This window comes from Halosimplex halobium (assembly GCF_051414055.1).
Taxonomy (GTDB): Archaea; Halobacteriota; Halobacteria; order Halobacteriales; family Haloarculaceae; genus Halosimplex; species Halosimplex halobium.
Genome location: NZ_JBLKNX010000018.1, coordinates 1 through 55,810 on the forward strand (window position 1 = coordinate 1; position 55,810 = coordinate 55,810).

General features: G+C 70.9%; 52 protein-coding genes, 1 tRNA gene and 2 rRNA genes (1 of these 55 cut by a window edge). 33 read left to right on the top strand and 22 right to left on the bottom strand.

The genetic code is table 11. The features are described 5' to 3' along the window. The 4 genes from ACMGFG_RS18110 to ACMGFG_RS18125 form a co-directional block, all read right to left on the bottom strand. Positions 1-231 (bottom strand): 23S ribosomal RNA (locus tag ACMGFG_RS18110); the annotation flags it as partial. 257 nt (positions 232-488) lie between these two features. Further along, a tRNA-Ala gene (locus ACMGFG_RS18115) sits at positions 489-560 on the bottom strand. Between the two features lie 93 nt (positions 561-653). After that, a 16S ribosomal RNA gene (locus ACMGFG_RS18120) occupies positions 654-2,124 on the bottom strand. A gap of 762 nt (positions 2,125-2,886) precedes the next feature. Continuing rightward, entirely contained in the window at positions 2,887-3,234 is a 348-nt protein-coding gene (locus tag ACMGFG_RS18125; protein ID WP_436931722.1) for a non-histone chromosomal MC1 family protein, read from the bottom strand. Positions 3,235-3,496: 262 nt separating this feature from the next. Here ACMGFG_RS18125 and ACMGFG_RS18130 point away from each other — a divergent pair, with 262 nt between their 5' ends. Continuing rightward, positions 3,497-3,694: a hypothetical protein gene (locus ACMGFG_RS18130; RefSeq protein ID WP_006882158.1), complete on the top strand. Its 198-nt coding sequence runs from the start codon at positions 3,497-3,499 to the stop codon at positions 3,692-3,694. Positions 3,695-3,735: 41 nt separating this feature from the next. After that, the gene (locus tag ACMGFG_RS18135) at positions 3,736-4,791 is read left to right on the top strand and encodes a quinone-dependent dihydroorotate dehydrogenase (RefSeq protein ID WP_436931723.1); all 1,056 of its coding nucleotides are present in this window, start codon (positions 3,736-3,738) and stop codon (positions 4,789-4,791) included. 58 nt (positions 4,792-4,849) lie between these two features. Here the strand turns inward: ACMGFG_RS18135 and ACMGFG_RS18140 are convergent, their stop codons facing one another. From ACMGFG_RS18140 to ACMGFG_RS18165, 6 genes are all read right to left on the bottom strand, one after another. Further along, on the bottom strand, positions 4,850-5,644 hold the full coding sequence (locus ACMGFG_RS18140) for an ABC transporter permease subunit (RefSeq protein WP_436931724.1): 795 nt from the start codon (positions 5,642-5,644) through the stop codon (positions 4,850-4,852). Then, a complete protein-coding gene (locus ACMGFG_RS18145) occupies positions 5,637-6,575 on the bottom strand; it encodes an ABC transporter ATP-binding protein (RefSeq protein WP_436931725.1) in 939 nt (312 codons plus the stop codon). The genes ACMGFG_RS18140 and ACMGFG_RS18145 overlap by 8 nt, the downstream gene beginning before the upstream one ends. 107 nt (positions 6,576-6,682) lie before the next feature. Beyond that, positions 6,683-6,937 carry a hypothetical protein gene (locus tag ACMGFG_RS18150; RefSeq protein ID WP_436931726.1) on the bottom strand — a complete coding sequence of 85 codons (255 nt, stop codon included), beginning with the start codon at positions 6,935-6,937 and terminating at the stop codon, positions 6,683-6,685. A gap of 63 nt (positions 6,938-7,000) precedes the next feature. Next, complete coding sequence (locus tag ACMGFG_RS18155) at positions 7,001-7,981, bottom strand: ArsR/SmtB family transcription factor (protein ID WP_436931727.1); 981 nt, start codon at positions 7,979-7,981, stop codon at positions 7,001-7,003. Positions 7,982-8,141: 160 nt separating this feature from the next. Beyond that, complete coding sequence (locus ACMGFG_RS18160) at positions 8,142-9,659, bottom strand: alpha/beta hydrolase (RefSeq protein ID WP_436931728.1); 1,518 nt, start codon at positions 9,657-9,659, stop codon at positions 8,142-8,144. Positions 9,660-9,770: 111 nt separating this feature from the next. Then, positions 9,771-10,808 carry a formylglycine-generating enzyme family protein gene (locus ACMGFG_RS18165; protein WP_436931729.1) on the bottom strand — a complete coding sequence of 346 codons (1,038 nt, stop codon included), beginning with the start codon at positions 10,806-10,808 and terminating at the stop codon, positions 9,771-9,773. A 537-nt stretch (positions 10,809-11,345) separates the two neighbouring features. Between ACMGFG_RS18165 and ACMGFG_RS18170 the strand changes: the two genes are divergently transcribed. After that, entirely contained in the window at positions 11,346-11,732 is a 387-nt protein-coding gene (locus ACMGFG_RS18170; RefSeq protein WP_436931730.1) for a hypothetical protein, read from the top strand. Here the strand turns inward: ACMGFG_RS18170 and ACMGFG_RS18175 are convergent, their stop codons facing one another. Continuing rightward, a complete protein-coding gene (locus ACMGFG_RS18175; RefSeq protein ID WP_436931731.1) occupies positions 11,733-12,299 on the bottom strand; it encodes a mechanosensitive ion channel domain-containing protein in 567 nt (188 codons plus the stop codon). A 367-nt stretch (positions 12,300-12,666) separates the two neighbouring features. Then, positions 12,667-13,014 (bottom strand): hypothetical protein, encoded by a 348-nt coding sequence (locus tag ACMGFG_RS18180; protein ID WP_436931732.1) that lies wholly within the window; start codon positions 13,012-13,014, stop codon positions 12,667-12,669. A 225-nt stretch (positions 13,015-13,239) separates the two neighbouring features. Here ACMGFG_RS18180 and recJ point away from each other — a divergent pair, with 225 nt between their 5' ends. Beyond that, on the top strand, positions 13,240-14,667 hold the full coding sequence (recJ, locus tag ACMGFG_RS18185) for a RecJ family nuclease (RefSeq protein WP_436931733.1): 1,428 nt from the start codon (positions 13,240-13,242) through the stop codon (positions 14,665-14,667). 219 nt (positions 14,668-14,886) lie between these two features. Here the strand turns inward: recJ and ACMGFG_RS18190 are convergent, their stop codons facing one another. Continuing rightward, positions 14,887-15,744, bottom strand: coding sequence for a DUF7551 domain-containing protein (locus ACMGFG_RS18190; RefSeq protein WP_436931734.1), 858 nt, complete (start codon positions 15,742-15,744; stop codon positions 14,887-14,889). A 124-nt stretch (positions 15,745-15,868) separates the two neighbouring features. Between ACMGFG_RS18190 and ACMGFG_RS18195 the strand changes: the two genes are divergently transcribed. From ACMGFG_RS18195 to rio1, 6 genes are all read left to right on the top strand, one after another. Beyond that, positions 15,869-16,090, top strand: coding sequence for a hypothetical protein (locus ACMGFG_RS18195; RefSeq protein WP_436931735.1), 222 nt, complete (start codon positions 15,869-15,871; stop codon positions 16,088-16,090). Between the two features lie 183 nt (positions 16,091-16,273). Beyond that, positions 16,274-16,555 carry a hypothetical protein gene (locus ACMGFG_RS18200; RefSeq protein ID WP_436931736.1) on the top strand — a complete coding sequence of 94 codons (282 nt, stop codon included), beginning with the start codon at positions 16,274-16,276 and terminating at the stop codon, positions 16,553-16,555. A gap of 129 nt (positions 16,556-16,684) precedes the next feature. Continuing rightward, entirely contained in the window at positions 16,685-17,011 is a 327-nt protein-coding gene (locus ACMGFG_RS18205) for a DUF5783 family protein (protein WP_436931737.1), read from the top strand. Positions 17,012-17,104: 93 nt separating this feature from the next. Then, positions 17,105-18,025, top strand: a complete 921-nt coding sequence (locus ACMGFG_RS18210) for a metal-dependent hydrolase (protein ID WP_436931738.1) — start codon at positions 17,105-17,107, stop codon at positions 18,023-18,025. A gap of 67 nt (positions 18,026-18,092) precedes the next feature. Beyond that, on the top strand, positions 18,093-18,380 hold the full coding sequence (gene eif1A, locus ACMGFG_RS18215) for a translation initiation factor eIF-1A (RefSeq protein WP_436931739.1): 288 nt from the start codon (positions 18,093-18,095) through the stop codon (positions 18,378-18,380). 72 nt (positions 18,381-18,452) lie between these two features. Beyond that, complete coding sequence (gene rio1 / locus ACMGFG_RS18220) at positions 18,453-19,313, top strand: serine/threonine-protein kinase Rio1 (RefSeq protein ID WP_436931740.1); 861 nt, start codon at positions 18,453-18,455, stop codon at positions 19,311-19,313. Position 19,314: 1 nt separating this feature from the next. On the opposite strand, the gene ACMGFG_RS18225 is transcribed toward rio1, so the two are convergent. Further along, the gene (locus ACMGFG_RS18225; RefSeq protein ID WP_436931741.1) at positions 19,315-20,097 is read right to left on the bottom strand and encodes an RlmE family RNA methyltransferase; all 783 of its coding nucleotides are present in this window, start codon (positions 20,095-20,097) and stop codon (positions 19,315-19,317) included. A gap of 245 nt (positions 20,098-20,342) precedes the next feature. On the opposite strand from ACMGFG_RS18225, the gene ACMGFG_RS18230 reads away from it, so the two are divergent. The 4 genes from ACMGFG_RS18230 to ACMGFG_RS18240 all read left to right on the top strand — a co-directional run bounded on the left by ACMGFG_RS18230 (position 20,343) and on the right by ACMGFG_RS18240 (position 22,710). Further along, entirely contained in the window at positions 20,343-21,023 is a 681-nt protein-coding gene (locus tag ACMGFG_RS18230) for a nucleotidyltransferase domain-containing protein (protein ID WP_436931742.1), read from the top strand. Then, the gene (locus ACMGFG_RS18235) at positions 21,016-21,339 is read left to right on the top strand and encodes a DUF8154 family protein (protein ID WP_436931743.1); all 324 of its coding nucleotides are present in this window, start codon (positions 21,016-21,018) and stop codon (positions 21,337-21,339) included. Before ACMGFG_RS18230 ends, ACMGFG_RS18235 begins: the two co-directional genes overlap by 8 nt. Continuing rightward, on the top strand, positions 21,255-21,527 hold the full coding sequence (locus tag ACMGFG_RS24290) for a DUF8154 family protein (protein WP_495849357.1): 273 nt from the start codon (positions 21,255-21,257) through the stop codon (positions 21,525-21,527). The genes ACMGFG_RS18235 and ACMGFG_RS24290 overlap by 85 nt, the downstream gene beginning before the upstream one ends. 268 nt (positions 21,528-21,795) lie before the next feature. Continuing rightward, positions 21,796-22,710 carry an NmrA/HSCARG family protein gene (locus ACMGFG_RS18240; RefSeq protein WP_436931744.1) on the top strand — a complete coding sequence of 305 codons (915 nt, stop codon included), beginning with the start codon at positions 21,796-21,798 and terminating at the stop codon, positions 22,708-22,710. 6 nt (positions 22,711-22,716) lie between these two features. On the opposite strand, the gene ACMGFG_RS18245 is transcribed toward ACMGFG_RS18240, so the two are convergent. Both ACMGFG_RS18245 and ACMGFG_RS18250 read right to left on the bottom strand, forming a co-directional pair. Then, positions 22,717-23,451: a sporulation protein gene (locus ACMGFG_RS18245; RefSeq protein WP_436931745.1), complete on the bottom strand. Its 735-nt coding sequence runs from the start codon at positions 23,449-23,451 to the stop codon at positions 22,717-22,719. 115 nt (positions 23,452-23,566) lie between these two features. Beyond that, on the bottom strand, positions 23,567-24,310 hold the full coding sequence (locus ACMGFG_RS18250; RefSeq protein ID WP_436931746.1) for a PGF-CTERM sorting domain-containing protein: 744 nt from the start codon (positions 24,308-24,310) through the stop codon (positions 23,567-23,569). A gap of 161 nt (positions 24,311-24,471) precedes the next feature. Between ACMGFG_RS18250 and ACMGFG_RS18255 the strand changes: the two genes are divergently transcribed. Together ACMGFG_RS18255 and ACMGFG_RS18260 are read left to right on the top strand one after the other, a co-directional pair. Then, positions 24,472-25,215: a DNA polymerase sliding clamp gene (locus tag ACMGFG_RS18255; protein ID WP_135364755.1), complete on the top strand. Its 744-nt coding sequence runs from the start codon at positions 24,472-24,474 to the stop codon at positions 25,213-25,215. A gap of 234 nt (positions 25,216-25,449) precedes the next feature. After that, entirely contained in the window at positions 25,450-26,457 is a 1,008-nt protein-coding gene (locus tag ACMGFG_RS18260; protein WP_436931747.1) for an AI-2E family transporter, read from the top strand. Positions 26,458-26,545: 88 nt separating this feature from the next. On the opposite strand, the gene ACMGFG_RS18265 is transcribed toward ACMGFG_RS18260, so the two are convergent. Continuing rightward, positions 26,546-29,827 (bottom strand): methyl-accepting chemotaxis protein, encoded by a 3,282-nt coding sequence (locus tag ACMGFG_RS18265; protein WP_436931748.1) that lies wholly within the window; start codon positions 29,825-29,827, stop codon positions 26,546-26,548. A gap of 211 nt (positions 29,828-30,038) precedes the next feature. Here ACMGFG_RS18265 and ACMGFG_RS18270 point away from each other — a divergent pair, with 211 nt between their 5' ends. From ACMGFG_RS18270 to ACMGFG_RS18295, 6 genes are all read left to right on the top strand, one after another. Continuing rightward, positions 30,039-31,838 carry a TraB/GumN family protein gene (locus tag ACMGFG_RS18270; protein ID WP_436931749.1) on the top strand — a complete coding sequence of 600 codons (1,800 nt, stop codon included), beginning with the start codon at positions 30,039-30,041 and terminating at the stop codon, positions 31,836-31,838. A gap of 74 nt (positions 31,839-31,912) precedes the next feature. Next, complete coding sequence (locus tag ACMGFG_RS18275; RefSeq protein ID WP_436931842.1) at positions 31,913-32,524, top strand: zinc metalloprotease; 612 nt, start codon at positions 31,913-31,915, stop codon at positions 32,522-32,524. 106 nt (positions 32,525-32,630) lie between these two features. Further along, positions 32,631-33,038, top strand: a complete 408-nt coding sequence (locus ACMGFG_RS18280) for a pyridoxamine 5'-phosphate oxidase family protein (protein ID WP_436931750.1) — start codon at positions 32,631-32,633, stop codon at positions 33,036-33,038. Between the two features lie 532 nt (positions 33,039-33,570). Then, positions 33,571-34,470 (top strand): Vms1/Ankzf1 family peptidyl-tRNA hydrolase, encoded by a 900-nt coding sequence (locus ACMGFG_RS18285; RefSeq protein ID WP_436931751.1) that lies wholly within the window; start codon positions 33,571-33,573, stop codon positions 34,468-34,470. 623 nt (positions 34,471-35,093) lie between these two features. After that, the gene (locus ACMGFG_RS18290) at positions 35,094-36,116 is read left to right on the top strand and encodes an N-acetyltransferase DgcN family protein (protein WP_436931752.1); all 1,023 of its coding nucleotides are present in this window, start codon (positions 35,094-35,096) and stop codon (positions 36,114-36,116) included. Positions 36,117-36,120: 4 nt separating this feature from the next. Next, the gene (locus tag ACMGFG_RS18295) at positions 36,121-37,206 is read left to right on the top strand and encodes a dipeptide epimerase (RefSeq protein WP_436931753.1); all 1,086 of its coding nucleotides are present in this window, start codon (positions 36,121-36,123) and stop codon (positions 37,204-37,206) included. Position 37,207: 1 nt separating this feature from the next. On the opposite strand, the gene ACMGFG_RS18300 is transcribed toward ACMGFG_RS18295, so the two are convergent. From ACMGFG_RS18300 to ACMGFG_RS18310, 3 genes are all read right to left on the bottom strand, one after another. Further along, positions 37,208-37,681, bottom strand: coding sequence for a DUF6789 family protein (locus ACMGFG_RS18300; RefSeq protein ID WP_436931754.1), 474 nt, complete (start codon positions 37,679-37,681; stop codon positions 37,208-37,210). Between the two features lie 149 nt (positions 37,682-37,830). Continuing rightward, the gene (locus ACMGFG_RS18305; RefSeq protein ID WP_436931755.1) at positions 37,831-39,438 is read right to left on the bottom strand and encodes a glutamate-cysteine ligase family protein; all 1,608 of its coding nucleotides are present in this window, start codon (positions 39,436-39,438) and stop codon (positions 37,831-37,833) included. Between the two features lie 109 nt (positions 39,439-39,547). Further along, entirely contained in the window at positions 39,548-39,961 is a 414-nt protein-coding gene (locus ACMGFG_RS18310) for a cupin domain-containing protein (protein WP_436931756.1), read from the bottom strand. Positions 39,962-40,076: 115 nt separating this feature from the next. Here ACMGFG_RS18310 and ACMGFG_RS18315 point away from each other — a divergent pair, with 115 nt between their 5' ends. From ACMGFG_RS18315 to ACMGFG_RS18330, 4 genes are all read left to right on the top strand, one after another. After that, positions 40,077-40,346, top strand: coding sequence for a glutaredoxin family protein (locus ACMGFG_RS18315; protein ID WP_436931757.1), 270 nt, complete (start codon positions 40,077-40,079; stop codon positions 40,344-40,346). After that, positions 40,347-40,862, top strand: a complete 516-nt coding sequence (locus tag ACMGFG_RS18320; RefSeq protein ID WP_436931758.1) for a redoxin domain-containing protein — start codon at positions 40,347-40,349, stop codon at positions 40,860-40,862. A gap of 92 nt (positions 40,863-40,954) precedes the next feature. Beyond that, positions 40,955-41,944, top strand: a complete 990-nt coding sequence (locus tag ACMGFG_RS18325) for a ring-cleaving dioxygenase (protein ID WP_436931759.1) — start codon at positions 40,955-40,957, stop codon at positions 41,942-41,944. 502 nt (positions 41,945-42,446) lie between these two features. Beyond that, the gene (locus tag ACMGFG_RS18330; RefSeq protein WP_436931760.1) at positions 42,447-43,043 is read left to right on the top strand and encodes an L-threonylcarbamoyladenylate synthase; all 597 of its coding nucleotides are present in this window, start codon (positions 42,447-42,449) and stop codon (positions 43,041-43,043) included. Positions 43,044-43,135: 92 nt separating this feature from the next. On the opposite strand, the gene glmM is transcribed toward ACMGFG_RS18330, so the two are convergent. Then, complete coding sequence (gene glmM / locus ACMGFG_RS18335; RefSeq protein ID WP_436931761.1) at positions 43,136-44,512, bottom strand: phosphoglucosamine mutase; 1,377 nt, start codon at positions 44,510-44,512, stop codon at positions 43,136-43,138. 226 nt (positions 44,513-44,738) lie between these two features. Here glmM and pyrE point away from each other — a divergent pair, with 226 nt between their 5' ends. The 4 genes from pyrE to ACMGFG_RS18355 all read left to right on the top strand — a co-directional run bounded on the left by pyrE (position 44,739) and on the right by ACMGFG_RS18355 (position 50,361). Beyond that, complete coding sequence (pyrE, locus tag ACMGFG_RS18340; RefSeq protein WP_436931762.1) at positions 44,739-45,296, top strand: orotate phosphoribosyltransferase; 558 nt, start codon at positions 44,739-44,741, stop codon at positions 45,294-45,296. Positions 45,297-45,694: 398 nt separating this feature from the next. After that, entirely contained in the window at positions 45,695-47,686 is a 1,992-nt protein-coding gene (gene thrS / locus ACMGFG_RS18345; protein WP_436931763.1) for a threonine--tRNA ligase, read from the top strand. Between the two features lie 78 nt (positions 47,687-47,764). Beyond that, positions 47,765-49,042 carry a S8 family serine peptidase gene (locus ACMGFG_RS18350; protein ID WP_436931764.1) on the top strand — a complete coding sequence of 426 codons (1,278 nt, stop codon included), beginning with the start codon at positions 47,765-47,767 and terminating at the stop codon, positions 49,040-49,042. Positions 49,043-49,752: 710 nt separating this feature from the next. Then, a complete protein-coding gene (locus ACMGFG_RS18355; RefSeq protein WP_436931765.1) occupies positions 49,753-50,361 on the top strand; it encodes an ArsR/SmtB family transcription factor in 609 nt (202 codons plus the stop codon). Between the two features lie 288 nt (positions 50,362-50,649). On the opposite strand, the gene ACMGFG_RS18360 is transcribed toward ACMGFG_RS18355, so the two are convergent. Then, the gene (locus ACMGFG_RS18360) at positions 50,650-52,170 is read right to left on the bottom strand and encodes a BGTF surface domain-containing protein (RefSeq protein ID WP_436931766.1); all 1,521 of its coding nucleotides are present in this window, start codon (positions 52,168-52,170) and stop codon (positions 50,650-50,652) included. A 292-nt stretch (positions 52,171-52,462) separates the two neighbouring features. Here ACMGFG_RS18360 and ACMGFG_RS18365 point away from each other — a divergent pair, with 292 nt between their 5' ends. The 3 genes from ACMGFG_RS18365 to serB all read left to right on the top strand — a co-directional run. Further along, the gene (locus tag ACMGFG_RS18365; RefSeq protein ID WP_436931767.1) at positions 52,463-54,697 is read left to right on the top strand and encodes an ATP-dependent DNA helicase; all 2,235 of its coding nucleotides are present in this window, start codon (positions 52,463-52,465) and stop codon (positions 54,695-54,697) included. A gap of 170 nt (positions 54,698-54,867) precedes the next feature. Then, positions 54,868-55,347 carry a GyrI-like domain-containing protein gene (locus tag ACMGFG_RS18370; protein WP_436931768.1) on the top strand — a complete coding sequence of 160 codons (480 nt, stop codon included), beginning with the start codon at positions 54,868-54,870 and terminating at the stop codon, positions 55,345-55,347. 53 nt (positions 55,348-55,400) lie between these two features. Beyond that, positions 55,401-55,810 carry the 5' portion of a phosphoserine phosphatase SerB gene (serB, locus tag ACMGFG_RS18375; RefSeq protein WP_436931769.1) on the top strand. The gene runs 229 nt beyond the window's last position, so the window shows 410 of its 639 coding nt (coding positions 1-410); it begins with the start codon at positions 55,401-55,403; its stop codon lies beyond the right edge, outside the window.

Genomic DNA, 55,810 nt, shown 5'->3' on the forward strand with positions numbered 1-55,810 from the left:
GTTCACTCGCGGTTACTGACGATATCTCGATTGATTTCTTTTCCGACCGGTACTAAGATGTTTCAATTCCCGGCGTTCCCCATTGCGCGAAGCAATTGCGGTGGGGATTCCCATTCGGAAATCCGCGGTTCTTCGCTTCCATGCAGCTCCCCGCGGCTTATCGCAGCTTGGCACGTCCTTCGTCGGCACTCGAGCCGAGCCATTCACCAGGTGGCATAGTAGCCACGTTAGTGGAGGAGGTCCGATGAGGGACCTCCGGATATGTGGAGATCCGGATGGATCTCCTACGTCGTTGGACTCGATGAACGAGTCCAGTGGACGCCTGGATCGCACGTACACACGGTCTCATCTGCACCCCTGCGGGTGACGCAGTGCGTGCATCGACCCTTCCCATCCGCGTTCGCACGGGATGGTGCATCGGTCTGCGTACTACGATCCGAGTGGCGTGCCCCACTTAAGGGACACGGTTCGAATCGCCGTACGTGACATGGACCCACTGGGATTTGAACCCAGGGCCTCCGCCTTGCAAAGGCGGCGCTCTGCCGCTGAGCTATGGGCCCGTCGTTAGCCCTGGTAGTTCATAGGTGCCCGGCTGCGGGCGGTCGCGGGACGCCAGATAGGTGGGCTGGGGCGACGCCCCAGTCCCGGTCAGTAGGAGGTGATCCAGCCGCAGATTCCCCTACGGCTACCTTGTTACGACTTAATCCCCCTTGCGGAGCCCAGATTCGACCTGGGTATCCAGGCCTCATCCGGACCCCACTCGGGTGATTTGACGGGCGGTGTGTGCAAGGAGCAGGGACGTATTCACCGCGCGCTTCTGACACGCGATTACTACCGAATCCAGCTTCATGAGGGCGAGTTTCAGCCCTCAATCCGAACTACGACCGGGTTTAGGGGATTAGCGCGTCCTCTCGGACTGGCGTCCCACTGTCCCGGCCATTGTAGCCCGCGTGTTGCCCAGCACATTCGGGGCATACTGACCTACCGTTGCCCGTTCCTTCCTCCGCTTTGGCAGCGGCAGTCCTCCTAGTGTACCCAACCACCGCATGGTGTTGCTGGCAACTAGGAGTGCGGGTCTCGCTCGTTGCCTGACTTAACAGGACGCCTCACGGTACGAGCTGACGGCGGCCATGCACCTCCTCTCAGTAGCTCTAGTAAGGTCATCAACCTGACCGTCACTGCTACTGTCGGTGCTGGTGAGATGTCCGGCGTTGAGTCCAATTAAACCGCAGGCTCCTCCGGTTGTAGTGCTCCCCCGCCAATTCCTTTAAGTTTCATCCTTGCAGACGTACTTCCCAGGCGGCTCGCTTCTCGGCTTCCCTACGGCACAGCGCAGGCTCGTAGCCTGCGGCACACCTAGCGAGCATCGTTTACAGCTTGGACTACCCGGGTATCTAATCCGGTTCGAGACCCAAGCTTTCGTCCCTCACCGTCGGGTCCGTCTTCTCGAGGCGCTTTCGCCACCGGTGGTCCGTCCAGGATTACGGGATTTCACTCCTACCCCGGACGTACCCCTCGAGTCCTCCGGCCCCAAGCCGAACAGTTTCCGCTGGACGCCCACGCGTTGAGCGCGTGGATTTCCCAACGGACTTGCACGGCCGGCTACGGACGCTTTAGGCCCAATAAGATCGGCCATCACTCGTGCTGCCGGTATTACCGCGGCGGCTGGCACCGGTCTTGCCCAGCACTTGTTCCTGTACCACCTTACGGTACAGAAAAGCGAGGACTGTATGCCCTCGCACTCGGAGTCCCCCTATCGCACTGTCGTGCAGTGTAAAGGTTTCGCGCCTGCTGCGCCCCGTAGGGCCCGGAATCTTGTCTCAGATTCCGTCTCCGGGCTCTTGCTCTCACAACCCGTACCGATTATCGGCACGGTGGGCCGTTACCCCACCGTCTACCTAATCGGCCGCAGCCACATCCTCTGGCGCCGGAACGTTTCCAGCTCGCGCCACTCCAGGGTACGAGCTGTATCGGATATTAGCCTCAGTTTCCCGAGGTTATCTCCGTCCAGAGGGTAGTTTGGCCACGTGTTACTGAGCTATCTGCCGCGGGTCTGAACCCGCGCGACTAGCATGGCTAAATCGGACTCCGATAGCAATGGCCTCCGGCAGGATCAACCGGAATGTCCCCTGCAGAGCAGGGGGGTTAGGCGGGAACACACTCGATGTGAGTGTGATCTCTATCGCTATCGTGGTCTAGCGTCCGGCGACACGCGGTCACAGACCGGGTGTCACCGAACTACCAGGGCTAACATCAGATCCCATCTGTACGGCGGACCGCAGGGGTGGAATCCTCATTTCTTTCGGACCTCAACGTAGGCCGAGGGAGCATATAACCCCTTCGACATCGCTTCGGTCCGGGCGGTCGGGTTTCGTCGGCCCCGACCGGGCCGCGCTTGCAATCCATCCGAGCGCCCTGTTACACTTAAGGGCGTCGGATCGATCCCCGTCGAAACCGCACGACGGGAGTGGGACGAGTGCCCGAAGGTCCGGCCGACCGTCCGGCCGAACCGGGCGCGTCCCGCGGCCCGGCGAGGGCGTGTGCCCCGCGCCGCTTCGTATCTAATTCGATGGGGGTGATTCACTTAAGACCGTCGGATCGGTACCCGCCACGTCATGCGATTTCATGGGACGAAACCACACGAGCGAGCTGCGACTGTGGGCGGGCGGCGTCGAGCCCCGCGGCTCGCGAGTGGAGTGTCGCGTGGCAGGAGGGCGGCCAGTCATCCCGCGCGTCGCGCGCTCGGTGTGGCCGGGTGGGAGCCACGCGCCCGTCACTCGGTGGGGCTCCCCCTTGTAGTTCACGCACGCGGGCGACGCGGGCGGCCGCTCGGCTGCCCGGACGGGGACCGGCGCCGGAGAGCGGCGAGGAGAACAGCCCGCCGCCTCAAATATCGTCGAGGTGCTCGACGCCCTGTTTCGAGACGTTGGCCTTCGTGATCTCGTCGACCTGGTTCATCCACACGTCGGAGGGGTCGTCGGCGTCCCACTCGTTCATGTCGACGTCCGGCGGCGACTCCTTCCAGGACCACCCCTCGTAGACGTGGACCTTGTGGGTGCCCTTCTCCCGCAGTCGGATCGACTCCCGGTCGGCCGCCTCCTCGCTGCTGGCCGGGTCGAGCCGCCGCGCCGCCTTCAGTGCCGCCTGCCGGGGTGTGCTCCCCGAGAAGACGCTGTCTTCCTCGCCGTTCTCCGTCCTGAGCGCGAAGTTGCGCTTGTCGCTGTCGGGTGCCATGGATTCGACCGCTCCATGCCAACCCAGCACATGATTCATTATAAATATACCCCCGGATCGGGGCGCATGCTGGCGATTCGTTTATAAATCAGGTCGGCCGACCCGTCGCGGACGGTCGATCGCCCCCAGATTTCCGCCGCGACCGGGAGGAATAAAACTCGCGCGCACGCCGCACGTGCCGCCGTACCGCTCCGTCGACCGCGCGGGCGCGCACGGTAGACTTAAGTGTATCCTGCGGCGAAGGGCCGAATAGGATAGCGCGATGGTGCGAAAGAAGAAGCTCAGCCCGAGTGGCGCCAAAGACGAGGACGGCGAGTACCACAACGTCCACATCAACATCCACGAGGACGAGCTGGCCGTCGCCGGCATGGAGATCGGCGACGAGGTGTTCGTCCGGGTCCGCGACAACAAGATCATCATTCAGAAGGCCGACCCGGACGACGTGGAACACGAGTTCTAGCGCCCGGGCCGGTCCCGCCCCCTCGGGGGCGCACCTCACCCATGAACGCCTACGACATCGCCAAACCACTGTTGTTCTCGCTCCCCGCCGAAACTGCCCATACCCTCGGCCACGGGGTCGTCAGCGCCGCCGGTACGGCACCGCTCGACCGCGCCATCGCCCGCCACTACGCCGTCGACGACCCGCGCCTGCGCGTCGACGCACTCGAATCGTCGTTCCCCAACCCCGTCGGCGTGGCCGCCGGCTTCGACAAGAACGCCGAGGCCGTCCGCGGGCTGGCCGCGCTGGGCTTCGGCTTCGTCGAGGTCGGCGGCGTCACCGCCGTCCCCCAGTCGGGCAACGCCCGCCCTCGGATGTTCCGCCTGCGCGCCGACGACGCCGTCATCAACCGCATGGGCCTCAACAACGACGGCGCCGCGACCGTCGGCGAACGGCTCCGCGCCCTCGACGCGCCCGTCCCCGTCGGCGTCAACATCGCCAAGTCCGAACACGTCGACACCGCGGGCGCGCCCGCGGACTACCTGGCCACCTACGAGGAGGTGGCGGCCGGCGGCGACTTCTTCGTCGTCAACGTCTCCTGTCCGAACTCCCAGGGGTTCGAGGAACTGCAGAACCGCGAGGCCATGACGGCGATCCTTACCGAGCTACAGGACGCCGGCGCCGCGCCCCTCCTCATCAAACTCTCGCCGGACCTCCCCGAGCCCGCCGTCGCGGACACGCTCGACCTGGTCACCGAGCTCGGGCTGAACGGCGTGGTCGCCACCAACACCTCGACCGAGCGGCCGGACACCCTGGAGAGCCCCAACCGCGCCGAGACCGGCGGGCTCTCCGGGGCGCCCATCGAGGCCCGGGCGACGGAGATGACCCGCTTCGTCGCCGAGCGCGTCGACGTGCCGGTCGTCGGCGTCGGCGGCGTCGCCACCGCGGAAGACGCCTACCGGAAGATCCGCGCCGGCGCCTCCCTCGTGCAGCTGTACACCGCCTTCCTCTACCGCGGCCCCTCGATCGCCCGCGAGATCAATCTCGGCCTGCTCGACCTGCTCGAACGAGACGGCTTCGACTCGGTGACCGAGGCCGTCGGCGCCGACCTGGACTAGCGGGACGGGCGGACGCCGCGACCGAACGGTCAGGCACGCGGACCGGGCGGAGGCCCGTTCACTCGATGTCCTTCCGCCGGAAGACCGCGACTGCGACTGCGACGAGCCCCGCGGTCGCGACGGCGAGGACGGCGGCGTCGCCGAGGGCGTACTCGCTCTCCCGGAGGACGGCGTTGGGGTCGACGTACCGCGTCGGGGAGACGGCGCCGACGGCCTCGAAATCCGTGTCGGTGACCAGCGACTCCGCGAAGAAGAGGCCGACGAGCGCGCCGGCGGCGACCCGCTGGGCGACACCCGCACGGTCGAAGACGACGGAGGCGACGAGGCCGAGCGCGGCGCAGGTCGTCAGATACGGGACCGAGAGGAGGTGGACGGCGGCCACGTCGACGGCGGGGACGGGGTAGTCGACGGCGGCGGTGGCGGCGACCACGACGACGGGGACGACCGTCGAGAGCGCGACCAGCGGGACGGCCAGCGAGGCGAACGATTCGATGACGACCCGCGCGCGCGAGACCGGCAGCGAGAGGAGCATGTCCATCCGCTCGCGCTCCACGTCAGCGGCGATCAGCGACGCGCCGGCGTACGCGAAGTAGATCCCGACGACCAGCAGCCAGCCGAACGTGTACAGCTCGGAGGCGAGATACCCCTCCATGGTCGCCAGCGACTGGACGCCGAAGGCCTTCGAGAGCGCCTCCGGGTAGGCCTCCAGTAACTGGTCGATGTCGGCGCCGAGGCTCTCGGCGAAGGTCGGGTAGACGAAGATGTACAGGAGCGCGAACCCCGCGAGCGCGGCGGTCGCAACTGCGGCTCCACGGATCCGGTGGCGCCCCTCGTAGCGGGCGATCTCAAGCATCCTGTCCCCCGTAGAACCGCATGAACACTTCTTCGAGCGGCGCCTCCTCGATATCGAGGTCGAGGACCCGCCGCTCGCCCAGCGCCGCGATCAACTCGTTCACGTCGCCGGTGAAGGTGAACGTGCACTCGGTGACGGAACTGGCCCTCTCTCCGTCGCCGTCGCGTTCGCCGGTTCCACCGTCGGTCGTGCTGCACGAGGCGTCGTGGACGCCCTCGACGTCGAAGGCGCCTGGGCTCACGTCGCCCGCGACGCGCACGCGAACGAACTTCCCTGTGCGGTGGAGCAGATCCTCGATCCGCTCGGTCGTGACGAGCCGCCCCTCCCGGAGGATCGCCACCCGGTCGCAGATCCGGCGGACCTCGCTGAGCACGTGCGAGGAGAGGAAGACCGTGAGCCCGCGCTCCTGTTCGGCCTCGACGAAGTCGTTGAACGCCCGCTGCATGAGCGGGTCGAGGCCGGCGGTCGGCTCGTCCAGCACGACCAGGTCGGGGTCGTGCATGAACGCCTGGACGAGCCCGAGTTTCTGGACGTTGCCCGTCGAGTACTCCCGCACTGTCCGGTCGACCGGCGGGTCGAACGTCTCCAGCAGTTCGTCGCGGCGCTGGTCGCCCTTGATCGACGCGTGGAGGTCGAGGACCTCCCGGCCGGTCACGCCCTCGTCGAAGGCTGGGTTGGCGGGGAGGTAGCCGACCCGTCGCTTCGCCGCTATCAGGTCGGCCTCGTCGGTCACGTCGTGGCCCAGGACCGTCGCTCCGCCGCTCGTCGGGGACTGGAACCCCATCAGCGTCCGGATGGTCGTCGTCTTCCCGGCGCCGTTGGGCCCGAGGTAGCCGAACACCTCGCCGTCCTCGACGGCGAACGTCACGTCGTCGTTGGCGAGGACCTCGCCGTAGTCCTTGGTGAGTCCCTCGACTTCGAGCGCGGCCATGCTTCCGACTCGACAGGCACGCACAAATAGCCTCGCCGCGGTCGCTGTCGCGCTCCGGGACCCCGCGGGCCGAGCGGAACGCCTCGTCGGCGAGCGGCCGTCGTCGGTCAGCACCCGCCGACGGAGCCGCGCCGGCGCAGGTACGCCAGCAGCGTCAGCTGGACGTACAGCAACGCGAGCGCGACCGGGGCCGCCGCCAGCGCCGAGTGGAAGTCCGACAGCGGGAGCCACTCGACGACGGTCGTGCCGACGGCGATCGTGGTCCCGCCGACGTACAGCAGCGGCGAGGCCGTCATCGACTTCGCCTCCGCGAACAGGCCCGCGAGCCCGTCCGGGTCGGAGTCGACGCCGTTCGTTGCCATACGCGACCGTACCGCCGCCGGCCACTTGGGCGCTCGGCGAACGGAATTTCTATTCGCGCGCTGTCAGTCTTCGCGGACCGACACCTCGCCCGACCCGTCGACGGAGACGGCGAGGCGGTCGCCGTCGAGGGCGAGTTCGACGTCGACGCGGAGCGGGTCGCGCTCGACCACCGCGACCGTTTCGTCGTCGGCGACGAAGGCGGGCTCCCAGACGTGCAGGTCCGCGAGCGGGCGGCCGTGGCGGCGGTAGAAGGCGGCCACGCCGGGGTCGACGAGCAGGCAGAAGCCGACGGGGCCGACGAGGCGGCCGCCGCAGGTCTCACAGCGGATCCGCAGGCCCGGCGCCGGCCGGGCCGGCTCGGGGTCGTCGCGCTCGGTGACGACCGCGGGCTCGACGGGTGCCGAGCACTTCGGGCAGACGCCGGCGAGGCCGCGCTCGATGGCCTGGCGGGCGAACAGTTCCGCCAGCGAGACCACCTCCGGGAGCGTCGCGTCGGCGGCCGCGGCGGGCGGGAGGCTCCAGGCGAACAGCCGGTGGTCGTTCGGGCAGGAGACGCCGCAGCGGCCGTCGCGGTAGACCGCGACCGCGTCGGCCCCGCACTCGGAACAGTCGCTGTCGATGGGCGCCGGCCCCAGCGTGCCGCCGTGGGTGTAGGTGCCCGCGAGGATGGCCGCGACCGTCTCGACGCCGGTGACCGTCAGGCGATAGCCGTCGTCGACTTTCCGGACGAAGTTGTCACGGAGCTCGTTGAGGTGGTACCGGAAACGCCCGGAGTCGCGGATGCCGACCCGCTTGCGCAGGTCCGCGAACCCGACCGACTCGACCGTCCGTTCGCGGTGAGCGGTCGCGAGCTCCCGGAGGATGTCCACTCGCAGCGGGTCCGACAGCGCCGCGAACGCCTCCGCGGGGTCGACGCGCTGCTCGGGGACCGCGTCCGCCTCGCTCGGACCGGCGGTCCCGTCAGATACGTCGCCCGCGGCGGTCCCGTCGGTGTCCGCAGCCTCGTCCGACTCCTCGGTATCGCCGCCGTGCGGCGCTGTCACGGTCCCACCCTCCCGGTCGCGACCCGGCACATACGCCACCGTTCCGTGCCGACGGGCACAAATCCATCGGCCGCTGCCGGTCGCAGCCGAGCCGGCGGCCGCTATGTCGCGACCGTGCCGACGGCCGCCGGAACGGGGCCGATCGACTCGTCGGCGACCGCTACAGCCCGGTCGTCCAGTCGGCCAGATCGGCGACCGGCTCCTCGGCCACGCTGTCGGCGAAGACGTACTCCCGGGTCAGCGACGGCTCCGCGCCGGGCTGGAAGATGTGCGACAGCTCGGGGTAGCGCTCGAAGCGGGCCGCGTCGGGGTCGTCGAGCCCCTCGCGCCAGCCGGCCAGCGCCGGGTCGGCCGGGATCTGGAAGTCCCGGCCGCCGTGGCCGAAAAAGAGGTCGGCGTCGACGGTGTTCGCGGTGGCGACCTGGTCGTACCGGTAGAAGGTCTTCCACCAGATCCCCGGCAGCGGGCCGATGGGTCGGCCGTCGGCGACCGACCCGTTCTCGACGGCGTCCATCAGCCGTCTCACCGCGGCGAGCTGTTGCTCCTCGCGGGCGGAGAGGCCGCCCTGAACCTCGAAAATGTGTTTCACCTGCGGGGGGTAGACCTCGGTGAACGGGCGGGCGTTCCCGGCGAGGACGGCCGCGCCGGCGACCCGCCCGTCGCGCTCGGCGATCCGGGGCGCGCAGGCCGCGCCGACGCTGTGGCCCGCGACGACCGTCCGCTCGGGGTCGACCTCGGGCTGGTCGCGGAGGACGCCCAGCGCGTGGACGGCGTCGTCGACGACGATGTCGTCGATGGCCCACTCGGCGCGGGGCACGTCGCAGGCGTAGGTGCGCTTGGCGTACCGGAGGACCGCGACGCCGCGGGTGGCGAGCCCCTGGGCCAGATCCCTGAAGGGCTTGTTCGGCCCGATCGTCTCGTCGCGGTCGTGCGGGCCGCTACCGTGGACGAGGACGACGCCCGGGACCGAAGTTGAGCCCGTCGCGGTCGCCGTCCCGGACCCGCCGCCGTTCGCGCCGGCGGGGACCGCCAGCGTCGCCGGGAGCGAACACCCCTCGGGTTCGAGGGTCAGCGTCCGCTCGGAGAACGTCGCCGGGTCGACGTACTCCGGCGAGCGATACTCGGCGGGGAACCACAGGCCGCCGACGCGGCCCTCGCCTGCGACCGCGACTTCGACCCGGGCCGAGCCCTCGGCGCAGTCGACGGGGACGACGAACGTCGTCGAGCCCTCGCGGGTCGCCGTCTCGACGCTCCCGGTCGACTCGACGGCGCCGTGCTGGGCCTGCAGGCCGAGCCAGAGCCGCTCCAGGGCCGACCGCGGGAGGTTCTCGGCGAGTTCGTCGGTACTCATGGCGTGAGCGGCGTCGAACTCGCCGGCCCGCAGGTGGGCGACGAACTCGCGAGCGGTGGATCGGCCGGCCGGCGTCGGGGTCGGCGACGCGGTGGCGGTCGGCGTGGCCGCCGCCGGATCGGTCGGCGGCGCGGTCGTCGCCGCGGGCGTCGGGGAGGGCGTCGGCCCGGGAGTCGGCGTGTCGCTCTCGGCCGGTGCGGGCGAGCCATCCGTGCCCTCGCCGGTCCCGTTACAGCCCGCGAGGCCGCCGGCGAGGGCGAGACCGGCGACCGCGCGGAGGAGGCGTCTACGCGAAGCGTCGGGGGAGCTGTCAGGGTCGGACTGCATCGTCATCGGACGTGACACGCGGCAGGGACTTCAGCGTGTGGCGAATCGGATTTCTGTAAGAGAGCCGACTCGCCGAGGCGGACACCGCAGACAGCCGGCCGCTCCCGACCGTCACGCCGCGTCGACGACGCAGCGGAAACCGATGTTGCCCGTCGAGCCGTCGGGCTCGTTGTGCGACCGGGCGGCCAGCCGGTAGCGGTTGCACCACGACTCGTGACAGAGGTGCGAGCCGCCGCGCATCACCCGCTCGTCGCCGTTGGTCGGCCCAGTCGGGTTCGCCGGGTCGTAGGCGTCGGTCGTGTGATACTCGGCGTCGAACCAGTCTCGACACCACTCCCAGACGTTGCCGCAGACGTTGTAGAGGCCGAAGCCGTTCGACTCGAAGGCGTCGACCGGCGCGGTCGCGCGGTAGCCGTCTTCGGCCGTGTTGCGCTCGGGGAACTCCCCCTGCCAGACGTTACAGCGGTGCTCGCCGCCGGGTTCCAGTTCGTCGCCCCAGGGAAATCTGGTGCCCTCGCGCCCGCCGCGGGCGGCCCGCTCCCACTCGGCCTCCGTGGGGAGCCGTTTGCCCGCCCAGTCGGCGTAGGCCGCGGCGTCGCGGTGGGAGACGTGCGCGACCGGGTGGTCGAGCAGGTCGTCGGCGACGACGCTCGAACTCGGGCCGTAGGGGTGAAACCAGTCGGCGCCGGCGACGGCGACCCACCAGTCCGCGCCGGGGACGCGCTCGCGGACGTGTTCGCGGTCGGCCGCGGCCACGAAGTCCTCGAAGACGAACGACCAGCCGAACCGCTCGGCGTCGGTGGTGTGGTCGGTCTCGCGGACGAACGCCAGGAACTCGGCGTTCGTGATGGCGTGGCGGTCGACGTAGTAGGCGTCGGTCCGTACCTCGCGGACCGGCCCCTCGCCGTCCTCCGGGAAGCCCACGTCGGAGTCGGTGCCCATCCGGAAGGTCCCCGCGCCGACGCGGACCATCCGGTCGGTCCGCGGGTCGTCGTCCGTGGCGGGTTCGGTGCGCCAGTCGGCGTCCGGCGAGTCGGTGGTTGCGGACTCGGCGTCCGGCGAGTCGGTGGTTGCGGACTCGGCGCCCGTCGCGGTCGGATCGTCGGCCCCGCGTCCGGGGCTGCAGCACGCGCGGTCGTCCTCGCTCACGCCCCCGCTTCGAGCGGCGCCGAGGAAACGGTTTGGGTGCGACGAGTTGTCGGATGGGCGTCGACGGCTGCGGGAGGTGAGACGGCAGCGAGAAAACTACCGCAAACAGCGTGAAAGCCCCCGCGTGCTCCGGTCGTGCGCCTCGCTGCGCGCTTCACTCGCTCCGCTCGTTGCAGTGCTTGCGTCGCCCGTCTTCCCGAAGCGGCCGACCCCTTTCATTCCCGCCCGCACAGACTGGCCGGTCAGCCGATACGGGCGGGAATGAAAGGGGCGACGCGTTCGCCGAACCCCGGCGACGCAAGTGACGCGGGACCTCCGGTCCCGCTAATCTGAGGCCGTAGCCCTCAGACACCGCAGGCCGAAGGCCGAGGAGCGCAGCGAGCCGCGGGAGGCGAACGCGTCGGGGCTTTCACGCTGTTCTCGGTTGCGGTGGGAGTACCCTAGGTGGCGGCAGCCCCACTGTGATATCCAGCACGACTGCTGATCCCGGACACACCTAGGCATGGATTTAATTGCGCAGGGGGCATGGTGGCGGACATGGACATCCGGGACGCAGTCGAGGCGGACGCGGACCGGCTGGCGGAGCTCACGGGGTCGCCCCAGGACGTGATGCGCAACCTCGTCCACGACCGGACGGTCCGGGTCGCCACCGACGAGGAGGCCATCCAGGGGTTCGTCAGCTACGACGCGCGCGAGGAAACGGTCCACGTCACGCAACTGGAGGGCACCGAGGACGTGCGGGACCGCCTGCTCGAGGAACCGATCCGCTTCGCCGATTCGGAGGGGATGGCGGTCGAAGTGCTCGTTCCGGAGGACGAGGGAGGCACGCGCGAATCGGCCGAGTCGGCCGGCTTCGAGCGGACCGGCTCCGGCCCGACCTTCGAGGGCCAGCCCACCGTCCGCTACCGGCTCGACCCCTCGTAGCTACGCGGCGTCGACGTCGCTATCGCCCTCCTTCGTCCAGCGCTTCTCCACCTCGCGGTTCGCGAGCACGACCGTGTCGCCGTCGTCGAGTTCGAACCGGCTCTTGCGGAGTTCGATCGCCCGGACCGTCCCGGTCATCGACTGGGTCGTCACCCGGTCGCCGGGGTTGAAATCGGGGTCCCGCAGGAGGTAGACGCCGGCGACGGCGTCCTCGATCATGCTCGACAGGGCGTAGGAGACGCCCAGCGCTAGAAATCCGGTCGCGGTGCCGAGACTCGCCGCGATAGCGCCCAGACCGACGATGTTCAGGAGGACGAGCGCGGCGCCGAACCAGAGGAAGACCCCGATGATCGTCGTCCACAGCTGGGCGATCAGGTCCTGCTCGCTGGGGTAGATACTGCCGAAGAACCGCCGGACTATCGACAGGACGACCCTGATCGCCACGTACGCGACCGAGACGAAGACGATCGCCATGACGAGCTTGGGGATCGCGTCCGAGAGCGCGGCCCCCAGTTCGTTCACCGTCTCGGTCGCGAGGTCGACGACGAACCCGACTGGCGTCTGCATAGCGACCCCATTGGACCGACAGTTCAAGAGTGTCGGGGGCGGTTCGACCCGAAACGAGGGGCGAAGCGGCGGCGGAGCGGCGCGGTGGCGGGACGGTGGCGGGGCGGTGGCTGTGCGGTCGTGGTGGCGGTGCGGGGCAGTGCGGGGCGGTCGCGGTGGCGGGGCGGTGGCTGTGCGGTCGCGGTGGCGGTGCGGGGCAGTGCGGGGCGGTACAGTGGCGGGGCGGTAGCGGTCGAACGTCCGGCGCGGAGCGCCGGTTCACCGCTCGCGCTCCGCGCGAGCGGCCTTTTTCACCCATGTTTTTGGACCGGGGGTTCCCCGCAGCGCGCCGGAGGCGCGCGAGGAAACCCCCGGTCGAAAAAGATGGTCACAGGAACTCGCGGACCTCGGAGTACCACATATCGTGGTGGTCGACGGCGCCGACGGCGCGGGCGACGCGGACGGCGATGGCGTGCCAGCAGAGTTCCTCGGGGTCGTCGTCGTCGAGGTTGTACTCGGCGTCCTTGCAGTCACAGGAGTCGTCCTCGACGACGTACTCGTCGTCGTGGCCGACGACGACGGTGAAGTCGCGGTACTCCTTGACGCGCCGCTCGGAGACCGCGTCGATGGCGCGCGCGCCGCGCTCGCCGTGGAGGTCGAGGATCCGGTCGACGGTCTCGGGGGTGAGTTCGCCCCGGTCGGCGAGCGCGGCCTCCCAGCGGTCGACCGCGTTCACGATACCGACGGTTGGAGATACCCGAACTAAACAGGTTCGGTGCGACGAGGAGCGCAGGCCGGAAACCGCACCACAGCGGCGCCGCGTTCCTCACTCGACCGTCCGCCGTGCGTCGGACGCCCGGCAGACATCGGCGGGAGGACGGCCGGATCCGGGGGAGCCACCGGCGGGGCGGCGGCCGGACACCCGGACTCTTAAACCCGAAGCCCCGATAAGAACGGTTCGATGAGCACGACCGGGCCGGTACCCGACCTGGCGGACCGCGCGGCCGCCTGCGCCGACAGGCTGCTGGACAGCGACGAACTGTTGCTGGCGTCGCACATCGACGCCGACGGGCTGACGAGCGCGGCCGTCGCGTCGACGGCGCTGGAGCGGGCCGGCCTGGACTTCGAGACGGTGTTCAAGAAACAGCTCGACGAGACGGAGATCGCGTCCATCGCCGCCCGCGAGTACGACACCGTCCTGTTCACCGACTTCGGGAGCGGGCAACTGGACGCCATCGCGGCCCACGAGCGGGCGGGGGACTTCGACCCGGTGATCGCCGACCACCACCAGCCCGCCGAGGCGGAGACGGAGTTCCACCTCAACCCGCTGCTGGAAGGGATCGACGGGGCCTCCGAGCTGTCGGGCGCGGGCGCGGCGTACGTCCTCGCGCGGGCGCTCGCGGAGCGGGGCGACCAGTCCGCTGACAACCGCGATCTGGCGGCGCTGGCGGTCGTCGGCGCCGTCGGGGACATGCAGGCAGTGGGCGGCGAACTCGTCGGCGCCAACCGCGGCATCGTCGAGGAGGGCGTCGCGGCGGGCGTCCTCGCGGAGGGGACCGACCTGTCGCTGTACGGCAAGCAGACCCGGCCGCTCCCGAAGCTGTTCGAGTACGCGACCGAGGTGCAGATCCCGGGCATCTCCGGGGACGAGGCGGGCGCCGTCCGCTTTCTCGAAGACCTCGACGTGGACCTCAAGGACGCCGGGGAGTGGCGGACGTGGGTCGACCTGACCGACGACGAGCGCCAGACGGTCGCGAGCGCGCTGGTGCAACACGCCGTCCAGCGCGGCGTCCCGGCGAAGAAGATAAACACCCTCGTCGGGACGACCTACGAACTGGTCGACGAGCCGCGGGGGACGGAGCTGCGCGACGCCAGCGAGTTCTCGACGCTGCTGAACGCCACCGCCCGCTACGAGCGCGCGGACGTGGGCCTGGGCGTCTGTCTGGGCAACCGCGAGGGGGCGCTGGACCGCGCGCAGACGCTCCTCTCGAACCACCGTCGCAATCTCTCGGAGGGGCTGGAGTACGTCCGCCGGGAGGGGGTCACCCACGAGGACCACCTCCAGTGGTTCGACGCCGGCGAGGCCATCCGCGAGACGATCGTCGGCATCGTCGCCGGGATGGCGCTGGGGACCGACGGCGTCGCCGCGGACAAACCCATCGTCGCGTTCGCCCGGAAATCGGAGGCGGAGACGAAGGTCTCGGCCCGCGGGACGGGGACGCTCGTCCGCGAGGGGCTGGACCTGTCGGCGGTGATGGGCGAGGCCGCCCGCTCGGTCGGCGGCGACGGCGGCGGTCACGACATCGCCGCCGGCGCGACCGTCCCCGCCGGCGAAGAACAGGCGTTCGTCGACGCCGCCGACGACATCGTCGCCGACCAGACGGGCTGACCCGCGGGAGACCGGTCCCGACCAGACCGGCTGACCCGCGGACGACCGTTCTCGCCCGCGCTCCGACCGCCGCGGAGCCGTCGGCTCGGCGGTGCGGCGCCGAATTCGTATAGCCGGATGCGATTTATCGCGGCGAAGACGGCGACGGCCGTCGGACGGGGAGAGCGGTGCGAAACGCGGCGTAAAGGCAGTGAGAGCGGAAAACGAAGCGGAACGGCGTCAGCCGTCGACCGGGGCGGCGGTGTCGAGTGAGGCGGCGGCTCCGCCGGCCGGGGAGAGGGCGATCCGCCAGCCGTCGTCGACGGGAGTCACGGACGTGGCGACGCGGGGCCGTCCGGCGGTGCGGCGGACGGTCTCGACCGAGAGCGGGAGCGTCGGGAGCCGGCCGTCGCGGGGCCGGAGTTCGTAGCCGCGGACGGTCACCGCGTGCGGGCGGTCCCAGTGGCCGTCGACGAGCGCGAACCCGTCGACCAGTCCGACCGAGCGGAGGTGCGCGAGGGCGGCGCGGACGGGTCGGGTGCCCCCCTCGACGGCAGGGAGGTGTGCGGTCGCGCGCTGCAGGGCCTCGGCCCGCGCCGGGTCGGGGAGCCGCGAGTCGAGTTCCGCCGCCATCGTCGCGAGCAGTTGCAGACAGAGCCGGTCGCGGTCGGGCGTCCGCTCGGCGGCCGCGAGGTACTCGTCCATCACCGCGCGCTCGACGCCGTCGTGGTCGCTGGCCGACAGCGCCTCGAACACCGCGCCCGCCAGGTCGTGACAGTACGCCACCAGCGCGCGCTGGGAGGCGGACTCCGCCGTGGCGGGCGGGAACGACCACGCGCAGTCATCGCCGGGGTCGCCGTCGGCCTCGCAGACCACGAAGTCGTACCACGGCGCCCGCGGGTCGTACCGCCGGAGCGTCGCCCGGTAGGCGTGGGCCACGCGGACCGCCTGGACGGCCGTCTCCCGGTCCGGGAACCGCCGGCCGTCGACCGGTACCGGCCGCTCGCCCGTCCGCCCGCACTGCACGTAGTACTCCCCCGAGTCCTCGGCGAGCTCCTCCAGCTCCGCCCTGATGTCGGTCAGCGTCCGTCCGATCATTTAGGTCGGCCTAAAACCCGGGGGTACATAACAGCGGGTGGTTTCCGACGGCGGGGTGTTCGTACGGGAGGGGCCGAAGGACGGGCCGTGAGGTCTATGGGGGCGGGCGTCGAGCGTCCCGTCGATGGCAGTCGCCGAGCGCGACGCGTTCGACCTGGCGCTGGTGGCGATAGCCCTGGTACTCGTCGTCGGGCCGGCGGTCAGCGCCTCGAACCCCGCGGCGGTCCTAGGAGGGGCCGTGAGCGCGGTCACGTCGCTCGGGCCGCTGACCTACCTGTTCCTGCTCGGCGTCGTGGGCGTCCTGTTCGCCGCCTACGCCGTGCTGTACCTGCCGAACACGCAGTGAGCCCGGTTCCGTGACCGGGTCGGCAGTTCGGTGTTCGCCGGGGGCTGCCCGTCGTCACCCGTGTCGTAAATCGAATGTCGATATACGGAACAGGGAGCGGCACGGGCCGGGACGGAGACGGTGGAGAGAGGTCGAGACGGTATGGGTGACACATCTAAGTGCGAGAAGCGCTAGCTGTGGGCTATGGCGACAGAATCGGGGCGGTCACTGACAGACGACGGGAAACTGCTGTTCGGCGCGGGGTTCGTGTTCGGGGTGATGGTGACGCTGGTCCTGCTGGGCGTCGTGGCGGCGGTCGTCGCGGCGAACGCGGGCGGGCTGACGACGACGGCCGCCGCCGCGCTCGTCGGCGGTGTCGTCTTCGCCGGCATCGTCGGGAGCGGCCTGTTCCTGCTGGCGTTCCCGGAGAACCGCACGCGGATCCCTGTCGACGACGTGGACTTCGGGATCGGCGACGAGGAGTGAACGGGCCGCAGTACGAGGAGTGAGCGGCCCCGGCTGGGGGTACACCAGGGGCGAGCGAGCGGCCGGAGCGCGGTCCGGGCGAGCCCCGAGACGGACGACTTTTGTCGGCGGTGGCCGTGGCTTGGGCCAATGGTCGAGTTCGACCCCGAGAAGTTCGAGGACAAGTACGCGAACTACTTCACCGAGCTGCAGCGCGCCTACAAGGGCGCCTTCGAGACGATGAACGACCGCTACGACTCGGAGTTGATCCACGCCATCGACCAGCAGATCCTCTCGGAAAGCGAGCCCTTCTACGAGGGCGACGGCGAGTTCCGGATCGAACTCCCCGAGGACCCCCACGAGCGGCTCTCCGGCGTCCTCGTCGCCGACGACGAGAAGGTCGAGACGATCCTGGAGCGGTACGTCGAGGAGATCGAGGCCGAGATCCGGTCGGTGTTCGGCTTCGACGAGGAGTGACCGCGTCTCGACGGCGATAGCCGCGGATCTCGACGGACGTGTGCGACCGGTTCTCGCGGGACACTTATCTCCGCGCGCGGCGAAACAGGCGTGATGTTCGTCGGCCACGCCTGTCTCGCGTTCGCGGTCGCTGCCCTGGGCGCCGACCGCCTCAGGTGGTCCCGCGAGCGCGCGCTCGGGGTGGCCGCCCTCGCCGCGCTGTTCGCCACGCTGCCCGACGTGGACGTGGTCTACGGCCTGTCCGGGCTGGTCGCGCCGGCGGCGGGCGCGGGACCCGTCCCCGTCGAGTCGTTCTGGGCGGCCGGCAACCGCGTCCACCGCGGGGTCACCCACGCCCTGCCCGTCGCCGCGGTCGTCACCGCCGCGGTGTGGCTCGGCGGCCGGAGCGGGACCCCCTCGCGAGCGGCCGGCGCGGCGCTGCTCGCTGGACTCGTCCCGGTCGTCGCCGCTCTCGGCGGCGGGCTCGCCGGCGCGGTGACGGCGCTGTTCGTCTGCTGCGTGGGCGCGGTCGTCGTCCTCGCCCGCCGGCGGGGCGTCGCGCCCCGGGTGCTCGCGGGTGCGACGTTCGTGGGCCTGTTCACCCACCCCTTCGGCGACCTGCTCACCGGCGAGCCGCCGGCCCTGCTGTACCCCTTCGAGGCGACGCTGGTCGCCGAGCGGGTCGTCCTCTCGGCGGACCCGACGCTGCACCTGCTCGGGGCGTTCGGCGTCGAGCTCGCGACCGTCTGGCTGGCGCTGGCCGCCTACTTCCGGATCGCCGGCGAGCGGCCGACCGCCCACGTCGACCGCCGGGCGGTGCTGGGCGTGGCCTACGCGGGGGCGGCGCTCGCGCTCCCCGCGCCCACGCTGGAGGTGTCCTATCACTTCGTGTTCAGCGTCCTCGCCGTGGGGGTCGTCGGCGTCGCGCCGCCGTCGCCCGACCGGCTGCGGGCCTGGCGGGCCGGCGTGACCGCGCTCGCGGCGGTCAGCCTCGCCGCCGTCGCCTACGCGGCCGTCTACCTGACCGTCGGGTGAGCCGCGCCGCGAGCCGCCCTTCCCGATCCTGCAAAAGTTAAAACGTCTCCCGAGACAACGGACGGGTATGAGCGACAACGAGGGCCGAACGGACCTGCGGATGCCGGACGACGACGAGGTGTTCGCCGTCGTCACGGAGATGCTCGGGGCGAACCGGGTGGAGGTACGCTGCATGGACGGGACGGAACGGACGGCGCGCATCCCCGGGAAGATGCAGAAGCGCATCTGGATCCGCGAGGACGACGTGGTGCTCGTCGAGCCGTGGGACTGGCAGGACGAGAAGGCCGACATCACGTGGCGCTACGAGAAACAGCAGGCCGACCAGCTGCGCGAGGAGGGACACATCCAGGAGTAGCATGGCGGACGACACTACCGCCGGGCGCGCACACCCTCTCTTCTCCTCGCGCGCCGGGCGGGACCGCTGACCATGCCGGAGTACCGCCTGCTCGACACCGACGAGGCCGAACACCCGGGCGACGAGTTCGAGGAAGTCGAGATCGAGGACACCGAGGCCGACCGGATCGCCCGCAAGCGCGACCGGGAGTTCAACGAGTTCCGCAAGCGCATCAAGGACACCGAGCAGTTCAAGGTCGAGGACTCGGTGTTCGACGACGCCACCTTCGGCGCCCTCTACAAGCTCGTCCAGGACGGCCACATCGTCGCCTTCGGCGGCCCCATCTCCACGGGCAAGGAGGCCAACGTCTACACCGCCCTGGGCGACGAGGACACCGAGGTCGCCGTCAAGGTCTACCGCATCAACGCGTCGGACTTCACCGACATGCGGGGCTACCTCGACGGCGACCCGCGCTTCCAGGGGATCGGCTCGGACAAGAAGAAGGTCGTCCTCGCGTGGGTGCGCAAGGAGTTCGCCAACCTCAGCCGCGCCCGCCAGGCCGGCGTGCTCGTCCCCGAACCCATCGCCGTCGAGCGCAACGTCCTCGTCATGGAGTACCTCGGCACCGAGGAGGGCCGCGCCAAGCGCCTCTCCGAAGTGAACCTCGAGAACCCCGAGACCGCCTACGAGGTCGTCGCCGAGTACATGCGGCGGCTCCACGACGCCGGTCTCGTCCACGGGGACCTCTCGGAGTACAACCTCGTCGTCCACGGCGACCACATCTACGTCATCGACCTGGGCCAGGCGGTGACGGTCCACCACCCCAACGCCGAGGAGTTCCTCGACCGCGACTGCGAGAACGTCGCCGCCTTCTTCGGCCGGCAGGGCCACGACGTGACCGCCGACGAGCTGAAGTCCTACATCGTCGGCGAGGACGGCGAAGACGAGTTCTGAGTCACCCGACCGGTTCCGCGAACGCGTAGTTGGGTTTCACGTCGCCGACCCGCACCTCGACGGTCTCGCCCTCCGCGGCGCCGGCGACGAACAGCGTGAACCCGTCGACCTTGGCGATCCCGTCGCCCTCGCTCCCGGTGTCGACGATCTCCACCTCGACCTGATCGCCCTCGCGGACGGGCGCCGTCAGGTAGCCCTTGGCGACCAGATACAGCTCCGACGAGGAGTCGCGGGAAGCGTCGGGCCGGACCTGCCGGACGTACTCGAACTCCGCTTCGATGTCGGCCTCCAGGTCGTCGAGGTCTTTCCCGTCGAAGACCTTCACGGCCAGATCCCCGCCGGGCGCGAGCACGCGGTCGGCGACCTCGAACGCCTGGCGGGCGAGGTGGACCGAGCGGGCGTGGTCCAGGTCGTAGTCGCCGGTCATGTTCGGCGCCATGTCGGAGATCACCACGTCGACGGGCCGGTCCTCGCCGTCCGCGCCGACCCGCTCGACGACCTCGTCGATGGTCGAGTCCTCGGTGAGGTCGCCGCGGACGCACTCGACGTTGTCGTAGTCGAGCGGGTCGATCCGCTGGCGGTCGACGCCGACGACGGTCCCGTGCTCGTCGACCGCCTCGGCGGCGACCTGGAGCCACCCGCCGGGCGCCGCGCCCAGGTCGACGACCGTGTTCCCGGACCCGAACAGGCCGGCCGTCTCGTCCAGCTGTTTGAGCTTGTACGCCGAGCGAGCGCGGTAGCCCTGCTGTTTGGCCTTGTTGTAGTACTCGTCCTTGCCGCTCATGCGTGTCTCACCGCGTTCCGTGGCCCTCCCAGCGCGGGTCGGGCCGGCGAAGTTTCGCTCATAGGGGGTGTCACGCCGTCGAAGCGGAAAGGGCCGTCGGATGGTGTCGGCGACGTTTGGCCTGTCGACCGTGGCCGCCGATGCCTCGCTACGCGCCTACCCGACGGCCCACGAGATAGAACTGGCGCAGAACCCGTGCAGGTCAGCCCCAGGATTATTGTCTCGTGAAGCGAGACACGTAATGCATGACGAGACAAAAGAACGGGGCCCGCGAGATGGAGCAAGCCACTGTCGGGTTGCCGGTTCCGGCGCCGGAGCCCGACCTGTTCCGTCACACGGCCACCGACGACCTCCTCCAGCTGCTGCTCGACAACCCCTACGAGCAGTTCACGATCCGGGAGTTGAGCCGACTCACCGACAACGCGCCCCAGTCGGTCAAGCGGGCCGTCGACGTCCTCGAAGCCAACGGGCTGGTCGTCGCCGAGCCCGAGGGCAACCGCCGGCTGGTCGGCATCAACCGAACCCGGGTGACGAAGCCCGACGACCCCGTCCTGCGCATCCCACAGCCGGAGTTTCACCGACCCGTCCGCGCGGCGCTCGAACGGATCCGCGACGAGCTGGGTGAGGTTCGGGGGGTCCTCGTGTTCGGCAGCGTCGCCCGGGGCCAGGCCGACCGCCAGAGCGACATCGACCTCTGGGTCCTCGCCGGCGACCGCGCCGACCAGCACCGCGCCAACGAACTCGCGAAGGAACTCGGAGGGGAGCGGTTCGACGGCGACCGCTACGAGTTCCAGATCCTCGTCGAGACGCCGGAGTCAGCACGGGGTCACGCCGACCGGCTCGAAGACGTGTTCGCCGACGCGATCACGCTGGTGGACAGCGACGCGCTCCGCGACCTCAAACACGAGGTGATGAGCGGTGCCTGACGAACCCGACGCCCTCGACGACGCTATTAGCCGGGCCGAGGACGCGTTCGGCGGACAACTGGGCCGGCCGGAGTACGAGGAAGGACTCGATCCGGACGCGCACGACGTCGACGTGATCCAGCTCCGGAAGGCGTGCCGTCTGCTCGACGCGTGTCGCCTCCTGCGCGAACACGACGGCTACCACACGAGCGTCATCGAGATGTCCTTCGCGGCCGTCGAACGCACGTTCGAGTGCTACGCGCTCAACGCGTCGAACGACACGATCGACGATTTCGCGAGGGGCACGACCGCGCTTACGACCGCGGTGCCGAGCTGAACCTCGTCACGGAAGCGACTGCACGGCGGCTGAAGCAACTGTACCGCGACAATCGCGCCGCCGCGTACTACCGGGACACGGTGGCGGCCGCCGGGCAGGCCGAGGCGATGTTCGAACTCGCGGTCACCGTCCACGACCACGTCACTGACTTCGCACGGCTATCGCACGAGTGTCGGTGCCGGGACTGACGACGCGAGATCGAGGAGGGGTGCGGAGAGCGCCACTGTGGCGGTCGGCCTCGCCGCTGATGAGCGCCACAGCCGATGCGAGGGAGTTCCGAACCGGGACTTCGGCGGACTCGGCGAGCTCGCCCGGAGCGTGGCCGCCGTCCGGAACCCGCGGGGTTCGACGGGCTCCGACGTCCCCGAACCGCCCGGTGACATCGATGTCATCCGGTATCGTGTACGACGCCTGAAAGATATACGTGTGCCGGCCCTACCACAGTACGACGAACCAATGACTGACGACACTACCACCGTACTCGTAACGGGAGCGACAGGAAATCAGGGCGGCGCGGTCGTCGACCACCTGCTGGCGAGCGAGGGGGCCTTCGACGTGCGCGGGCTGACCCGCGACGCAAGCGGCGACACGGCCCAGGCGCTCGAAGACCGCGGCGTCACCATGGTCGAGGGTGACCTGAACGACCCCGACAGTCTCCGCGACCCCGTCGGCGACGCCGACGCCGTCTTCGCGGTCACCAACTTCTGGACGCAGGGCTACGACGACCAGGTCGAGCAAGGTAAAAATCTCGCGACGGTCGCCGACGAGGAGGGCGTCGAACACTTCGTCTTCTCCGGCGTCGGCAGCCACGACGAGGACACCGGGATCCCCCACTTCGACTCCGCCGACGAGATCGCCCAGCACGTCCGCGACACGGACCTGGACTGGACGGTCCTCAAGCCGGTCTTCTTCTTCGAGAACCTGGAGGCGTTCGCCGATGACATCGTCGAGGACGGCCAGCTCGCCCTGCCGCTCGCGGAGGGCGTCGGCCTGCAGATGGTCAGCAACGACGACGTGGGCCACGCCGCCGCCGTCGCCTTCGAGAACCCCGACGAGTTCGTCGGCGAGGCGATCGACCTGGCGGGCGACGAGAAGACCCTCGAAGAGACCGCCGACGTGCTCTCCGAGGTCACCGGCGTCGACGTCGAGGCCGTCCACGTCCCCATCGAGGACGCCTACGAGAGCTTCGGCGAGGAGTTCACCGTGATGTGCGAGTGGTTCAACGAGGTCGGCTACAGCGCCGACATCCCGGCGCTGGAGGAGCGGTTCGGCTTCGCGTTCGACGACCTGGAGACGTACCTCCGCGACAGCGGCTGGGAGGACAAGGAGGGGATGGCGTCGGTCCCCGGCTGGGTCAAGGCGATGCAGTAGACCGGTCTACACCAGCCGCTCGACAGTCCGGCGGAGCTGGTCGCGGGCGGCGTCGGCGTCGACCTCCGGGAGCGTGAAGCTGGTCTTGCGCTCGTCCGCGTCGGCGAGTTCGCTGAGCAGACCCGCGCTGCGGTCGACCTCGGCGTAGACGGTCAGCGCCTCCGGCGAGGGGTCGAAGACGAGTTCGAGCTCGTCCAGATCGCCCCGGAAGGGACCGTCCGAGGGGCGGAACTCGAACTCCTGGACGAACCGCCGGTCGGTGTAGCGGCCGTACGGGTCGGCCTCGCAGTCGGCGGTCCGGAGGGACAGTCCCAGGTCCTCCGCGGCGTCGAAGACGGTTTGCATCCGCTCGGTGGGGCGGACCTTCAGGTGGTCCTCGTCCTCCGGGTCGACGGCCATCCCGATCTCCAGGTCGGTGTCGACCCAGACGGCGGCGTCGCCCATCGTCAGCGGCGTCGCGTAGGGGATGTCGAGTGTCGTCCCGTAGCTCGTCTCCTCGCCGGGTTCGACCGTGAACCCGTCGGTGAGGTGGAGACGGTCGACGGTCGTCTCCTCGTAGCCCTCCTCGACCCGGTAGCGGGTCTCGACCTCCAGTTCGATCCGGTCGACGGTCTGCTCGGCCTCGCCCCCCTCGACCTGCACGACGGCGTCGACCGACTCGCCCGGCCGGACGGTCTCGTTCTCCAGTACCGTGTCGACTGTCGCGTTGCCGATGCCGACTGACGCGAGGATCTTCTTCATCCTGTCCGACACTTCCGGCGGCTCGATACAAAAACGTACGGACGCGGGATGGGGTGGGGTCGGGCGGAGTGGGGTGGCCGGTCCGCGGGACCGGACTGGACCGGACCGGGGAGTCTCAGTCGTCGTCGCGACGGCGGAGCAGGGCGCCACCGCCCAGGAGGCCGGCGAGCGAGGCCAGGAGACCGAACCCGGGCCCGTCGCCGGTGGTCGTGGTCCCCAGGTTCCTGGGTCGCTCGTCCTCCTCGACGTCGGCCACGGGGCGGTTGGTCGCCTGCTGGCCGGGGCCGGCGCTCACGTCGGACCGGCCGATCTGTTCGAGGACGACGCCGACGAAGTCGCCGTCGCAGCGGTTGAACCGGTTGATGAGGTACAGCTGGCCGGGCAACACCTCGACGGAGCCGCCGATGTACAGCGTCGTCTCGGCCTCGGGAGTGTCCCCCTGTTTGCGGTTGATGACCGCCGCCTCGTAGGCGAGCATCTCGTCTGGGGGCCAGGTGTCGCTGCCGGGGGGGACACAGTCCTCCGCGACCCGGCTCTGGGTCGGCGAGGTCGACCCGCCGACGTGGATCATGAACCCGGCGAGATTGTCGTTCTCCCACCGCGAGACCTCCGGGATGGCCGCGGCCTCCGTGATCTGGGCGGCCCCGACGCCGCTCGTGCTCGCGAGCGCGCCCGCGCCGACGGCGCCCACACCGGCGGTCGCAGCGCCGCGCAGGACGCGCCGGCGGGAGAGGGTCGGCTGGCGGTCGGCGTCGGTCGCCCGGCCGGGCTCGCGCCCGCGGTCGCCGGCGTCGCCGTCGCTCGGTGGGTCGCCGTTCCCGTCGCCCGTCCGGTCCCCGTCGGGTGATAGTGGCGGCATACGGCTCCGATTGGGTCGTGAGTCGGCTAAGACCGGTGGATGCATTCGCAGGCAGCCGCGGCGGCCGGTCCCGACCCGCCGAAACCGCACCACGCGGCCACGCGCGGGCTCGCGGGCAAAGAAGGGACTTTTTAACGGATGGGGGCGTAGCCGCGGGCAAGATGTTCAACGCCATCGTGAGCGCGGACACGCTCCGGACGACGCTGGACTCCGTGAGCGTGCTGGTGGACGAGTGCAAGATCCACCTCGAGGAGGACGGGCTGGAGATCCGGGCGGTCGACCCCGCCAACGTCGGCATGGTCGATCTGGAACTGTCGGCCTCGGCCTTCGAGTCCTACGAGACCGACGGCGGCGTCATCGGCGTCAACCTCTCGCGGCTGGAGGACATCGCGGGCATGGCCGACGCCGACCAGCTGGTCCACCTCGAACTCGACGAGGAGACCCGGAAGCTGCACATCGCCATCGACGGCCTGGAGTACACGCTGGCGCTCATCGACCCCGACTCCATCCGCCAGGAGCCGGACCTGCCCGACCTCGACCTGGCCGCCGAGATCGTCATCGAGGGCCGCGACATCGACCGCGCGGTCACCGCCGCGGACATGGTCTCGGACCACATCGCGCTGGGCGTCGACGACGCCGACGAGTACTTCTACGTCGACGCGGAGGGCGACACCGACGACGTCCACCTCGAGCTCACCCGCGAGGACCTCATCGACCTGACCGCCGGCCCCGCTCACTCGCTGTTCTCCCTGGACTACCTGAAGGACATGAACAAGGCCATCCCGAAAGACGCCGAGGTGCGGATGGAGCTCGGCGAGGAGTTCCCCGTCAAGATGCACTTCGACATCGCCGAGGGCGAGGGCCAGGTCACGTTCATGCTCGCCCCGCGTATCCAGAGCGAGTAACCCGTCCGCGCTCCGCCGTTCTGCCGTCTCTTTCAGCCGGTCAGCGGCCGCTCGGTGCCGATGGCGACCCGTCCGTAGCCCGCGGCGGCCCGTCCGTAGTTCGCAACCTGCCCGCACGGAGCCCGGATCAAGGCCCTTCCGGCCGGGGGCCCACTGTTCTGGCGTGCGCGTACGGAGCGGCGCCGCCCCGCGGGGAGCGAACCGTCGACCGACCGCCGCCGAACGGGGGGCCTGATGGTCGACACCGAGCGGCTGCAGGTCGGCTTCTTCGCCCTCGTCCTGCTGGTGTTCGGGTACCTCGTCGTGCTGATCGTCCGGCCGTTCCTGACGGCGCTGCTGGTCGCCGTCCTGCTGGCCGTACTGCTCACGCCGGTTCAGCGGCGGCTCGCCCCCCGCGTGGGCGAGCGGGTATCGGCCGCCGGGCTGGTCGGGTTCGCGGTCGTGGCGACCGCGGCCGTCGGCGCGGTCCTGGTCGCCGCGGCGCCGGCCGGGCTGGGCGACCTCTCGGCGACGCTGGAGGGGTTGTCCGTGCCGACCGCGGCCGAGCGACGGGTCGAGCGGCTGCTCGGCGTGGAGATCCCGCTGGGGTCGATCGTCGAGTCGGTCCCCCGCCGACTCGCGGAGCTGCTCGTCGGCGACCTCACCGGGCTGGTGAGCGCGACGACGGACTTCTTCCTCGGCGCCGTGCTCTTCCTGTTCGTCCTCTACTACCTGCTGGTCGACGGCGACCGGCTGGTCGGCTGGGCGGGCGAGCGCCTGCCGTTCGACGACGCGACCACGGAGACGCTCCGCGAGGACGCCCACCGGACGACCTGGGCGGTACTGAAGGGGCACGTCTTCGTCGCCGTCGTTCAGGGAGGGGTCGCGGGCGTCGGCCTCCTGGTGGTGGGACTCCCGAACGTCCTGTTCTGGAGCGGCGTGATGATGGTGCTGGAGCTGTTCCCCGTGGTCGGCGTCGCGGGCGTCCTCGGGCCGGCGGCGCTGTGGCTGGGGCTCCAGAACCGCCTGCTCGCGGCCGCCTTCCTGGTCGTCTACGGGGCGACCGCCGTCGCCGTCGTCGACGACTACCTGCGGGCCCGCGTCGTCGACCGCGGGTCGTCGCTGCACTCGGCGACCGTCCTCGTCGGCGTGTTCGGCGGCGTCTACGCCTTCGGCGCCGTCGGCCTGTTCTACGGGCCGATCGTGGTCGGCCTGTTCGGCACGCTCGTCCGGCTGTTCGACGAGCAGTACGTCGACAGATGAGGGGGCGGACGGGCGAGTAGTTGACGAGGAGGTCGGGCGACCGCGCCGGCGGACGGGTCGTCTCACCCCGGTCTCCGTGGTCGACCCCTCAGTCGTCGTCGGTCGCGCCCGCGGACCCGCCGGCGCCGTCGGGGGCGTCGAGCGCGGGGCCGGCGTCGAGCGCGTCGTCGAGGGTGCGCGAACCGCCCGCGTCGGCGCCCGTTCCGCCGGACGCGCCGCCCGTCCCGGCGGCCGCGTCGGCGCCGGACACCTCGAACTCGTCGACCAGCGACTGCAGGTCGGCGGCGAGGGCGGCCATCTCGTCGACGTTGCTCGCGACGCTGTTGACGGAGGCGGCCTGCTCCTCGGCCGCGGCGGAGACGTTGCTCGCCTCGGCGGCGGTCTCCTCGCTGACGGTGCTGACCTCGTCGACCATCGCGACGACCTCCTCGGTGGAGGCGGCCTGGTCGTCGGTGGCGTCGCTGATCTCCCGGACGCCCGCCTCGGCGTCCTCGACGGCGTCGGCGATGTCGTCGAACTGCCCGACGGCCGCCTCGATGGTGTCGACGCCGGACTCGACGCGCTCGCGCATCCGCTCGATGTCCGCGACGGTGTCGCCGGTCGTCGCCTGCACCTCGTCGATGCGCTCCTCGACCCGCTCGGTCGCCGTGCCGACCTCGTCGGCCAGCGCCTTGATCTCGTCGGCGACGACCGCGAAGCCCTCGCCCGCCTCGCCGGCGTTGGCCGCCTCGATGGAGGCGTTCAGCGCCAGCATGTTCGTCTGCTCGGCGATGTCGTTGATCATGGCGACGATCTCGCCGATCTCGTCCATCTCCTCGTCCAGCGCCGCGACCTGCTCGGCGGCCCGGTCGCTCTCGGCCTCGATCTCGGCGACCTCCGCGGAGGCGTCGGCGGCCTGCTCGCGGCCGGCCTCGGCCCGCTCGGCCGCCAGGCGGGCGGTCTCGGCCACGTCCGCCGACGAGGAGGCGATCTCCTCGACGGTCGCCGACAGCTCGTTCATCTCGCCGGTGGCCTCCTCCAGGTTCTCGGCCTGGCGGTCGGCCCCGTGGGAGATCTCCTGGACCGAGTCGGCCACGTCGCCGCTGGCGGACTCGATCTCGTCGGTGCTCTCGGCCACGTCCTCGCTCGCGGCCCTGACCGACTCGGCGATGGCTTGGACGCGGGCGACGCTCTCGTCGACGGCGTCGAGCCCCTCGTCGATGTTTGCGAGCACCTCGCCGTAGGCGCCGGGCTTGTTCGTGTCCAGGTCCTGGTGCAGCCGGCCGTCGCGGAGGTCGGCGCTGACCCGCTCTAGCTGGTCGAAGCTCTCCGACAGCTGGGCGAGCCCCGCGTCGAGCTCGGCCATCACGTCGCCGTAGTCGCCCGGCAGGTCGCTGTCGAGGTCCTGGTCGAGCTGGCCGGCGCGGACGTTCGCGCTCGCGCGGCTGATCTCGTCGAAGCTCGCCCCGAGCTGGTCCATCCCCTCGGCGAGGGCGGTCACGATCTCCCCGAACTTCCCGGGCAGGTCCGTCTCCACGTCGCCGTCGATGTCGCCGTCGCGCAGGCGCTGGCCGACCGCCTCGATCTGGTCGACCTGGCGGTCCATGTTGGCCTGCATCTCGTCGAAGGCGGCGACCATCTCGCCGATCTCGTCGTCGCGGTCGGCGGCGTCGCCGGCGGTGTCGCCGTCGCCGTCGAACCGACCGCGCGAGAGCGCGGCCGCCCGCTCCTTGACCCGGACGATCGGCCGGGAGATGTAGCGGGCGGCCCCGTAGCCGGCGCCGGTGACGACGACGGCCGCGAGGAGGAACAGGCCGATCATGAGGTTCCGGGCGTCGGTGCTGCGCTGCTGGAGCGTCGCGCCGAGCGCCGCGATCGGCTCGTTCACGTCCGAGGCCGGCACGCTCGCGACGAGCGTGAACTGGCGGTCGCCCAGGTCGATCGGCGCGAACTGTGCGTAGCGGGTCGCGTTCCCGTCCCCGGTGGTCTTGGTGTGGGTCGCCATCCCCGACTCCCCGGCGAGCATCCGTTCGGAGACGATCCCGGCGAGTTCCGCGCCGTACTCGCCGGCGGCGGCGTTCGTTCCGGCGGTCACGACCGAGCGGTTCGGGTGGCTCACGATCCGGCCCTCGTCGTCGATGACGTAGAGGTGGCCGCTGTCGCCGACAGTGACGGTGTTCGTCGTCGCGGTGACCAGCGAGTAGTTGAACTGCGCCGCGACGACCCCGCGGACCGTCCCGTTGTAGTAGACGGGCGCGGCGATCGGCAGCCGGTCGCCATCCTCGGTCGTCCGGACCTCGCCGTAGTAGGCCTCGCCCTCCGGCAGGGACTTCGCCTCCTGGAACCACGTCGCGTCGGCCCGCGAGCGCAACACGCCCAGCCGCGTGACGACCTCGTCGCCGCGGCGGTGGACCCGGATCTCCGTCTCGCCGTCGGCGCCGACGAAGGTGAGCGACTCGAAGGCCGGCGACTCGGTGCCGTCGACGGTCATCGTCTGGGTCTGCAGCCGCCGGGCGAACGAGGCCGCCGCCCGCTGTTTCGCGTTGGTCTTCGCCGTCTCCTGGAGCTCGTAGTGGTAGACGCTCGGCGCGAGGATCCAGTCGAACGGCTCGTAGTAGGTGTAGGAGATGAACTTCGTCTCGACGGGGTCGCCCCGCTGGGTGGTGTCCTCCCAGTCGTACTCGGCGACGCCCCAGCGGTCGCCCGACCGGATGGCCGGCGAGGACTGGATCCGGTCTTTGATGTCGTCGAACACCCGGAGCGTCCCGCCGGAGTCCTCCCTGAGGTTGTGGCCCTCGTCGAGGCTGTGGTGGACGACGACGTTCGACTCCAGGTCGGTGATGTAGGCGTAGCCGGTCTCGCCGATGTACCCCGGCTCGAAGGCGTCGTACATCGTCCCGTTCTCGGCGATCCCGTCGCCGGCGGTCCCGGCGATCCGCGCCTCGACCCGGCGTTCGACGGCCCGCCGTTCCGAGGCCGACAGCTCCCGCCACGAGCGCCCGTCGTACTCGGCCGCGAGGACCGACTGGCGGACGCTCTCGATGGCCGTGTGCATCTGGAGCGCGACGTAGCCGACCTGGTCCTCGCTCATCCGCTGGACCAGCCGCATCTCCCCCTCGCCGGCGGCGAGGTAGTTCTGCACCGGGGTCGAGGCGGCCGCCGACCGCACGTCGACGCCGCGCTTGTCGATCTCCGACTGGATACCGTCCTGTCGCGCCTCGACGGTCGTGTTCAGCTGGTTCGTGATCTCCGCGCGGAGGTACTCCCCGCTGCGCTCCTGGGCGTGCTGGTTCAGGTCGCCCATGCTGGTCGTCGCGACCGCCCCCACGGCCGTCAGCGGCACCAGCGATATCGCGAGAAAGAGCACCACCAGCTTGATCTTCAGGTTCATATCGGCGAGAGGCCGGACCCCTTATATAAGGATGTCCGGCAAATTTTACGAGGTGATAGCCATCCTCTGGACGGACATTACAGTCACGCTCGCTTACCATACCGAACGAACTGTTCGATAGGTGGGGCGATCGGGGAGGGCCACGGCTCGGCGCGAACCGCTCGCCCGCGTCCCGACAACGGTAAACCGGACGGCCGTGTAGCCGGGGTGAATGACCGAGCCCGCCGGCGACGACCCCGGAGTCGACGGGGAACTGTCGCGACCGCCCTCCCGCCCCCGCGGCGAGGGGGAGGTCCACGTCCTCGGTACCGCCCACGTCTCCGAGCAGAGCGTCGAGGAGGTCGAGTCGACCATCGCCGAGCGGCGGCCCGACGTGGTCGCCGTCGAACTCGACGAGGGGCGGTTCCGCCAGCTACGGGGCGAGACGCCCGACGACATCGACCCCGGCGACATGCTCCGGGGCAACACCGTCTTCCAGTTTCTCGCCTACTGGATGCTCTCCTACGTCCAGACCCGCCTGGGCAAGAAGCTCGGCGTCGACCCCGGCGCCGACATGCTGGCCGCCGTCGAGTCCGCCGAGGAGCACGGCCTCGGCGTCGCGCTGGTCGACCGGGACATCCAGCTGACCGTCCAGCGCTTCTGGGCGCGGCTCAGCCCCGTCCGGAAGCTCATGCTGCTCGGCAACCTCACGCTCGCCGTCGGCTCGCCCGTCGCCGTCGGCGCCGGCCTGGGCCTCTCCTTCGGCCTGTTCGCCGGCTTCGCCGTCGCGACGCTCGCCGCCGGGACGCTCGGGTTCGCCAGCGCCGACTTCGTCGCCGCGCTCGGCCCCGGTACGGTCGCGCTGGCCGGCGGCCTCGTCGGCGGCGCTATCGCCGGTGTCGTCCTCTGGAGCCTGGTCGAGCCGTGGCTCGCCGAGTGGCTCGAACCCCTGCCGGTCGCCAACACCACCTACACGAGGGTCGCGGCCGGCGTCGTCGCCGGCTCGGCGGCCGGCGTCGCGGTCGCCGCCGCCGGCGGTCTGTCCGTCGGCCCGCTCGCCGTGTCGGGCGAGCAGTTGACCGGGGTCGGCGGGTTCGTCCTCCAGACGGGGACCGGCGTCCTCGGCGGGGCGGCCGCCGGGGCGACGCTCGGCGCGGCGGCCGGCGCGGTCCTCGCGGCGTTCCTGCCCGAGGAGGAGGAGCTCGACGAGATCGACATCGACGAGCTAACCGACGCGGACGTGGTGACGGCGATGATGGAGGAGTTCCGCCGGTTCGCCCCGGGTGCGGCCGAGGCGCTCATCGACGAGCGCGACGCGTTCATCGCCCACCGGCTCGTCGCGCTGCGGGAGGCGGGCTACACCGTCGTCGCGGTCGTCGGCGCCGGCCACCGCGAGGGCATCGAGGGCTACCTCGCCGACCCGGAGAGCCTGCCGCCGATGGAGTCGCTGGTCGGCGAGACCTCCGGGTCGAGCCTCACCGGCTACCTCTACAAGGCGGTCGGCTACGCGATGACCGTCGGCTTCCTCGTCTTCTTCGCCCTGCTCGCGCTGGGCGGGGCGAGCAACGACTTCCTGCTGGAGCTGTTCGTCGCGTGGTTCCTCGTCAACGGGGTCCTGGCGGGCGGGCTGGCGAAACTCGCCGGCGCGACCTGGCCCAGCGCCCTCGTCGGCGGCGGCGTCGCCTGGCTGACCAGCGTCAACCCGCTGCTGGCGCCCGGCTGGTTCGCCGGCTACGTCGAGCTGCGCTACGTCGACGTGAACGTCTCGGACATCTCCCGGCTCAACGAGATCATGGACGACGAGACGGCGCCGGTGAGCGAGATCTTCGCCCGGATGCGCCGGGTGCCGCTGTTCCGGCTGATCCTCGTCGCCGGGCTGACCAACGTCGGGAGCATGGTCGCCAGCCTCGTCGTCTTCCCGCTGGTCCTGCCGTACCTCTCGGCCGACATCGGCGGCGTCAGCGCCATCGGCGGCCTGCTGCTGGAGGGGGCCCGCGACGGCTGGCGGATCGTCTGGGAGGTGGTCGCGTGAGCCGGCGCGGCGGCGCGGCCGGCCGGTCCGGTCGCGGCGGTCCCCGTTCCCCGGGCGGCCGCGGCTGGCGCGGCATCTCCTTCAGCCGGCGCGAGCTCCGGGACCTGGGGATCGCCTGGCTCGCGCTCGGCGTCGCGTTCATGCTGTTCATCGACCGGTCGCTCGTCGACGCGGTCGCCCGTGGCTCCGTCGCGCCGTCGACGCTCGCGCTCGCCCTGGCCGTCTCGCTGGCCACCGTCGGCGTCGCCTTCCTGCTGCACGAACTCGCCCACAAGGTCGTCGCCGTCCGGTTCGGTCAGATCGCCGCGTTCAAGGCCGACTACGGAATGCTCTTCCTGGCCGTGATGTCGGCGCTGGCGGGCTTCCTGTTCGCCGCGCCCGGCGCGGTCGTCCACCGCGGCCGGATCACGGCCCGCGAGAACGGCCTCATCGCGCTGGCCGGCCCGGTCACGAACGTCGGCCTCGCCGCCGTCTTCCTGCCGCTGTTCCTGTTCGGCCCCGGCCTCGTCGGGCTGGTCGGCCAGCGCGGCCTCAGCATCAACCTCCTGCTCGCCGGGTTCAACATGATCCCCTTCGGCCCGCTCGACGGCCGGAAGGTCCTCGGCTGGAGCAAGCCGGTGTACGTCGCCGTCGCCATCCCGACGGTCCTGCTCGCGCTGTACGCGCTCGTCGGCCTCGGGATCTGAACGGCCCGGGACCGCCGTCCCGGCCGCGGGGGCGGCCACCGGCCCGTCCCGCGGTCGACCGCCGCTGGCGGACAACCCACTTCCGCCCGGCGCCCGTAGCGTCGTCATGGCCCAGTCAGTCCCCGACGAGGTCGAGGACCTGCTGACCGGCGACCCGGTCGCGGCCCACCTCGCGACCTGCAGCGACGGGCGCCCTCACGCGGCGCCGGTGTGGTTCCGCTACGAACCGGCCGACGGCGACGACCGTCCCGTGATCGAGGTGATGACCACCGGCCGGAAGCTCGCCAACGTCCGCGAGAACCCGCGGGTCGCTCTCTCGATCCAGAAGAGCGAGGCGGGCCACCCCGAGTGGACGGTCACCGTCCGCGGCACCGCGACGGTCGTCGCGGACGACGAGCAGAACCGCGAGGCAAACCGGCGGATCAACCGCCGCTACGGCGCCGACCCGGACGACTGGTCGGACAACACCCTCGTCCGGATCGCCGTCGGGTCGGCCTCCCACACGACGTACTGACGCCGCAGTCACCGCTCCGCCGCGAACACGGACGATTTCGACACCCCGAGTAGCCGTCCGGAATCCGTCGCTCTTCGGAGGTGGTGCAGGCCGCGGTGGCGATGCGGTCGAGAGAGTGGTGCGGTGCGGTCGGCGTGCGCTGGAGCGCGCTTTCATGCGCGCGACCGTAGCCGCGCGAGGGATGAGCGAACGAGCGCAGCGAGAGAGCGAATCGGCTGGGGAGGCTCGTGGCTGTCTGCGGTTGCTGTGCGGATGCAGTGCAGTCCTGGCGGACTGAAAGGGCGAGGCGCGCTCGCGTTTATTGTAGTCGTCTGAGCGGGCACTATCCGCGCGGGCGGTGCGGAGAGCGCGGATATCCCGCTCAGCGACCGCGAGCGCGCCGAGGGCTTTCATTGCTTGCCGTTTCCAGCGGTAGAGACGACTACTAGCGAGCGCGCCGCGGGCGTTCACCGCCTGCTGTCCCCGACGGTAGAGACGACTGCTAGCGAGCGGACCCTGTAGTTTTAACCGGCCGCGGCGTCCCCATCCGGTGATGCTGGACCGGGTGCTCGGCCGCGCCGAACTCAAAGAGCGCATCGCGGAACTCGAAGAGGAGCTCGACAGCCGCGAGCAGCAGCTGGAGGCCGAGCAGCGGCGGCGGGCCGACGCGGTCAGCGACCGCCAGGAGGCCGAGGAGCGGGTCAATCGCCTCGAAGACCGCATCGCCGAACTCGAAGGCGAGGTCGAGCGCCTGCGCGACGGCCAGGCCGGTGCCGACCGGGCGTTCGCCGCCGAGGAGACGCTGCGCGACGGGCGGCTCCGGGCGGTCCTCGACCGGCTGGAGTCCGTCGAGACCGACCCCGAGGGCGCGTTCACCGCGTACGTCCCCGACGGGCACGACCTCCCGGAGCCCGTGCGGGAGGCGTTCGGCGACCGCGCGGCGCTGGTGGGCCGCGCTGCTCCCTGCCTCGCCGTCACCGACGACGCCGCCCTGATCGACGCCTGCCTCTCCGTGCCGAACCCGCCCGAACCGTTCACCGAGTGGGGCGACGCCTTCGCCGTTGACCGGTCGTGGTTCGAGCCGACGGAGTCGTTCACGTTCGCCCTCGTGCGCTCCGATCTGTTCGCCATGGGCGAGTACGACGGCGACGAGCGGGTCGCCTTCCAGGGGTTCGACTCGGAGCTGAAGAGCAAACACTCCAAGGGCGGCTACTCGCAGGCGCGCTTCGAGCGGCTGCGCGACGAGCAGATCGAGAACCACCTCGACCGCTGTCGGGTGGCACTGGAGGACGCCGACACCGACCGGCTGTACGTCGTCGGCGAGCGGACGGTGCTCGACGAGTTCGAGGAGATGGCCGACGGAGTTTCGTCGGTGAGCGCCTCCGGCGACCCCGAGCCCGCCCTGGAGGCGGCGTTTCGCGAGTTTTGGCAGGTACAGTTGCGAGCGTTGTAGTTCGAGTCACTGAGAGCGCGAATCGGACGACAGCAACCGCAAACAGCGCGACAGCCCTCGTCGCAACAGCAGCCGCCAGCACCGCCGACCTGATCGTAGTGCAAAACAGCGTGAAAGCCCCGACCCGTTCGACTCCCGGGCCTCGCTGCGCTCCTCGGCCTTCGGCCTGCGGTGTCTGAGGGCTACGGCCTCAGATTAGCGGGACCGGAGGTCCCGCGTCACTTACGTCGGCCGGGTTCGTCGAACGGGTCGCCCCTTTCAGTCCCACCCGCTCAGACTGGCCGGTCAGCCGACAGGGGGTGGGAATGAAAGGGGCCGGCGGCTCCGGGAAGACGGGCGACGTAAGCACTGGAACGAGCGCAGCGAGTGAAGCGCGTGGTTCGAGAGAGCTTTGCTCTCTCGTCACTGAGCGAATCGAAGATTCGCGAGGTCTGCGAGAGCTGTGCTCTCGCCCGATCTCGAAAATCTCCGATTTTCGGTGACAGCGAGCCCCTCGACCGGAGCCGCCGGGGCTTTCACGCTGTTTGCGGTCACGATCACAACTGCGGTCGCGGTGCTGAGAGCAGGGGCCGAGAGACCCCATCCACCGTGCGATTAAACCGGGCGAAACCGAACACCGATCCATGCGCGTCGCGATCCTGGCCCACGAGCAGTTCCCCGAGCGGGCGAAGACGGCCGTCGGGATCCTGCGGTACGGCGACGACGAGGTGGTCGCGGTGCTCGACCGGACCCGCGCCGGCGAGCGCGTCCGCGACCACGTCCCGGACGTGCAGGACGCCCCGATCGTCGAGGGCATCGACGCGGTCGAGGAGCCCATCGACGCGCTCGTGGTCGGGATCGCGCCCATCGGCGGCGGGTTCGACGAGACCTGGCGGCCGGACGTGCGCGGGGCGCTCGAACGCGGCGCCGACGTGGTCGCCGGCCTCCACTACTTCCTGGCCGACGACGAGGAGTTCGCCCGCCTCGCCGACGAACACGGCGCCGAACTCCGGGACCTGCGCCGGCCACCCGACGACCTGACCGTCAGCGACGGCACGGCGAGCGAGGTCGACGCCGACGTGATACTGACCGTCGGCACCGACTGCTCGTCGGGGAAGATGACGACCACATTCGAACTGGCCGAAGCAGCCCGCGAGCGCGGCGTCGACGCCGGTGTCGTCCCAACCGGCCAGACCGGGATCGCCGTCGAAAACTACGGGATCGCGGTGGACCGGGTCGTCTCAGACTTCGCCGCCGGCGCGGTCGAGCGGATGGTCGAAGAGCGCGCCGCCGAGTTCGACGTGCTGTTCGTCGAGGGCCAGGGCGCAATCGCCCACCCGGCCTACTCCGGCGTGACCACGAGTATCCTCCACGGAGCGATGCCCGATCGACTCGTCCTCTGTCACGTCGCCGGCCGCGACGCGGTCCACGGCTACGAGCACGTCCCGATTCCGCCACCGGGCGAGTACGCCGCGCTCTACGAGTCGCTGGCCGAGCCCGTCGCGCCCGCCGAGGTGGTCGCCGGTGCGCTCAACACCCAGCGCCTCGACGACGACGCGGCCGGCGCGGCCGTCGAGGACTACGCCGACGCCATCGACGCGCCCGCGACCGACCCCGTCCGCTTCGACGCGGGCGAAATTCTGCCGGCGGTGCTCGGGGAGGACTGATCCGATGCCGCCGAACGGGACCGGTGACGACACCGCCGACGACACCGACCCCGACCTCGCGACGGAGTTCGAACGCCTCTCGCTCCCGCTCGCCGACCCGTTCACCATCGCTCGCGGCACGACCGAGACGGCCGAGAACGTCCTCGTCCGGGTCTCCGACGGCACACACGAGGGCGTCGGCGCCGCCGCGCCGTCGACCTACTACGGCGAGACGCCCGCGACCGTCGAGGCCGTCCTGCCGACCCTCCTCGGAGTGGTCGAAGACGTGGGCGACCCCCACGCCCGCCAGCGGATCGACCGGGGGCTACGCGAGCGAGTCGGGCGCAACCCCGCCGCCCGCGCCGCGGTCGACACCGCCCTCGCCGACCTGGCCGCCAAGCGCCTCGGCGTCCCCCTCTACCGCCAGTGGGGACTGGACCCCGCGGCAGCGCCCGTCTCCTCGTTCTCCATCGGCATGGCCGAGCCAGACGAAACCCGCCGGCGAGCCGAACGCGCGGTCGCCGAGGGCTACTCCGTGCTCAAGGTGAAACTGGGGGCCGACCGCACGGCCGAGCGCCTGGCGGCCGTCCGCGAGGGCGCGCCCGACGCGACGGTCCGCGTCGACGCCAACGCGGCCTGGACGCCCGCCGAGGCGGTCTCCAAATCCGATATCCTCGCCGACCACGGCGTCGAGTTCGTCGAACAGCCCGTTCCAGCGGACGACGTGGCGGGGCTCCGTCGCGTCCGCGACCAGGGTGCCGTTCCCGTCGCGGCCGACGAGTCCGTCGAGACCGCGGCGGACGCCGCCCGGGTCGCCGACGCCGTCGACATCGTCGTCGCGAAGCTCCAGAAGTGCGGCAGTCTCCGGGAGACGCGCCGGGTGGCCGAAGTCGCTCACGCCCACGGCTGCGAGGCGATGATCGGGTGCATGGTCGCCTCGAACGCGACCATCGCGGCCAGCGCCCACCTCGCGCCGCTGTTCGACTACGCCGACCTGGACGGCTCGCTGTTGCTCGATTCGGATCCTTTCCGGGGAGTTCCGATGCCCGGCGGCGCGATCGACCTCGCGGCGATCGGGCGGTCGGGAACCGGTGCCGTCGAACGATCCTGATCTACAGCCGGTCGACCGTCGCGGCGTAGACGCCGCCGAGCACCAGCCCGTAGACGGCGTGCCACAGCAGCGACGGGACGGCGAAGTTCGGGAACGGCGGCGACGCCGGCGACCCGACCGCGTCGAGCCACAGCGGCATCACGAGCGCCGCGAGGACCGCCCACGTCAGGACGCCCCAGGCGACGCCGGCTCCGACCTGCGCGCCGGGCGAATCGAGGTCGAGCGCGCCGACGATGGCCGCGAAGACCACGCCCAGCACGGCGCCGTGGGAGGCGTGGACGAACAGCCCCGCGGCGCCGCTGGGCGGCGGCGCAAGCGCGTACAGCGACGGGATCGCCACCGTGATCGTCGGCTCGTTCATCGCGACGACCAGCGCGCCCATCGCGAGCGCGCCGAGTATCCCCCCGACGACGCCCGCCTGCCAGGAGTCGTTCGCGTGCGCTTCCTCCGTCGCGGCCTCGGTCGCTGTCGACATGGTCGAGCGGACTCCCGGCGGGCGAAAGAAACCGACTCGTCCGTGTGTCCGTGCCGTCACGACGCACGCCGGCGGTACGGTTATGTAGGGCAACGATCCCGCGGGGGACTCGCAACGGACCCGCAGCGTTTCGGCGTCGCGGCGCCGACTCAGATCCACTCCGCGAAGTGCTCGCGCTCGCGGCTCAGCTCGACGTACTCGCCCTGCATCCGTGCGAGCGACTCCTCGAGGTCCGCGCCGTCGGCCAGGTGCTCGCGGACGCGGGCTTTCTTCCAGACGCTGGGCGTGACGCCGGCCTCCCGGCGGGCTTCGATGGGGTCGAGATAGCGGTCCCGCGTCGCCTCGCCGATCCCCTGCTCGGCCAGCCCGCGCCGGGCGAACTCGAAGACCTCGGCGAAGATCTCGTCGGAGTCGTCGGTCCGCTCGCCGTCGGCGGTCACCCACGCCAGGTCGGCGTCGGGACCGTCCTCGACCGCGGCGTAGAAACTCCGCTCGGCGTCGTCCCACGGGAGGTCGGCGAGCGGGTGGTCGGCGGCGGCGAGCCCGCGGAGCAGGCCCGCGGTGAGGACCTGCAGGCCGACGATGTCGCGGACGGTCGGCTGGGTGGCCAGCGGCCGGTACTCGATGCGCAGCGAGCGCCGGTCGCAGGCGCCGTCGACGGGGGTGCCGCCGGCCACGCCGCGCACCCACCGCCAGAAGGTGCCCCGCTTGTAGTCGAACTCCCAGGCCGCGCTCGTCGGGTCGCCGCCCTTCTGGCCCTCCTCTTCCACGTCGTCCTCGTCCTCGATCCACTCTCGCAGGAACGGAGCGAACGTCTCGTCGGCGACGACCTGCGCCAGCGCGTCCGCGGGCTCGTCGAGGTCCTCGGGGACGCGGACCTTCCGACAGCCCTGGTTCATCGACCGCTCGAAGGCGGCGACCCGGAGTTCGTGGTGAGTTTCCTCGACCAGCGCCTCGGGGTCGTCGGCGTCGTAGCAGTCGCCGGGCAGGAACGGGGAGTTGGCCGACAGCGCCACGAGCGGGCCGAGCGTGCGCGTCGCGAGGTTGTGATAACGCGGGAACTCGGCCGGGTCTGGCACCTGGACGTGGGGCTGGATCGAGGTCGCCAGCGACTCGAAGAGGATGGTGCGAAAGCCCAGCTCGGCGCCGGGGACCGAGAAGTCGATCTCGCCGCCGGCCCGCCGGACGGCGACGTTGTCCAGCGCGCCGTAGCGTGGGTCCTTCCGCATGTTCCGCGCGACGAGCACGGGGTCGTCGGGGTCACCGCCGGGGACGACGACCGGCCGTTCCTCGGTGCTGGTCGGGCCGCCCTCGACCGCCACGTCGTCGAGGTAGGCGTGGGTCCCGCCGGCGGGCGCGACGGCCGGCATCGCGTCGAGGACGATCTCCAGCCCGTGCTCGCGCGCTCGCTCGCGGGTGGCGGCCAGGTCGCCCTCGATTTCGGCGGCCTGGGCGGCGACGCCGCCGTCGTCGAAGCGGCTCGGCGCGGCGTTGAGTTCGGCGTTGTGCAGCCCGAGTTCCTTGTCGGCCGGTCCCTCGTAGACGCCGTCCGGGATGGGTGCGAGCGTCCGGTCCTCGCTCTTCCCGTCGCCGGCGAGCGCGTACACTTCCAGTTCCAGCCCCAGCGTGGCGGCCGCGTTGTCGAAGGCGCCGTCGGCGAGGGCGTCGACCAGCCGGTCGGCCTGGGCGCGGACTCGCTCGTCGAACTCGTCGGTCCCGGCGAGCGAGCGCCTGACGAGCGACTCGTGGTCGGTCATTGCCCGAGAGTGGTCGACCGCGGTCAAAAAAGGCTCGGGCGCCGCGCCGTCGGTGGCGCCTCACCGTCGCTCCGCCCTCCCGGCCGCCGCGCCGAGCGCCCACCCGCGCTCACTCCTCGTCGACGAGTTCGATCGCGTCGTCGCCGGTCGGGACCGCACAGAGGAAGGCGCCCTCCAGGTCGCGCTCGTTGCGGTACCAGTGGACCGCACCGGCGGGGATGTGCAGCGCGTCGCCGCCCTGTACGGTGTACTCCTCGCCGTCGATGCCCACAATGTACTCCCCCGCGAGGACGTACTGTTCGTGTTCGATCTCGTTGGTGTGTTTCGGCACCTCGGCGCCGGGCGCGAGCGTGAACCGCCGGATCGCGAGGTTCTCCGCGCCGTGGTCCTCGCCGATCAGGACCGCCTTCGAGAGCCCCTCGGCCGCGTCGACTTCCTCGTACTCGATGTCCGCGGCGCGGCGGACCACCGGCGTCGCCGGGTCCGCGGTCGTTTCGTCGTCGGTCGCTTCGCTCTCGCTCATGGCCGCGGCTACGCGCCCGGGGACAATGACTGTGGTCCCCGAAGTCGAGCGGGGCGCCGTTCGCGACTGCCGTGGGCGACACGCTTACCCGGCTGTTGGCCCTACCTCCGGCGAGATGAGCGACCCAGCCATCACGCTCTACCGGCTGCAGGCCTGCCCGTTCTGCGAGCGGGTCGTCCGCAAGCTGGAGGCGTACGACCTCGACTACCGCTCGCGGTTCGTCGAGCCGATGCACAGCGACCGCGACGCGGTCCAGCGACTCACCGGCAAGCGCTCCGTCCCGGCCATCGTCGACGAATCGACCGGCGTCACGATGTCCGAGAGCGGCAACATCGTCGAGTACCTCGACGCCACGTACGGCGAGCGCGCGAAGGGAGGTGCCTGAATGGACCTGCCCTTCGATGTCGTCGACCTCTCCGAGACGGACCACCCCGAGGAAGGCGACCGCGTCCCGGACTTCGAGCGCCCGCTGGTCGGGCCCGAGTACTGGGAGGACGTGGCCCTCTCGACGCTGACCGACGAGGGCCCCGTCGTCCTCGTCTTCCACCCGATGGACGGCGCCTTCCCCGCGACCTACATCTGGAACGAGGTCCGCGAGCGCGGGTGGCTCGACCGCGACGACGCCCAGGTCGTCGGGCTGTCCATCTCCTCGCCGTACGAGCACGCAGACCTGCTTGACGAGCGCGGTGTCGACGCCCGACTCTACTCCGACCCGGGCAACGGGGTCGCCGAACAGTTCGACATCGTCAACGACCTCGACGGCATGGCCGGGGTCGAGGAGCCGCGGCCGGCCGTCTTCGTCCTCGACAGCGAGCGGGTCGTCCAGTACGCCTGGGTGGCCTCCGAGTGGCCGGCGTTCCCCGACTACGACGAGGTCGAGGCCGCGATAGACGAGCTGTAGCCGGAGATCGACCGTCGCGTCGTGACACCCGGGCGACCCGGTGACATCGATGTCAGCGCCTATTGAAGTATCGCGAGCGCGTATCGGGAGCAATGGCAGATCCGAACCCGACACCGGGCATCCACCACGTCACCTGTATCGCCGGCGACCCCCAGGGGAACATGGACTTCTGGGTCGAGACGCTGGGCCTGCGGCTGGTCAAGCGCTCGATCAACCAGGACGACCCCAGCACCTACCACTTCTTCTTCGCCGACGCGGAGGGGACGCCCGGGACGAGCATGACCTTCTTCCCCTGGGAGGGGATGACCCGGGGGAAGGTCGGCTCCGGCCAGGTCTCCCGGACCGCGTTCCGCGTGCCCGAGGGGAGTCTCGACTACTGGGAGGACCGCTTCGACGACTACGGCGTCGACTACGACGACCGCGTCGAGCGGTTCGGCGAGACGGTCCTCCCCTTCGAGGACCCCGACGGCCTCCCCGTCGAACTCGTCGAAGTCGAGATCCCCGAAGACGACCCGACGGTCCCGTGGACGGAGTTCGTCCCCGAGGAGGCGGCGATCCGCGGGTTCCACTCTGTGACGCTGTGGCTCGCCGACCCCCAGCCCACCGAGGAGTTGCTGGAGACGATGGGCATGGAACGGGTCGGCACCGAGGAAGCGGAGGGCGACACGCCCGGCGACGAGCGCACCCGCTTCGAGGCGACCGGCACCGTGGGGCAGTACGTCGACGTGCTCCCGACGATCCAGGGCGGCCGGCAGGGCCACGGCACGGTCCACCACGTCGCCTTCCAGACGCCCACCGACGAGGACCAGGAGGGGATGCGCAAGGCCGTCCGCTCGCGCGGGCTCAGCCCCACCCAGCAGATCGACCGCCACTGGTTCCGCTCGGTGTACTTCCGCGAGCACGGCGGCGTCCTCTTCGAACTCGCCACCAGGGACCCGGGCTACACCAGCGACGAACCGCTCGACGACCTGGGCGGCCGGCTCGTCCTCCCCGGGAAGTTCGAGGACCGCCGCGAGGAGATCGAGGCCAACCTCACCGACGTGACCGTCCCGAGAGCGGAACAGGCGGAAGCCGACGACTGAGGCCGCTCGGCCGACGCGCGTATCGAACCGTGAAACTGCCACCGTGGCGCGCGCTGTCGAGCGTGCCCGCCTCCTGGCGGGCCGCTCGAAAATAGTCGCGCGAGGGATGAGCATCGCAGGCCGCAGGCCGAGACGCGCAAGAGGCTGGGGAGGTGTGAGGCCCCCTGCGGTGCTGTGCGGGGCGGTTTCGGTGCTGTGCAGTCCCTGGCGGACTGAAAGGGCGAGGCGCCCTCGCGTGCAGTTCAGTCGCCTGAGCGGGCCACTATCCGAAGCGGCCCCTGGGCCGCGAGGATATCCCGCTCAGCGACCGCGAGCGCGGCGAGGGCTTTCATCACTCACCGTTTCCCGCGATCGATCCTCCAGCTAGCGAGCGCGCCGAGGGCGTTCAACGCTCACTGCGTCCTGCGATCGATGTTCAGCGATCACCGTCGACGCTAGAGGGATTCACTCCTGGCGATCGAATCGCGTCACGCTTTTCCCGGCGAGCGACCGAACTCCGACGATGACCGACGTGGAGCGCGCGGCGCGAGCCATCGCGGACGGCGACCTCGCAGTCTACCCGACCGAGACCGTCTACGGGATGGGTGCGAACGCCGTCGACGCCGAGGCGGTCGAGCGGGTCTTCGAGGTCAAAGGCCGCGACCGGGACAAACCCGTCTCGCTGGGCGTGCCGAGCGTCGAGCGGGCGACCGAGTACGTCGACCCGACCGAGCGGGAACTCGAATTCATGCGCGAGTTCCTGCCCGGGCCGGTCACCGTCGTGGTCCGGCGACGCGACGTAGTGCCCGACGTGCTGACCGCCGGGCGCGAGAAGGTCGGCGTCCGCGTCCCCGACCACGACCTCGCCCTGGAACTATACGAGGCGGCCGAAGTACCGGTCACGGCGACGAGCGCCAACCTCTCGGGGACCGGGAGCGTCCGGGAGGTCTCGGAACTGAGCGACGAGGTCCGCGAGCGGGTGGCCGCGGTGCTCGACGGCGGCCGCACCGACGGGATGGAGAGCACCGTCGTCGACGCCGAAACCGGCGAGATCCACCGCCGCGGCGCGATGGCCGACGACATCGAGGCGTGGCTCGCCGACCACGCCGACACCGGGTAGCTCGACACGAAACAGGGGGCGAAGTCGCAACTACCCGTCACGGATAGCGCCAGATACCGGGGTTCGACACGAAACAGGGGGCGAAGTCGCAACTAATCGACGCGGATGCCGGAGACGGCGTCGTGGAGCCGGTCGGCCAGCTCCTCGGCGCGGTCGGCCGAGCGGGCCTCGGCGTAGACGCGGACGACGGGCTCGGTGCCCGACGGGCGGGCGAGCACCCAGCCGTCGCCGTAGTCGAGGCGGTAGCCGTCCGTCGTGTCGAGGTCGGCGACCGAGTTCTCCGCGGCCCGCTCGATGGCGTCGAGCATGGCCTCGCGCTGGCGCTGGCTGTCGTAGGCCACGTCCCGGCGGACGTTCACGTAGTCGTCGTAGTCGGCGACCACGTCGCTGGCGGGCTCGCCGCGGCGGGCGAGCAACTCACAGAACCGGGCTGCCGTGTAGGCGCCGTCGCGGGCGATGCGGTACCCTGGGAAGAGGACGCCGCCGTTGCCCTCCCCGGCGACGGGGACCGACGCCCCGGTCGCCAGCAGGTCGCGGATGCGCGAGACGATGTACGTCGACCCGATGGGCGTCAGGGTCAGGTCCGCGCCGGCGGCGTCGACCACGTCCACGAGCCGCTGGGAGGCGTTGACCGCGGAGACGGCGGTGTCGCCCTCCTCGAGGGCGTCGGCGGCCAGCGCCGCGAGGGCGGCGCCGCCCTCGACATGGTCGCCCCGCTCGTCGACGAAGATGGCGCGGTCCGCGTCGCCGTCGTGGGCGACGCCCAGGTCGGCGTCCGTGGCGCGGACGAACCGCCGGAGGTCGCCGAGGTTCGCCGCGACGGGCTCGGGGTCGCGCCCGGGGAAGTGGCCGTCGGGCTGGGCGTGGATCGTCCTGACGCGACAGCCGAGCCGGCGGAAAAAGTCGGGGCTGGTGACCGCGCCGGCGCCGTGGCCGGGGTCGACGGCGACGGTGAGGTCGGCGTCGGCGACGGCCTCGCGGTCGACGGCGGCGAGCAGTTCGTCGACGTAGGCGCGGGCGGCGCCGTCGACGCCGCGGCGCTCGCCGGTCTCCGCCCAGCCGACGCGCCGTGGCGCCTCGTCGAGCAGCCGCGTCTCGATGGCTTCGAGCCGCTCGCGCGGGAGTTCGACGCCGTCGGCGCCGACGAGCTTGATGCCGTTGTACTCGGGCGGGTTGTGCGAGGCGGTGACCATCAGGCCCGGGACGCCCTCCCGCTCGGCGTAGGCCTGGAGGCCGGGCGTGGGGACGACGCCGAGGCGGTCGACGGAGACGCCGACGCTGGCGAGCCCGCCGGCGACGGAATCGACGAGCATCGGGCCGGTCCGGCGGGTGTCCCGGGCGACCGCGACGCGGTCGGCGCCCCCGGCACGCCAGACGGTGCCGGCCGCCTGCGCCACGTCGGTTGCATCGCTCGGCGTGAGGTCGTCGTTGACCACGCCGCGCACGCCGCTGGACCCGAAGACCCTCATCACGCGCTAGTCAGCGGTCCGCCCGCATAGTGGTTCCGGAGCGCGACGGACCGACCGAGCGGCCGCCGCCCGGCGCCGCTTGCCCTCGCAAGCCCCGGTGGCCCGACCGGTGGCTTCCCGGCCAGTAGCTCCCCGACCGGGTCGCGCGCCCCTCGTGACGCTCGCGGCGCTCGCGGCGCGACCGCGTATCGAACCGGCTAAACCGCGGGCGGCCGACAGCGGGGGTATGGACACCCAGGGACTCATCGACGCGCTCCGCGCGGCCGACGCCGTCAGGTTCGGGGAGTTCGAGCTCTCCCACGGCGGCACCTCGAACTACTACGTCGACAAGTACCTCTTCGAGACCGACCCCGACTCCCTCGAAGCGGTCGCCGAGGCGTTCGCCGACCACCTCGCCCGGACGACCGACGGCGAGACCAAACTCGCCGGCGTCGCGCTGGGCGCGGTCCCGCTGGTCGCGGTCACCAGCGTCGAGTCGGGCAACCCCTACGTCATCGTCCGCAAACAGCAGAAGGAGTACGGCACCGCCAACCTCGTCGAGGGCGAACTCGCCGAGGGCGAGGAGGTCGTCGTGCTGGAGGACATCGCGACGACCGGCCAGAGCGCCGTCGATGCCGCCGAGGCGCTGCGGGAGGCCGGCGCCGTCGTCGAGCGGGTGCTCGTCGTCGTCGACCGCGAGGAGGGCGCCGCCGAGAACCTCGCCGACCACGACCTCGAACTCGAATCCCTGGTCACCGCCTCGGAGCTGCTCGACGACGCGCCCGAGGACGTGGACGCGGCCTGACGCTCGCGTCCTTTGACTCCCACCCGACGCCCGACTCCCACGCTCTCCGACGCCCGAACCGCCCGATCCCACGCCACCCGACTCCTGCGCTCTCCGACGCCCGAACCGCTCGACGCCCACATCATCTGCCGCCACGGGTCCCCGGTTTCGGATCCCGCGAGATTCACCGCCCGGTCGGTGGCGGTATCCGGCCGCTCCGCGCCTGTGAATCACAGGCACGGCTGGCCGCAGTCGGCCCACGTCACAACGCTTTTATTCGATAGCGCGTTAGCGAAGGGCAAGATGGCAGGTGACTGCTTTACAGGCGGGCCCCGCGCCCCGTAACCAGTCACCGCCACGTTCTCGCGCTCGTCGCTCGCTGCCGGACAGCGGCGCGTGGCGCGGTGGAGGCCAGTGATATGTCACAGCAGGAATCCTCAGTCACGGTGGAACTGCCCGATGGAAGCACGCTCGACGTTCCGTCGGGCGCCACAGTCGAAGACGTGGCCTACGAGATCGGTCCGGGGCTGGGCTCCGACACCGTCGCCGGCAAGCTCGACGGCGAACTCGTCGCCAAGGAGGAGCCCGTCTACGACGGCGCCGCCGTCGAGATCGTCACCCCCTCGGCCGACGAGTACCTGCAGGTGATGCGCCACTCCGCGGCCCACGTCCTCGCCCAGGCGGTCCTGCGGGAGTACCCCGACGCCGACCTCGCCACCGGCCCGCCCACCGAGGAGGGCTTTTACTACGACTTCGACGGCGTCGACGTCGACGAGGACGACTTCGACGAGCTGGTCGCCGAGATGGAGTCCATCGTCGAGGCCGACCTCGACATCGAGCGCGAGGAGGTCCCGCTCGACGAGGCCCGCGAACGGGTCGCCGGTGACCCCTACAAGGAGGAGATCCTCGAGGACCTCGCGGCGGGCGACCGCGGCGCCGACGACGACATCGAGACGGTCTCGTTCTACAGCCAGGGCGAGTTCTCGGACCTGTGTGCCGGCCCGCACGTCGCCTCGACGGGCGAGATCGGGGCCATCGACCTCCGTGAGATCGCCGCGACCAACTGGCGCGGCGACGAGGACAAGCCGCGGCTCACCCGCGTCTACGGCACCGCCTTCGAGTCCGAGTCGGATCTGGAGGACTACTGGGAGCGCAAGGAGGAGGCCGAGCGCCGCGACCACCGCCGCATCGGCCGGGAGATGAACCTCTTCTCCATCCCCGAGCACTCCCCCGGGTGCGTGCACTTCCACCCCGACGGGATGGCGATCCGCCGCGAGCTCGAGGAGTACATCCGCGAGAAGAACGACGAGCTCGGCTACGAGGAGGTCTGGACCCCGGAGCTCAACAAGGTCGACCTGTGGAAGACCTCGGGCCACTACGAGCACTTCTGCGAGGAGGACGAGATGTTCCACTGGGACCAGGCCAGCGCCCGCACCGAGAGCGACGAGGCCGACGAGTACGGCCTCAAGCCGATGAACTGCGCCAACCACGTCCACCTCTACCAGCGCGAGCGCCGCTCGTATCGCGAACTGCCCAAGCGGTACTGCGAGTTCGGCACCTGCTACCGCAACGAGCGCTCGGGCGAACTCTCCGGGATGCTCCGTGTGCGGGGGTTCACCCAGGACGACGGCCACGCGTTCGTCACCCGCGACCAGATCCAGGGCGAGGTCACCCGCACGCTCGAAGTGATCGACGACGTGCTCGCCGACTTCGGGCTGGACGTGACCTTCAAGCTCGAAACGCAGCCCGACGACTCGTTCGGCGACGACCAGTTGTGGGAGCGCGCCGAGAGCGACCTCCGCAGCGCCCTGGACGCGCTCGGCGAGGGCTACGAACTCGAGGCCGGCGAGGGGGCCTTCTACGGGCCGAAGATCGCCGCCGACGCCGAGGACGCCATCGGCCGCGAGTGGACCGTCGGCACCGTCCAGCTGGACTTCGTCCAGCCCGAGCGGTTCGACCTCGTCTACGTCGGCGAGGACAACGAGGAGCACACCCCGGTGATGATCCACCGCGCGCTGCTCGGCACCTTCGAGCGGTTCATGGCCGTCATGATCGAGCACTTCGCCGGCCGGTTCCCGCTGTGGCTCGCGCCCGAGCAGGTCCGCGTCCTCCCGCTCAACGAGGACGTGCTCGGCTACGCCCACCGCCTCCGGAACGACTTCGAGGAGGAGGGCTTCCGTGCCACCGTCGCCGACGGCGACGACACGCTCCAGCGGAAGATCCGCGCCGCCCACGACGAGAACGTCCCGTACATGCTCATCGTCGGCCCCGACGAGGAAGAGGCGGGCACCGTCTCCGTCCGGGACCGCGCCGAGCGCGAGGCCCGCGACGTGGACCCCGACGCGTTCCGCGAGCACCTCCGCACGGAGCGCGAGGAGAAGCGGCTCGAACCCGACTTCCTCGACGAGTAGGCGGTCGACAGGCCGGTGAGACACACGAACACCGGTATCGTTTTTTCCGCGGCGGCCCCACGGCCACTAGTCCCCTCCATGCCCGCCCGCATCCGCGCGCTGGGGGTCGTCGCGGTCGCCCTCTGCTGTCTGCTGGCCGCGATCGGCGCCCTCGCGCTGTCGGTCCCCGGCGCCCCGGCCGACGCCGGCCAGCGCGACCCGACCGACGGCGGCCTCCAGCGCCTCCACGCCGCCGGCGTCACCGGCGACAACGTCACCGTCGGGGTCGTCGGCGTCACCGGCTTCGACACCGACCACCCGACGATCGCCGGCCAGGTGACCGAGACGCGCGCGTTCGGCGACGCGGCGACCGTCGAGAACGGCGGCCGCAACCGCCACGGCACCGCCACCGCCGCCGTCGTCGCGCGGACCGCCCCCGGCGCCGACCTCCGCCTCGCCACCTTCGACGACACGACCGGCTTCCGGCGGGCGGTGACCTGGCTCGTCACGTCCGACGTGGACGTGGTCGTCGCCCCGGTCTCGTTCTACGGCCGCCCCGGCGACGGCACCTCCACAGTCGCGCGACTGGGCGAGTGGGCCCGGCGGCAGGGCGTCGTCTTCGTCGCGCCGACCGGCAACCTCGCCCGCGGTCACTGGGCGGGGCGCTACGACCCCGACGACGGCCGCCTGCGGTTCGGCGACACCACCCGGAACTACCTCGCCGGCCGCGGCAGCGAGACGCGGATCTGGCTCGCCTGGGACCGCGCGCACGCCAACCGGACCTTCGTCGCCGAACTCTACCGGACCGACGACGGCGAGCGCACGCTGGTCGCCCGCTCGGAGCCGTTCCCCGGCGACGGCGTCCCAAACGCCCGGATCAACGCCCGGCTGGAGGGCGGCACCTACTACGTCGTCGTCCGCGGCCCGCCCAACGCCACCGGTGCGCGAGTCCGCCTCTCGTCGCCGACCCACCGCTTCCAGCGGACCCGCCCCGAAGGCAGCGTTGCCGCCCCCGCCACCGGTCGCGGCGTAGTCGGCGTCGGCGCCTACGACCCCGCGGCCGGCCGCGTCGAGCCCTTCAGTTCCAGAGGTCCCACCGCCGACGGCCGCCTCGGCGTCGACGTGGTCGCGCCCGCTCGACACGAAATCGGGGGGTACGACGAGCCGCTGGTCGGCTCCTCCGCCGCGACGCCGTACGTCGGCGGCCTCGCCGCACTCGTCCTCGACGCCGACCCCGACCGCTCGCCCCGCGCGGTCGAACTCCGCCTCGAACGGACGGCCGAGGACGTGGGCCCGCCGGGCACCGACCCCGTCGCCGGCAACGGCCTCGTCGTCCCCGGCCGCGCCGTCGACGTCCCCGCCAACGCTACCGGCTGAGGGAGACTCCCGCGGTTCGTCGCGTCACGACCGAGCGACCGACGGAGTGTTCGAAGCGGTCGATCCGACGAGCAGTGCGATCCAACGAGCGGTGCTGTCGGCGCGCGCTGGAGCGCGCGTTCATGCGCGCGACCGTAGCCGCGCGAGGGATGAGCGACGACAGGAGCGAATCGGCTGGGGAGGTTCGTGGCTGTCTGCGGTGCTGTGCGGTTGCCGTCGCGGAGCGGTTGCGGTGCTGTCCTGGCGGACTGAAAGGGCGAGGCGCGCTCGCGTGCAGTTCAGTCGCCTGAGCGACCCCTACCCGAGCGCAGCGAGGGTATGTCGCTCAGCGACCGCGAGCGCGCCGAGGGCTTTCACCGCCTGCCGTTTCTTGCGGTATCGGCTCCAGTTAGCGAGCGCGCCGAGGGCTTTCATCGCCTACCGTTGAGTACGGTCGATCCAGTCCAGAGCGAGCGCGCCGAGGGCTTTCAGCGCCTGCTGTCGACGATAGTTGCGATTACTGCTAGCGCGCCGAGGGCTTTCACCGCTCACCGTCGAGTGAGACCCAATCGACTCCTACGAACCGAATACGAACCACGACACAGCCGACGGAAACGGACCCCACACCCCCACACCGACCATCCCCGAATCGCTAGACAGCGACCGTTCAAAGCGGGATTTAACCTTCGGGTAGGGCTATATGAGCGGGGACGGAAGGATCGAACAAGGAGATGTCGGGGCTCATCGACCGCATCCAGGACCGGACGGCGACCAGCGACGAGCGACTGCGGGTCCTCGACGTCGAGGGCGAGGAGACCGACGACGTGCTGGACGCGCTCGCGACGGACACCCGGCGAGCGGTATACCGGGCGCTGTTCGAGCAGCCTCGCACGGCCTCGGAGATCGCCGACGCCGTCGACACCTCGGTCCAGAACGTCCACTACCACGTCTCGAACCTCGAAGCGGCCGGGCTGGTCGAGCCCGTCGACACGCGCTACTCCGAGAAGGGCAACGAGATGACCGTCTACGGGCCGGCGAGCGACCCGCTGGTGATCGTCGGCAACGAGGAGGTCCGCCCGCGCGTCCAGCGGACGCTGACCGACGTGGTCGGCGGGATCGGGCTGCTCGGCGTCGGCGCCCTGCTCGTCCAGTGGGGCGCCGAACGGGTCGCCCGCCCGTCCATCGGCGGCGCCGGCGCCGGCCCCGCCAGCCCCAACGCGACCGTCGGCGAACCCGGGTCGCTGGCCTGGCTCGTCTTCGACGTGGTCGAGCCCGGCGTCCTCTTCTTCTTCGGCTGCCTCGCGCTGGCCGCCCTCGCCGCCCTGGCGCTGGACCGGTAGACGCCGCATCTCGATCGACAGGCGCCGCGCCCCGACCACCGACGTTTCTCACACCGACAGGACGGTCGGCATCCGCGCGCGACGAGGATAGAAGCGACGACCGTCGACAGCGATGAGCGTCGAAGCGGCGACCGTCGACAGCGGCGACAGCGCCGAAAGTGACGACGGCGGCGACACCAGTGAGGAACGGTGAGAACGCGGAGAACAGCCGCGGTGCGCGAAAACGGTAGTGGAGAACTGAAGTCGAAAACAGGTTCGAAGCGCCGGAACGCGCGAGCCGGACGCTGGTCAGCCCCGGACGAAGCCGAGGAAGAGGGCGACGCCGCCGAAGGCGATCAGGCCGCCGAGTGCCAGCGCTCCGAAGCCGGTGAGGAGGGAGCCGGAGCCGCCGGCGGCGGCGACCGTCGCGCCGTCGGGTCCGGCGGGCGGGTCCGCTGCGGTGGCCGTCGAGCCGTCGCCGTCCGAACCGCCCGCACCGTCGTCGGCCATGACGACGAGCGTGCCGATGGCGTCGGGCTCGCCGTCCGCGCCGGCCCCCGCCGACACGGCCACGTCGTAGTCGAAGGGGTCGAGCGGGCTGTCGAGCGTCGTCTCGCTCGTGACGTTCGCCGGCCGGGTCTCGCCGGCCTCGGCGACGGCGAGGACGGGCCGGTCGGCGTCGTCGGTCGCCCCCGTCCGGACGACCACGACCGCGCGGTCGTCGCCGTTCGTGTCGCGGATCACCGCGGTCGTCTCGTAGTTGACTTCCGCCTCGTCGCCGAGGGTGACCGTCAGCGCGTCGGCGTCACCGAACGTGACGGGGATCCGCGCCACGTCGCCACTGGTGACCTGGGTGACGCCCTGGACGCCGACGCCGTCGGCGGCGAGCGGCGTCGCGGTCGATCCCTCGGCGTCCGCGGGCGTCGCGGTCGGACAGTCGCCCTCGCAGTCGGCGACCCGGCCGTAGGCCTCGGCGAGCCCCTCGCCGTCGCTGCGGACGGTCACCTCGAATGGCGTGCCCGCCGACACGTCGCCGAAGTCGAACGACGCGGCGAAGGTCCCGTCGTCGTCCACGGTGGTCTCGACCTGCATGAGGAACGGCGACGACGACGAGCTGGAGGTCACCCGGACGGCCAGCGTCGTCCCGGGGTCGAGCGTCGTCTCGCCGGAAATCGTCTGCTGTGGGGCCGCGTCGACGACGACCTTGCCGTCGTCGTTCGTGTCGACGCTCGTCCCGTCGTGCAGCGGGCGCGGCGTCGCCGTCTCGTCGGCCCCGTCGGTGGCATCGTCCTCCGCGGACTCGCCGTCGGCGCTCAGCAACGCCAGCGTGCCGATGGCGGCCGGGTCGGCGGGGTCGCCCAGCGAGAGGTCGTAGGCCGCCGGCGCGAGCGGGTCGTCGGTGCCCGCGAGCTCCGTCCGGTTGTCGATCGCGTCGCCGTCGGCGACGGTGAGGTACGACCCGGGGCCGCCCTCGTCGACCGCCGCCGTGTCGAAGCGGACGACGACGGTCCCGTCGCCGTCGGCGTCGGTGACCGTCGCGCGGGCCTCGAAGTTCTGGTCCTCGGCGTCCGCGTCACCGACCGCGAACCGGATGCCTTCGCCGTCGGAGCCGGTCGCGTTGATGGTGATCTCGGCCGTCTCGCCCTGTCGGACCGTGGTGATCGTCTCCTCGAAGGACGGGTTCGCCGGGGCGCCGGCGGCGACGACCCCCGCCAGCGGGCTGGTGACCAGCGTCGCGACGAGGACGGCGACCAGAGCGAGCCGGGCGCCGCGGCGCGCTCGCGCGGGGAGCCCGCGAGCGCCCGCAGTGACGGATGGGGTGCCGGTCATCCGACCACCCCCGTCGGGAGCGGGTAGACAGTGGCGTTCCGCGGACGTGGATCGCGTCGCTGTCCGCGGGCGGTGCGTCGGTCGGAGGTGCCGGTCGCGGGCGACCGGTCAGGGTGGCAGTCCTCGGTCATCGCACTCGGATCGTCGGTCGGCGTACAAATACTACTCCCGTAAGCTTCAAACTGGCTTTGAGCGGCGGTCCGCCGCGGCTCCCCCGACGGAACCGCGACGAGCACGCGGCCCGCCGCGCGGGGCTAGGGCTTTTATTCGGGCGCGCGAAGACGTACCCACAGTGGCGAGCGCGTCCGACCCGGAGTACCTGCGATTCTTCCCGTACGAGGAGCCGTACGACCACCAGACGGAGGCGATGGGCACCATCTACGACGCGCTGGCCGACGCCCGGAACGTCCTCTTCGAGGGCGCCACGGGGACGGGCAAGACCCTCGCCGCGCTGGCGCCCGCGCTGGAGTACGCCCGCGAGACGTCGAAGACCGTGGTCATCACGACGAACGTCCACCAGCAGATGCGCCAGTTCGTCCGCGAGGCCGCCGCGATCACCGACCAGGAGCCGATCCGTGCGGTCGTCTTCCAGGGGAAGGCCTCGATGTGCCACATCGACGTGGGCTACGAGGAGTGCCAGGCGCTGCGGGACACCACCCGCGAACTCGTCGACGCCGAGGAGAACCTGGCGGAACTCGAAGAACAGCAGCGCGCGCTCCTGGAGGAGAGCCAGGACGGGAGCAGCGAGGCGGCCGACGCCCGCGGCGCGGTGATGGACGAACTGGAGTCCGTCGAGGAAGAGATCGAACAGATCCGCGAGGAGCGGAACGTCTGCGAGCACTACTACGAGAACCTGACCGCAGACACCGACGCCTTCTACGGCTGGCTCTACGACGACGTGCGCACCCCCGAGGACGTGTACGGCTACGCCGAGCGCGAGGGGATGTGCGGCTACGAACTGCTCAAGGAGGGCATGGACGGCGTGGATCTCGTGGTCTGCAACTACCACCACCTGCTCGACCCGACCATCCGCGAGCAGTTCTTCCGGTGGCTGGGCCGCGACCCGGAGGACGTGATCGCCGTCTTCGACGAGGCGCACAACGTCGAGGACGCCGCCCGCGACCACGCCCGCCGCACGCTCACCGAGACGACGCTCGACCAGGCCGTCGAGGAACTGGAGGGGAGCGACGACCCCCGCGCGGAGGCCGGGCTGAACGTCCTCGAGACCTTCAGGCGGGCGCTCGTCGACGCCTACCAGGAGGCCTTTTCCTTCGGCGAGCGCGAGCAGGTCGAGGACAACTGGTACGACCTGTCGATCGACAACGACGACGCCCGCGACGACCTGACGCTCGCCTTCCTGCAGAACTACTCCGGGCCGGGCTTCCGCGAGGAACTCGACCGGACGCTCGACCTCGCGCGGGAACTCGACCAGTCCTACGAGGAGGCCTACAAGAACGGGGAGACGACCACGCGCCAGGAGTGTCAGACCCTGCAGGCGGCCACGTTCGTCGAGGACTGGCTCGACGAGTCCGCCGCCGAGGGGCAGTACCCCGTCGTCAGCGTCCGCCGCGCGGAGGAGGGCGGGCCGCGGGAGGCCGGCGAGATCTACGGCCGGGCGGAGCTGTACACCTGCATCCCGAGCCAGGTGACCGCGGATCTCTTCGCCGACCTGCACGCGAGCGTGCTGATGAGCGCGACGCTGCGGCCGTTCGACGTGACCGAGGACGTGCTCGGCCTCGACGACCCGGAGACGCTGGCCTACGGGCCGCAGTTCCCGGAGGAGCGACGGCGCACCTACGCCGTCGACGGGCCCGCACTGTTCGCCAGCAAGCGCGACGACATGGAGGTGCAGTCGACGGTCGCCGGCGCGCTGGAGGACGCCGCGCGGTTCACGCCCGGCAACACGCTGGCCTTCTTCCCGAGCTACGCCGAGGCCGAGCGCTACCACCAGCGGGTGGACACGGCCGGCGCGACGTACCTCGACCGCCCCGGCACGAGCGCGAAGGAGCTGCGCGAGCGGTTCACAGACGACGACGACGCCGTCCTGTTCACCTCGCTGTGGGGCACCCTCGCCGAGGGGGTGAGCTTCGACGGCGACGACGCCCGGACCGTCGTGGTCGTCGGCGTCCCGTATCCCCACCTCGACGACCGCATGGACGCCGTCCAGGAGGCCTACGACGCCGCGTTCGGCGACGAGGAGGAGAGTTCCGGCGGTGCCGGCGGCCGGGGCGACGACGACGAGGGCGCGGGCTGGCGCTACGCCGTCGAGATCCCCACCGTCCGCAAGACCCGCCAGGCGCTCGGCCGGGTCGTCCGCTCGCCGGAGGACTTCGGCGCCCGAATCTTGCTCGACAGGCGCTACACCGAGCGCTCGGAGGTCGAGATGTCCGACTACTCCGTCCGCGGCACCTTCCCGCCCGAGGAGCGCCGCGAGATGGTCGACGTCGAGCCGGAGAAACTCAAGTTCGCGCTGCTGAACTTTTATCAGGACGTCGACGGCTACGACGGCGAACCGCCCCGGCCGTAGGACCGGCTTACCGGCGTCGGGCGTCGAGAGTCCCCAACGACCGGTGTCGTTCGGACGGCTGAACTCGCAAGCGGCGGTTGCGAGTCGCCCCGGTCTGGACGCCGGCTGATCACCCGGTTGTCCCCCGATTCCGGGCACGTAAGCCGGCTCCGGCCCAACGACGGCACGGTATGGTACTCGACACAGACGAACCCGAGACGGAACGACACGGTGACTTCACGGTCGCGGGCGTCGCCCACCGGGGGACCGACGTCGACGAGGCCGCGCTGTGGGACTCGATCGACGACTACGCCGACGACCTGGACGAGACCGCTGTCGGCACCGACTACTACGCCGTCATGTTCGACGTGGACGGGGACAGCGGCGAGTTCACCTACGTCGCCGGCCGAGAGATCGAGGACACCGACGACCTCTCGCCGGAGCTGACGGCCGTCGAGATCCCCCAGGCGACCTACGCCGTCCTCGAACCGGACCACGAGTCCGTCGAGGAGATGGTCCGGGAGGTCCACGCGGAGGAGCTCCGGGACGACGACCGCGACGACGACGAGGTCCACGCGCCCGTCTTCGAGCGCTACGAGTCCGACCGCGACCCGACGACCGTCGCCGACCGGGAGATCTACGTCCCCGTCCGCGACGACGACGAGTACTGAGCCGCCGGCGGCTTTCACCCATGTTTTTGCCCCGGGCGGTGAACGGGGCAGTAATGACCGTAGTCGCGTTCGACTTCGACGGGACGCTCTCGGACTCGGAGATGACCGTCCTGCTGGGCGAGCGAAACGGGACGGCCGACGACATGGCTTCGATTACCGAGCGGGCGATGAACGACGAGATCGAGTACGCCGAGAGCCTCCGCCAGCGCTGCGCGCTGCTGGAGGACCTCCCCGACGAGGAGGCACAGGCGGCCTTCGACCAGGTGGAGCTCCGACCGGGCGCCGCGGACGTGATCGCGGCGCTGCGGGAGGCCGGCGTCTACGTCGCCATCCTCACCGGCGGGTTCGAGCGCGGGGTGGCCCGCGCACTCGAAAAGGAGGGCGTCGAGGTCGACGCCATCGTCGCCAACCGGCTGCCCGTGGCGGACGGGAAACTGACGGGCACGGTAGAAGGACCGCTCAT

Coding starts and splice junctions, on each gene's coding strand:
- thrS (WP_436931763.1), top strand. CDS start 45,695: ATGTCACAGCAGGAATCCTCAGTCACGGTGGAACTGCCCGATGGAAGC.
- ACMGFG_RS18350 (WP_436931764.1), top strand. CDS start 47,765: ATGCCCGCCCGCATCCGCGCGCTGGGGGTCGTCGCGGTCGCCCTCTGC.
- recJ (WP_436931733.1), top strand. CDS start 13,240: ATGAGCACGACCGGGCCGGTACCCGACCTGGCGGACCGCGCGGCCGCC.
- ACMGFG_RS18255 (WP_135364755.1), top strand. CDS start 24,472: ATGTTCAACGCCATCGTGAGCGCGGACACGCTCCGGACGACGCTGGAC.
- ACMGFG_RS18250 (WP_436931746.1), bottom strand. CDS start 24,310: ATGCCGCCACTATCACCCGACGGGGACCGGACGGGCGACGGGAACGGC.
- ACMGFG_RS18305 (WP_436931755.1), bottom strand. CDS start 39,438: ATGACCGACCACGAGTCGCTCGTCAGGCGCTCGCTCGCCGGGACCGAC.
- ACMGFG_RS18230 (WP_436931742.1), top strand. CDS start 20,343: ATGACGAGACAAAAGAACGGGGCCCGCGAGATGGAGCAAGCCACTGTC.
- ACMGFG_RS18325 (WP_436931759.1), top strand. CDS start 40,955: ATGGCAGATCCGAACCCGACACCGGGCATCCACCACGTCACCTGTATC.
- ACMGFG_RS18300 (WP_436931754.1), bottom strand. CDS start 37,681: ATGTCGACAGCGACCGAGGCCGCGACGGAGGAAGCGCACGCGAACGAC.
- ACMGFG_RS18190 (WP_436931734.1), bottom strand. CDS start 15,744: ATGATCGGACGGACGCTGACCGACATCAGGGCGGAGCTGGAGGAGCTC.
- ACMGFG_RS18355 (WP_436931765.1), top strand. CDS start 49,753: ATGTCGGGGCTCATCGACCGCATCCAGGACCGGACGGCGACCAGCGAC.
- ACMGFG_RS18240 (WP_436931744.1), top strand. CDS start 21,796: ATGACTGACGACACTACCACCGTACTCGTAACGGGAGCGACAGGAAAT.
- ACMGFG_RS18290 (WP_436931752.1), top strand. CDS start 35,094: ATGCGCGTCGCGATCCTGGCCCACGAGCAGTTCCCCGAGCGGGCGAAG.
- ACMGFG_RS18125 (WP_436931722.1), bottom strand. CDS start 3,234: ATGGCACCCGACAGCGACAAGCGCAACTTCGCGCTCAGGACGGAGAAC.
- ACMGFG_RS18310 (WP_436931756.1), bottom strand. CDS start 39,961: ATGAGCGAGAGCGAAGCGACCGACGACGAAACGACCGCGGACCCGGCG.
- ACMGFG_RS18195 (WP_436931735.1), top strand. CDS start 15,869: ATGGCAGTCGCCGAGCGCGACGCGTTCGACCTGGCGCTGGTGGCGATA.
- ACMGFG_RS18170 (WP_436931730.1), top strand. CDS start 11,346: ATGGACATCCGGGACGCAGTCGAGGCGGACGCGGACCGGCTGGCGGAG.
- ACMGFG_RS18370 (WP_436931768.1), top strand. CDS start 54,868: ATGGTACTCGACACAGACGAACCCGAGACGGAACGACACGGTGACTTC.
- ACMGFG_RS18245 (WP_436931745.1), bottom strand. CDS start 23,451: ATGAAGAAGATCCTCGCGTCAGTCGGCATCGGCAACGCGACAGTCGAC.
- ACMGFG_RS18330 (WP_436931760.1), top strand. CDS start 42,447: ATGACCGACGTGGAGCGCGCGGCGCGAGCCATCGCGGACGGCGACCTC.
- ACMGFG_RS18295 (WP_436931753.1), top strand. CDS start 36,121: ATGCCGCCGAACGGGACCGGTGACGACACCGCCGACGACACCGACCCC.
- eif1A (WP_436931739.1), top strand. CDS start 18,093: ATGAGCGACAACGAGGGCCGAACGGACCTGCGGATGCCGGACGACGAC.
- ACMGFG_RS18285 (WP_436931751.1), top strand. CDS start 33,571: ATGCTGGACCGGGTGCTCGGCCGCGCCGAACTCAAAGAGCGCATCGCG.
- ACMGFG_RS18360 (WP_436931766.1), bottom strand. CDS start 52,170: ATGACCGGCACCCCATCCGTCACTGCGGGCGCTCGCGGGCTCCCCGCG.
- ACMGFG_RS18200 (WP_436931736.1), top strand. CDS start 16,274: ATGGCGACAGAATCGGGGCGGTCACTGACAGACGACGGGAAACTGCTG.
- ACMGFG_RS18135 (WP_436931723.1), top strand. CDS start 3,736: ATGAACGCCTACGACATCGCCAAACCACTGTTGTTCTCGCTCCCCGCC.
- ACMGFG_RS18210 (WP_436931738.1), top strand. CDS start 17,105: ATGTTCGTCGGCCACGCCTGTCTCGCGTTCGCGGTCGCTGCCCTGGGC.
- ACMGFG_RS18265 (WP_436931748.1), bottom strand. CDS start 29,827: ATGAACCTGAAGATCAAGCTGGTGGTGCTCTTTCTCGCGATATCGCTG.
- ACMGFG_RS18205 (WP_436931737.1), top strand. CDS start 16,685: ATGGTCGAGTTCGACCCCGAGAAGTTCGAGGACAAGTACGCGAACTAC.
- rio1 (WP_436931740.1), top strand. CDS start 18,453: ATGCCGGAGTACCGCCTGCTCGACACCGACGAGGCCGAACACCCGGGC.
- ACMGFG_RS18160 (WP_436931728.1), bottom strand. CDS start 9,659: ATGCAGTCCGACCCTGACAGCTCCCCCGACGCTTCGCGTAGACGCCTC.
- ACMGFG_RS18315 (WP_436931757.1), top strand. CDS start 40,077: ATGAGCGACCCAGCCATCACGCTCTACCGGCTGCAGGCCTGCCCGTTC.
- ACMGFG_RS18280 (WP_436931750.1), top strand. CDS start 32,631: ATGGCCCAGTCAGTCCCCGACGAGGTCGAGGACCTGCTGACCGGCGAC.
- ACMGFG_RS18130 (WP_006882158.1), top strand. CDS start 3,497: ATGGTGCGAAAGAAGAAGCTCAGCCCGAGTGGCGCCAAAGACGAGGAC.
- ACMGFG_RS18145 (WP_436931725.1), bottom strand. CDS start 6,575: ATGGCCGCGCTCGAAGTCGAGGGACTCACCAAGGACTACGGCGAGGTC.
- pyrE (WP_436931762.1), top strand. CDS start 44,739: ATGGACACCCAGGGACTCATCGACGCGCTCCGCGCGGCCGACGCCGTC.
- ACMGFG_RS18260 (WP_436931747.1), top strand. CDS start 25,450: ATGGTCGACACCGAGCGGCTGCAGGTCGGCTTCTTCGCCCTCGTCCTG.
- glmM (WP_436931761.1), bottom strand. CDS start 44,512: ATGAGGGTCTTCGGGTCCAGCGGCGTGCGCGGCGTGGTCAACGACGAC.
- ACMGFG_RS18150 (WP_436931726.1), bottom strand. CDS start 6,937: ATGGCAACGAACGGCGTCGACTCCGACCCGGACGGGCTCGCGGGCCTG.
- ACMGFG_RS18225 (WP_436931741.1), bottom strand. CDS start 20,097: ATGAGCGGCAAGGACGAGTACTACAACAAGGCCAAACAGCAGGGCTAC.
- ACMGFG_RS18140 (WP_436931724.1), bottom strand. CDS start 5,644: ATGCTTGAGATCGCCCGCTACGAGGGGCGCCACCGGATCCGTGGAGCC.
- ACMGFG_RS18320 (WP_436931758.1), top strand. CDS start 40,347: ATGGACCTGCCCTTCGATGTCGTCGACCTCTCCGAGACGGACCACCCC.
- ACMGFG_RS18270 (WP_436931749.1), top strand. CDS start 30,039: ATGACCGAGCCCGCCGGCGACGACCCCGGAGTCGACGGGGAACTGTCG.
- ACMGFG_RS18175 (WP_436931731.1), bottom strand. CDS start 12,299: ATGCAGACGCCAGTCGGGTTCGTCGTCGACCTCGCGACCGAGACGGTG.